General features: G+C 71.8%; 53 protein-coding genes and 1 pseudogene (1 of these 54 cut by a window edge). 28 read left to right on the top strand and 26 right to left on the bottom strand.

What is annotated here, in order from left to right:
- Window positions 1-308: 308 nt before the first annotated feature.
- The gene (locus ABEA43_RS62070) at window positions 309-632 is read right to left on the bottom strand and encodes a DMT family transporter (protein ID WP_345578349.1); all 324 of its coding nucleotides are present in this window, start codon (window positions 630-632) and stop codon (window positions 309-311) included.
- A gap of 71 nt (window positions 633-703) precedes the next feature.
- The gene (locus ABEA43_RS62075) at window positions 704-1,531 is read right to left on the bottom strand and encodes an alpha/beta fold hydrolase (protein WP_345578352.1); all 828 of its coding nucleotides are present in this window, start codon (window positions 1,529-1,531) and stop codon (window positions 704-706) included.
- A gap of 223 nt (window positions 1,532-1,754) precedes the next feature.
- Between ABEA43_RS62075 and ABEA43_RS62080 the strand changes: the two genes are divergently transcribed.
- Window positions 1,755-2,660, top strand: a complete 906-nt coding sequence (locus ABEA43_RS62080) for a radical SAM protein (RefSeq protein WP_345578355.1) — start codon at window positions 1,755-1,757, stop codon at window positions 2,658-2,660.
- Window positions 2,545-3,132, top strand: a complete 588-nt coding sequence (locus tag ABEA43_RS62085; protein ID WP_345578358.1) for a CocE/NonD family hydrolase C-terminal non-catalytic domain-containing protein — start codon at window positions 2,545-2,547, stop codon at window positions 3,130-3,132. Before ABEA43_RS62080 ends, ABEA43_RS62085 begins: the two co-directional genes overlap by 116 nt.
- A gap of 20 nt (window positions 3,133-3,152) precedes the next feature.
- Here ABEA43_RS62085 and ABEA43_RS62090 read toward each other — a convergent pair whose 3' ends face one another.
- Window positions 3,153-3,833, bottom strand: coding sequence for a TetR/AcrR family transcriptional regulator C-terminal domain-containing protein (locus tag ABEA43_RS62090; protein ID WP_345578361.1), 681 nt, complete (start codon window positions 3,831-3,833; stop codon window positions 3,153-3,155).
- 189 nt (window positions 3,834-4,022) lie between these two features.
- Here ABEA43_RS62090 and ABEA43_RS62095 point away from each other — a divergent pair, with 189 nt between their 5' ends.
- Window positions 4,023-5,021 carry an NAD(P)-dependent alcohol dehydrogenase gene (locus ABEA43_RS62095; RefSeq protein ID WP_345578364.1) on the top strand — a complete coding sequence of 333 codons (999 nt, stop codon included), beginning with the start codon at window positions 4,023-4,025 and terminating at the stop codon, window positions 5,019-5,021.
- On the opposite strand, the gene ABEA43_RS62100 is transcribed toward ABEA43_RS62095, so the two are convergent.
- The 4 genes from ABEA43_RS62100 to ABEA43_RS62115 form a co-directional block, all read right to left on the bottom strand.
- Window positions 5,011-5,514: a GNAT family N-acetyltransferase gene (locus tag ABEA43_RS62100; protein ID WP_345578367.1), complete on the bottom strand. Its 504-nt coding sequence runs from the start codon at window positions 5,512-5,514 to the stop codon at window positions 5,011-5,013. The genes ABEA43_RS62095 and ABEA43_RS62100 overlap by 11 nt on opposite strands.
- Window positions 5,514-6,662, bottom strand: a complete 1,149-nt coding sequence (locus ABEA43_RS62105) for a L,D-transpeptidase (RefSeq protein WP_345578371.1) — start codon at window positions 6,660-6,662, stop codon at window positions 5,514-5,516. Before ABEA43_RS62105 ends, ABEA43_RS62100 begins: the two co-directional genes overlap by 1 nt.
- A gap of 186 nt (window positions 6,663-6,848) precedes the next feature.
- Window positions 6,849-9,032: an SF1B family DNA helicase RecD2 gene (gene recD2, locus ABEA43_RS62110; protein WP_345578374.1), complete on the bottom strand. Its 2,184-nt coding sequence runs from the start codon at window positions 9,030-9,032 to the stop codon at window positions 6,849-6,851.
- 184 nt (window positions 9,033-9,216) lie between these two features.
- On the bottom strand, window positions 9,217-10,584 hold the full coding sequence (locus tag ABEA43_RS62115; RefSeq protein WP_345578377.1) for an ankyrin repeat domain-containing protein: 1,368 nt from the start codon (window positions 10,582-10,584) through the stop codon (window positions 9,217-9,219).
- A gap of 219 nt (window positions 10,585-10,803) precedes the next feature.
- Here ABEA43_RS62115 and ABEA43_RS62120 point away from each other — a divergent pair, with 219 nt between their 5' ends.
- The 10 genes from ABEA43_RS62120 to ABEA43_RS62165 all read left to right on the top strand — a co-directional run bounded on the left by ABEA43_RS62120 (window position 10,804) and on the right by ABEA43_RS62165 (window position 19,913).
- Entirely contained in the window at window positions 10,804-11,220 is a 417-nt protein-coding gene (locus ABEA43_RS62120) for an HIT family protein (RefSeq protein ID WP_345578380.1), read from the top strand.
- A gap of 227 nt (window positions 11,221-11,447) precedes the next feature.
- A complete protein-coding gene (locus tag ABEA43_RS62125) occupies window positions 11,448-11,993 on the top strand; it encodes an AAA family ATPase (RefSeq protein ID WP_345578383.1) in 546 nt (181 codons plus the stop codon).
- A 5-nt stretch (window positions 11,994-11,998) separates the two neighbouring features.
- Window positions 11,999-12,880, top strand: coding sequence for a fructosamine kinase family protein (locus ABEA43_RS62130; protein ID WP_345578386.1), 882 nt, complete (start codon window positions 11,999-12,001; stop codon window positions 12,878-12,880).
- A 169-nt stretch (window positions 12,881-13,049) separates the two neighbouring features.
- Entirely contained in the window at window positions 13,050-14,021 is a 972-nt protein-coding gene (locus tag ABEA43_RS62135; protein ID WP_345578389.1) for a CE1 family esterase, read from the top strand.
- A 37-nt stretch (window positions 14,022-14,058) separates the two neighbouring features.
- On the top strand, window positions 14,059-15,612 hold the full coding sequence (locus ABEA43_RS62140) for a hypothetical protein (protein ID WP_345578392.1): 1,554 nt from the start codon (window positions 14,059-14,061) through the stop codon (window positions 15,610-15,612).
- A gap of 170 nt (window positions 15,613-15,782) precedes the next feature.
- Window positions 15,783-17,105, top strand: coding sequence for a serine hydrolase domain-containing protein (locus ABEA43_RS62145; RefSeq protein WP_345578395.1), 1,323 nt, complete (start codon window positions 15,783-15,785; stop codon window positions 17,103-17,105).
- A 19-nt stretch (window positions 17,106-17,124) separates the two neighbouring features.
- On the top strand, window positions 17,125-17,664 hold the full coding sequence (locus ABEA43_RS68525) for a hypothetical protein (protein WP_425570682.1): 540 nt from the start codon (window positions 17,125-17,127) through the stop codon (window positions 17,662-17,664).
- Between the two features lie 99 nt (window positions 17,665-17,763).
- Entirely contained in the window at window positions 17,764-18,840 is a 1,077-nt protein-coding gene (locus ABEA43_RS62155) for a serine hydrolase domain-containing protein (protein ID WP_345578398.1), read from the top strand.
- Between the two features lie 105 nt (window positions 18,841-18,945).
- Window positions 18,946-19,419: a carboxymuconolactone decarboxylase family protein gene (locus tag ABEA43_RS62160; RefSeq protein WP_345578401.1), complete on the top strand. Its 474-nt coding sequence runs from the start codon at window positions 18,946-18,948 to the stop codon at window positions 19,417-19,419.
- Entirely contained in the window at window positions 19,410-19,913 is a 504-nt protein-coding gene (locus tag ABEA43_RS62165) for a sigma-70 family RNA polymerase sigma factor family protein (RefSeq protein WP_345578403.1), read from the top strand. The genes ABEA43_RS62160 and ABEA43_RS62165 overlap by 10 nt, the downstream gene beginning before the upstream one ends.
- 189 nt (window positions 19,914-20,102) lie before the next feature.
- On the opposite strand, the gene ABEA43_RS62170 is transcribed toward ABEA43_RS62165, so the two are convergent.
- Both ABEA43_RS62170 and ABEA43_RS62175 read right to left on the bottom strand, forming a co-directional pair.
- Window positions 20,103-21,506, bottom strand: a complete 1,404-nt coding sequence (locus ABEA43_RS62170; RefSeq protein ID WP_345578405.1) for an MFS transporter — start codon at window positions 21,504-21,506, stop codon at window positions 20,103-20,105.
- A gap of 32 nt (window positions 21,507-21,538) precedes the next feature.
- Window positions 21,539-21,808, bottom strand: coding sequence for a hypothetical protein (locus ABEA43_RS62175; RefSeq protein WP_345578407.1), 270 nt, complete (start codon window positions 21,806-21,808; stop codon window positions 21,539-21,541).
- Between the two features lie 83 nt (window positions 21,809-21,891).
- Between ABEA43_RS62175 and ABEA43_RS62180 the strand changes: the two genes are divergently transcribed.
- The gene (locus ABEA43_RS62180) at window positions 21,892-22,335 is read left to right on the top strand and encodes a MarR family winged helix-turn-helix transcriptional regulator (protein ID WP_345578409.1); all 444 of its coding nucleotides are present in this window, start codon (window positions 21,892-21,894) and stop codon (window positions 22,333-22,335) included.
- 427 nt (window positions 22,336-22,762) lie between these two features.
- Here ABEA43_RS62180 and ABEA43_RS62185 read toward each other — a convergent pair whose 3' ends face one another.
- Together ABEA43_RS62185 and ABEA43_RS62190 are read right to left on the bottom strand one after the other, a co-directional pair.
- Window positions 22,763-23,956, bottom strand: a complete 1,194-nt coding sequence (locus ABEA43_RS62185; protein WP_345578412.1) for an FAD-dependent monooxygenase — start codon at window positions 23,954-23,956, stop codon at window positions 22,763-22,765.
- Complete coding sequence (locus ABEA43_RS62190; RefSeq protein ID WP_345578416.1) at window positions 23,953-24,624, bottom strand: TetR/AcrR family transcriptional regulator; 672 nt, start codon at window positions 24,622-24,624, stop codon at window positions 23,953-23,955. Before ABEA43_RS62190 ends, ABEA43_RS62185 begins: the two co-directional genes overlap by 4 nt.
- Window positions 24,625-24,738: 114 nt before the next feature.
- Here ABEA43_RS62190 and ABEA43_RS62195 point away from each other — a divergent pair, with 114 nt between their 5' ends.
- Together ABEA43_RS62195 and ABEA43_RS62200 are read left to right on the top strand one after the other, a co-directional pair.
- Window positions 24,739-25,656 (top strand): hypothetical protein, encoded by a 918-nt coding sequence (locus ABEA43_RS62195; RefSeq protein WP_345578419.1) that lies wholly within the window; start codon window positions 24,739-24,741, stop codon window positions 25,654-25,656.
- Between the two features lie 6 nt (window positions 25,657-25,662).
- Entirely contained in the window at window positions 25,663-26,826 is a 1,164-nt protein-coding gene (locus ABEA43_RS62200) for an SRPBCC family protein (protein WP_345578421.1), read from the top strand.
- Here the strand turns inward: ABEA43_RS62200 and ABEA43_RS62205 are convergent.
- From ABEA43_RS62205 to ABEA43_RS62215, 3 genes and pseudogenes are all read right to left on the bottom strand, one after another.
- Window positions 26,809-27,084, bottom strand: a complete 276-nt coding sequence (locus ABEA43_RS62205; RefSeq protein WP_345578423.1) for a hypothetical protein — start codon at window positions 27,082-27,084, stop codon at window positions 26,809-26,811. The two genes, ABEA43_RS62200 and ABEA43_RS62205, sit on opposite strands and share 18 nt — an antisense overlap.
- Window positions 27,033-28,041: pseudogene (locus ABEA43_RS62210) on the bottom strand (ATP-binding cassette domain-containing protein). Before ABEA43_RS62210 ends, ABEA43_RS62205 begins: the two are co-directional and overlap by 52 nt.
- A 158-nt stretch (window positions 28,042-28,199) precedes the next feature.
- Window positions 28,200-29,075, bottom strand: coding sequence for a LysR family transcriptional regulator (locus ABEA43_RS62215; RefSeq protein WP_345578426.1), 876 nt, complete (start codon window positions 29,073-29,075; stop codon window positions 28,200-28,202).
- A 71-nt stretch (window positions 29,076-29,146) separates the two neighbouring features.
- Here ABEA43_RS62215 and ABEA43_RS62220 point away from each other — a divergent pair, with 71 nt between their 5' ends.
- Entirely contained in the window at window positions 29,147-29,839 is a 693-nt protein-coding gene (locus ABEA43_RS62220) for a CTP synthase C-terminal region-related (seleno)protein (RefSeq protein WP_345578429.1), read from the top strand.
- A gap of 39 nt (window positions 29,840-29,878) precedes the next feature.
- Here the strand turns inward: ABEA43_RS62220 and ABEA43_RS62225 are convergent, their stop codons facing one another.
- The 5 genes from ABEA43_RS62225 to ABEA43_RS62245 all read right to left on the bottom strand — a co-directional run bounded on the left by ABEA43_RS62225 (window position 29,879) and on the right by ABEA43_RS62245 (window position 35,384).
- Entirely contained in the window at window positions 29,879-30,775 is an 897-nt protein-coding gene (locus ABEA43_RS62225) for an NAD(P)H-binding protein (RefSeq protein WP_345578432.1), read from the bottom strand.
- A 76-nt stretch (window positions 30,776-30,851) separates the two neighbouring features.
- Entirely contained in the window at window positions 30,852-32,174 is a 1,323-nt protein-coding gene (locus tag ABEA43_RS62230) for a hypothetical protein (RefSeq protein ID WP_345578435.1), read from the bottom strand.
- A gap of 55 nt (window positions 32,175-32,229) precedes the next feature.
- Window positions 32,230-32,655 (bottom strand): SRPBCC family protein, encoded by a 426-nt coding sequence (locus tag ABEA43_RS62235; RefSeq protein ID WP_345578438.1) that lies wholly within the window; start codon window positions 32,653-32,655, stop codon window positions 32,230-32,232.
- A gap of 383 nt (window positions 32,656-33,038) precedes the next feature.
- Window positions 33,039-33,683, bottom strand: coding sequence for a maltokinase N-terminal cap-like domain-containing protein (locus ABEA43_RS62240; RefSeq protein ID WP_345578441.1), 645 nt, complete (start codon window positions 33,681-33,683; stop codon window positions 33,039-33,041).
- Window positions 33,684-33,923: 240 nt separating this feature from the next.
- Window positions 33,924-35,384: an MFS transporter gene (locus ABEA43_RS62245; protein WP_345578444.1), complete on the bottom strand. Its 1,461-nt coding sequence runs from the start codon at window positions 35,382-35,384 to the stop codon at window positions 33,924-33,926.
- 153 nt (window positions 35,385-35,537) lie between these two features.
- On the opposite strand from ABEA43_RS62245, the gene ABEA43_RS62250 reads away from it, so the two are divergent.
- Window positions 35,538-36,152: a TetR/AcrR family transcriptional regulator gene (locus ABEA43_RS62250; RefSeq protein WP_345578447.1), complete on the top strand. Its 615-nt coding sequence runs from the start codon at window positions 35,538-35,540 to the stop codon at window positions 36,150-36,152.
- A gap of 11 nt (window positions 36,153-36,163) precedes the next feature.
- Here the strand turns inward: ABEA43_RS62250 and ABEA43_RS62255 are convergent, their stop codons facing one another.
- The gene (locus ABEA43_RS62255) at window positions 36,164-36,889 is read right to left on the bottom strand and encodes an alpha/beta fold hydrolase (RefSeq protein ID WP_345578450.1); all 726 of its coding nucleotides are present in this window, start codon (window positions 36,887-36,889) and stop codon (window positions 36,164-36,166) included.
- Window positions 36,890-37,038: 149 nt separating this feature from the next.
- Between ABEA43_RS62255 and ABEA43_RS62260 the strand changes: the two genes are divergently transcribed.
- The 3 genes from ABEA43_RS62260 to ABEA43_RS62270 all read left to right on the top strand — a co-directional run bounded on the left by ABEA43_RS62260 (window position 37,039) and on the right by ABEA43_RS62270 (window position 41,950).
- Window positions 37,039-37,902: a helix-turn-helix domain-containing protein gene (locus ABEA43_RS62260; protein ID WP_345578453.1), complete on the top strand. Its 864-nt coding sequence runs from the start codon at window positions 37,039-37,041 to the stop codon at window positions 37,900-37,902.
- 360 nt (window positions 37,903-38,262) lie between these two features.
- Window positions 38,263-40,968, top strand: coding sequence for a hypothetical protein (locus ABEA43_RS62265; protein ID WP_345578456.1), 2,706 nt, complete (start codon window positions 38,263-38,265; stop codon window positions 40,966-40,968).
- Between the two features lie 247 nt (window positions 40,969-41,215).
- Window positions 41,216-41,950 carry an SDR family NAD(P)-dependent oxidoreductase gene (locus tag ABEA43_RS62270; RefSeq protein WP_345578459.1) on the top strand — a complete coding sequence of 245 codons (735 nt, stop codon included), beginning with the start codon at window positions 41,216-41,218 and terminating at the stop codon, window positions 41,948-41,950.
- A gap of 45 nt (window positions 41,951-41,995) precedes the next feature.
- Here the strand turns inward: ABEA43_RS62270 and ABEA43_RS62275 are convergent, their stop codons facing one another.
- Complete coding sequence (locus tag ABEA43_RS62275; protein ID WP_345578462.1) at window positions 41,996-42,541, bottom strand: dihydrofolate reductase family protein; 546 nt, start codon at window positions 42,539-42,541, stop codon at window positions 41,996-41,998.
- Between the two features lie 129 nt (window positions 42,542-42,670).
- Entirely contained in the window at window positions 42,671-43,651 is a 981-nt protein-coding gene (locus tag ABEA43_RS62280; protein WP_345578465.1) for a helix-turn-helix transcriptional regulator, read from the bottom strand.
- Window positions 43,652-43,748: 97 nt separating this feature from the next.
- On the opposite strand from ABEA43_RS62280, the gene ABEA43_RS62285 reads away from it, so the two are divergent.
- The 3 genes from ABEA43_RS62285 to ABEA43_RS62295 all read left to right on the top strand — a co-directional run bounded on the left by ABEA43_RS62285 (window position 43,749) and on the right by ABEA43_RS62295 (window position 46,366).
- A complete protein-coding gene (locus tag ABEA43_RS62285; protein ID WP_345578468.1) occupies window positions 43,749-44,174 on the top strand; it encodes a VOC family protein in 426 nt (141 codons plus the stop codon).
- A gap of 75 nt (window positions 44,175-44,249) precedes the next feature.
- A complete protein-coding gene (locus tag ABEA43_RS62290) occupies window positions 44,250-45,278 on the top strand; it encodes an aldo/keto reductase (RefSeq protein WP_345578528.1) in 1,029 nt (342 codons plus the stop codon).
- Entirely contained in the window at window positions 45,278-46,366 is a 1,089-nt protein-coding gene (locus ABEA43_RS62295; RefSeq protein WP_345578471.1) for a winged helix DNA-binding domain-containing protein, read from the top strand. Before ABEA43_RS62290 ends, ABEA43_RS62295 begins: the two co-directional genes overlap by 1 nt.
- A 9-nt stretch (window positions 46,367-46,375) precedes the next feature.
- Here ABEA43_RS62295 and ABEA43_RS62300 read toward each other — a convergent pair whose 3' ends face one another.
- The 3 genes from ABEA43_RS62300 to ABEA43_RS62310 are packed head-to-tail and all read right to left on the bottom strand — an operon-like array spanning window position 46,376 to window position 48,712.
- Entirely contained in the window at window positions 46,376-47,020 is a 645-nt protein-coding gene (locus tag ABEA43_RS62300) for a response regulator (protein ID WP_345578474.1), read from the bottom strand.
- Entirely contained in the window at window positions 47,011-48,111 is a 1,101-nt protein-coding gene (locus tag ABEA43_RS62305; RefSeq protein WP_345578477.1) for a sensor histidine kinase, read from the bottom strand. Before ABEA43_RS62305 ends, ABEA43_RS62300 begins: the two co-directional genes overlap by 10 nt.
- Window positions 48,095-48,712: a DedA family protein gene (locus tag ABEA43_RS62310; protein WP_345578480.1), complete on the bottom strand. Its 618-nt coding sequence runs from the start codon at window positions 48,710-48,712 to the stop codon at window positions 48,095-48,097. Before ABEA43_RS62310 ends, ABEA43_RS62305 begins: the two co-directional genes overlap by 17 nt.
- Window positions 48,713-48,812: 100 nt before the next feature.
- Here ABEA43_RS62310 and ABEA43_RS62315 point away from each other — a divergent pair, with 100 nt between their 5' ends.
- Together ABEA43_RS62315 and ABEA43_RS62320 are read left to right on the top strand one after the other, a co-directional pair.
- On the top strand, window positions 48,813-51,557 hold the full coding sequence (locus tag ABEA43_RS62315; RefSeq protein WP_345578483.1) for a DEAD/DEAH box helicase: 2,745 nt from the start codon (window positions 48,813-48,815) through the stop codon (window positions 51,555-51,557).
- On the top strand, window positions 51,554-52,690 hold the full coding sequence (locus ABEA43_RS62320) for an SWIM zinc finger family protein (RefSeq protein ID WP_345578486.1): 1,137 nt from the start codon (window positions 51,554-51,556) through the stop codon (window positions 52,688-52,690). The genes ABEA43_RS62315 and ABEA43_RS62320 overlap by 4 nt, the downstream gene beginning before the upstream one ends.
- A 7-nt stretch (window positions 52,691-52,697) precedes the next feature.
- On the opposite strand, the gene ABEA43_RS62325 is transcribed toward ABEA43_RS62320, so the two are convergent.
- A complete protein-coding gene (locus ABEA43_RS62325; protein ID WP_345578489.1) occupies window positions 52,698-53,336 on the bottom strand; it encodes an NAD(P)-dependent oxidoreductase in 639 nt (212 codons plus the stop codon).
- 211 nt (window positions 53,337-53,547) lie between these two features.
- Between ABEA43_RS62325 and ABEA43_RS62330 the strand changes: the two genes are divergently transcribed.
- Both ABEA43_RS62330 and ABEA43_RS62335 read left to right on the top strand, forming a co-directional pair.
- Window positions 53,548-53,922 carry a DUF4267 domain-containing protein gene (locus ABEA43_RS62330; protein WP_345578492.1) on the top strand — a complete coding sequence of 125 codons (375 nt, stop codon included), beginning with the start codon at window positions 53,548-53,550 and terminating at the stop codon, window positions 53,920-53,922.
- Window positions 53,923-54,101: 179 nt separating this feature from the next.
- Window positions 54,102-54,769, top strand: the 5' portion of a protein-coding gene (locus ABEA43_RS62335; protein WP_345578495.1) for a cyclase family protein. The gene runs 289 nt beyond the window's last position; the window shows 668 of its 957 coding nt (coding positions 1-668); its start codon is at window positions 54,102-54,104; its stop codon lies off the right edge, out of view.

Raw genomic sequence — 54,769 nt, forward strand, 5'->3', positions numbered from 1 at the left:
CGTCGGGGGTGAAGGGGCGGAGGTGGAGGCGTTCGGGGGTGAGGGGGTAGTGGGGTTTGAGCACGGGGGCAGTGTAGGTGGGGGTCAGGGGGGCGGCAATGAGTTTTCTGGGTCGTTGTGGAGGGTGTCGGCGATGATGCGGATGCAGCCGTCGGTCCAGCGGCGGGCGGTCTGCTGGAGTGCGGGGTCGCGGCCGGCGTGGACGTAGAGCTCCAGAGCCGCGTTGGCGGGTGCGGTCGGCGGTGGGGTGGGGGGCTGCTCCCCCGGCGGGTGCTCGTGTGGATGCTCGTGTGGATGCTGGTGTGGATTCAGTGGCCACCTGCGAGGTTGAGTACGACGACGCCGCCGATGATGAGGAGGATGCCGCCGATCTTGAGGGGGTTGAGGGTCTCCCCCATGAACAGGGTGCCGATGATGGCGATGGCGGCGGTGCCGGCTCCTGACCAGATGGCGTAGGCGGTGCCCATTTCGAGTTGGAGTTTGAGTGCTTGGGCGAGCAGGACGAAGGAGGTGATGTAGCCGGTGGCGACGACGATGGTCCAGCCGAGGTGGGTGAAGCCGTTGCTGAGCTTGAGTGCGGAGGTGGCGAGGACTTCTGAGGCGATGGCGAAGGCGAGCAGGAGCCAGGCCATGGGTTCTCCCGGGGATGAAAGTGGTACGGGTGTGCCATTTTATCCCCGGGGTGGGTGCTCCCCCGCTGTGGTCAGGTGGCGATGAAGGTCATGAGGTCCTGGTTGAACTGGTCTTTGAAGGGGTTGATGTTGGCGAGGCCGTGGGGGGCGCCGGGGTAGACCTTGAGGGTGGCGTTCGGGATGATTTCTACGGTTTTCATGGCGGCGTCGTTGATGGGGACGATCTGGTCGGCGTCGCCGTGGGCGACCATGGTGGGGATGTCGAAGCAGCGCAGGTCTTCGGTGAAGTCGGTTTCGGAGAAGGCTTTGACGCAGTCGTAGGCGGCTTTGAGCCCGACTTGCATGCTCCAGAGCCAGAAGGCGTCGCGGATGCCCTGGGAGACGCTGGCTTCGGGGCGGTTGGCGCCGTAGAAGGGCTGGGCGAGGTCTTTCCAGTATTGGGCGCGGTCGGCTTCGACGCTGTTGCGGATGTCGTCGAAGGCTTTCATGGGGGTGCCGTCGGGGTTGGCGTCTGTTTTGAGCATGAGCGGGGGTACGGCGCCGAGCAGGACGGCTTTGGCGACGCGGGAGGTGCCGTGGCGGCCGATGTAGCGGGCGACTTCGCCGCCGCCGGTGGAGTGGCCGACGAGGATGGCGTCGCGTAGGTCGAGTGCGTCCATGACCTGGGCGAGGTCGTCGGCGTAGGTGTCCATGTCGTGGCCGTTCCAGGCTTGGCCGGAGCGTCCGTGGCCGCGGCGGTCGTGGGCGACGGCGCGGTAGCCGTGTTCGGCGACGAGGCGGATCTGGTCTTCCCAGGCGTCGGCGTTGAGTGGCCAGCCGTGGCTGAAGACGACGGGCTGGCCGGTGCCGGCGATTTTGTAGAAGATCTCGGTGTCGTCGGTGGTGGTGATGTAGGCCATGGTGCGGTGTTCCTTTGAGGTGCGATGGTGCGGGGTCTGGTGCGTGGGTTCCCTGGTGGGGTGGGGGCCACCCTGGGGGTGGTGATCCTTTGTGGTCTGTTGGGTGAGTCGGGTCGTGGGTGCGGCTGTGGGCGAATGCTTGAAAAGGCAGTCGAATACGTGTTCCACTGGGTGTGTGGGCTGGGATGCGCTTTCGCTGGTTGACGCCGCTGATGATCGTCCGTTGATCGAGCGGCGGGCGGTGGCGCGTGGTGGTTTCTACGAGATGCAGGCCCGTACGGTGATCGAGCGGGTGCCGCAGAGCGCGGGCATCGCCCAGCGGTGGGCCGTGTCCCCCTATCGTGGCTGCGCCCATGCCTGCCGCGGTTGCGGTGCCCGTGCCGGGCATCGGCGGCTGGGGCTGGATGCGGGGGGTGATTTCGACACCCGGATCGTGGTGAAGCCGAATGTGGTGGAGCGGTTGCGGGCGGAGCTGGGCCGCTGGGACGGTCAGGAGCTGGCGGTGGGGGTCAGTGGTGACTGTTATCAGGTGGCGGAGGAGACGTACCGGCTGATGCCGGGGGTGGTCGGGGCGCTGGCGGGGGCGGCGGTGCCGTTCACGGTGTACACCAAGAGTGCGCTGGTGTTGCGGGATGCGGGGGTGCTGGCGGCGGCGGGTGCGCGGGTGGCGGTGTCGATCGCGTTCGTGGATGAGCGGATCCGGCGGGCGGTGGAGCCGGGTGCGCCGGGCGCGCAGGCGCGGCTGGAGCTGGTGTCGGCGCTGGTGGAGGCTGGGGTGGAGTGCCGGGTGCTGATGGCGCCGGTGTTGCCGTTGCTCAGTGACGCGGCTGATCAGCTGGGGGCGACGGTGCGGCGGATCGCGGCGGCGGGTGCGCGGGCGGTGGAGCCGGTGGTGCTGCGGCTGCCGCCGGGGACGCGGGAGTGGTATCTGGAGTGGCTGGGGAAGGCGCATCCGCGGCTGGTGGAGCGTTATGAGGAGCTGTATGACCGGGCGGGGTTGCCGTCGGCGGATTATGAGGGGCGGATCACCGGTCAGATCGCGCAGTTGTGCCGGGTGTACGGGATGGGGTGCGGGGCCGGGGTGGCGGAGCGGCGTGAGCCGCCGGCGGCGCAGCTGGCGCTGGTGTGAGGGTGGGGGCCTGTCCCCCGGTTTCGCCGGGTCAGGGTCCGGGCGTGCTGTTGCCGGGGGCGAGTTTCGTCACGCGCTTCGACCAGGAGACCGTGCTGCTCGGTTACCCGAAGGCGCACCTGTACAACGCGGCGCCTCGATCCTGCGGTACAAGGGGTCCGACGGACGGCTGCGCGTCTCCCTGCGTCACCTGGAGCAGGGGTTGTCGACCGGCGAGGTGCCCGCTCACGGCTTCGACCGGATCGAGAGGCTCTCCCCCGGCGAGATCGTCGGCGTCGAGATCGATCTGCTCCCGGTCGGGCTGGTCTTCCATCCCGGTGAGCAGCTCCGGCTTCTCATCAGCGGCCGGCACCTGCTCGGGCCGATGATGCCCGGGCTGGTGGAGTACACCCCGGCCAACAGCGGACGGCACGTCATCCACACCGGCGGCGGACACGCTTCCTACCTGCAGCTGCCTGTGCAGGCGCGGTAGCGGCCCCGCGAGGGCAATGATCAGGTCTCGACCTGGCTGAGCCGGTCGAGGCCGTCGAGGATGAAGTCGAGGGCGAAGGCGAACTCGGTGTCGTCGTCGCATCCGCCGAGGGCGCCTTCGTGGGTGACGGCGAGGGCCATTTCCGCGGCGTACGGGAGGGTGGCGCCGAGTTCGCCGGCGAGGCGGGCGGCGGCTTCGGGGTCGAGGTCGGGGGAATCGTCGAAGAGGTCTTGTGAGAAGCCGAGGACGCGGCTGCCGAGGATGTGCAGGGCGTGGTGGGCGAGCGTGACGGTGAAGCCGTTCTCGCGGAGGATGCCGAGGATCGCGTTGATGTAGCGCGGGACGGCGGGTCCTGGTGTGGTGCGGGTTTCCAGGGTGCGGGGGGCCCAGGTGTGGCGCAGGACGACGGCGCGGGCGGCCAGTGCCGTACGGCGTAGTGAGGTTTTCCAGTCGGGGCCGTCGGTGGTGATCGGGATCTTGCCGATGACGGCGTCGATCATGCCGTCGAGGAGGTCGTCCTTGTTGCGGACGTGGGTGTAGAGGGACATCGCCTCGACGCCGAGCTCTTGGGCGAGCCTGCGCATGCTGACGGCGTCGATGCCGTCGCGGTCGGCGAGGTCGATGGCGGCGGTGATGACTTTGTCCCGGGTGAGCTGGGTGCGGCGTTCGGTGGCGCTCTGGGCGGGCGGGGTGAGCTTCATGCCGCTTTTATTCGGTTTGGCGGTGCGGCCGGTGTCGCTCAAGGCGTCTCCCCTTGACTTCCTTACTCTGTAAGGATTACCTTACGCCGTATGGGTGTCCTTATGGAGTAAGGACGCGGGCAGGTTACCACGGACGGGCCATGACCGAAGACTTCAAGCCGGGTTCGCCGACAACGGGGAGACACGACGATGACCACGGATCACACCACGACGATGCGGGCCATCGTCCAGGACGGTTACGGCGCGCCCGAGCGGGTGCTGCGCGCTGAACACATCGGCCGGCCGCGGCCCGGCCCCGGCGAGGTCCTCGTCCGGGTACGCGCCACCAGCGTGAACACCCCCGACTGGAGCACCGTCGCCGGGGTGCCCTACGTCCTGCGGCTGGGCACCGGGCTGCGGCGGCCGTCGCGCCCGATCAGGGGCAGCGACCTGGCCGGTGTGGTGGAGGCCGCGGGGCCGGGCGTGAGCGACCTGCGGCCCGGCGATGAGGTGCTCGGTTCGGTGTGGAGCCGCGGCTCACGGGCCGGGACGTTCGCGCAGTACGCGATCGCGCCGGCGGCCCAGCTGGTGGCCAAGCCGGCCGGGCTCGGCTTCGAGGAGGCCGCCGCGTCGGTCATGACCGGGCTGACCGCGCTGGCGGCGATGCGCGAGGTGGGCGGGGCGGGCCCCGGCACGCGGGTCCTCATCAACGGAGCCTCCGGCGGGGTGGGCACGATGGCGGTGCAGATCGCCAGGTCGCTCGGCGCCGAGGTCACGGGCGTGTGCGGCACCCGCAACGCCGAGCTGGTCCGCTCGCTCGGGGCCGACCACGTCATCGACTACACCGAGCAGGACTACACCCGCCTGGAGCGGCGTTTCGACGTGATCCTGGACAACGTGATGAACCGCCCGCCGGCGGCCACGGCGCGGTTGCTGGCGCCCGGGGGCGTGTTCATCCCCAACAGCATCGGGAGCTCCGGGAGGCTGCTGGCCGGCCTGCCGAGGACGGCGCAGGCGGCGCTGCTGCGCAAGGGCAAGCTCATCACGTTCACGGTGAACCGGGAGCGCCTCGGCGCGCTGGTCCGCCTGCTGGAGTCCGGGCAGGTCAGGGTGGTCATCGACGCGGCGTACCCGCTGGAGGAGGCGGCGGGCGCGGTCGCGCACATGCTGGGCCATCACGCCCGGGGCAAGGTCGCCATCACGGTGTGAGCCTGCGCTGCAGGAGCATGCCGGACCACTCCCCCACGGTGAAGGGCTCGGTGCGGGTGAAGCCGCAGCGTTCGTAGTAGGAGACGAGGCGGCCGTCGTCGCCGGCGTAGCAGTCGACGCGCAGGAGCGCGGCCTGGCGGGCCTGGGCTTCGCCGAAGGCCCAGTCGAGCAGGGTGCGGCCGATGGCGTGGCCGGCGTGCCGCTGGTCGATGACGAGGGCCTGGACGTACAGCTCGGGTTCGGCGGCGGGGGTGACGTAGTCGTGGGGGGCGCCGACGGCGATGCACCCGGCGGGGTGGCCGTCGACGTCGGCGATGCGCATGCCGCCGCCGGCGGCCCAGGCGGCGACCTGTTCGGTGCGGCGGGGGTTGCCGGTGAAGGGCTGGGTGCCCCATTGGCCGGTGCGGCCCTGGGCGGCGAGCCAGGCGACGGCGCTGTCGAACATGCGCAGTACGGGGGCGACGTCGCCGGGACCTCCTGGGCGCAGGTGCATCAGGCCTTGCCGTCCTTGCCGTTCAGGGCGCTGCCCTTCTTCCACTGGGAGTACGGCATCTGCCAGAAGCCCCAGCCGTTGTTCCATTCGAGCTCGCGGTTGGTGCCGGTGATGTCGACGACGTCGCCGCGCTGGAAGTTGTCGTAGAACCAGCGGGCCTGGTCGGGGCGGGAGTTGATGCAGCCGTGGCTGACGTTGCGGACGCCCTGGGCCCAGACGTTGTTCTTGGCGTGGACGTATTCGCCGGAGTTGGAGATGCGGACGGCGTGGCCGATCATGACGTCGTAGTAGCCGGGGTCGCCCTTTTTGCGGCCTGGGGAGATCATCCGGACGGGGTTGCCGCGTTCCATGGTGAGGTGGACGCCGCTGGTGGTGGTGTATTCGCGGGTGGTGGCCATACCCGCACTGATGCGCATGGTTTGTACGCGTTTGCCGTCTTTGTAGACGTACATCATGTGCTTTTTGACGTCGACCTTGCTGATCTGCTTGGCGCCGATCTTGAGGGTGGCCTTGTAGTCCTTGACCCCGTACAAGCCCTTGCCGCCCTTGATGCCGGTGATGTTGGCGTTGAAGGTGACCTTCTGGTGGGCGGGCCAGTATGTGGCGGTGCGGTAGATCGCGACGGTGTCGTTGATCCAGCGCCAGGCGCCCTTGACGGGCTTTTCCGCCTCGACCTCCAGAGCGCGCTCGATGGTGGCCTTGCTGGTGACCGGCTGGTTGAAGGTGACGATGATGGGCGCGCCGACCCCGACGGTCTCGCCCTTGGCGTTGGGAGTGACGTCGGCGATCTGCAGGGCGCGTTCGGGCTTGAGGGTGGTGAAGGCGGACGTGGTCGTCGTGGCGCCGGCCTTGGCGGAGACGTTGTAGCTGGTGGAGGGCTTGAGCGGGGTCTTGGACACCCATTTGGTCTTGTCGGTGTTGAAGCCGCCCTCGACCTGCTCGCCGCCGGCTTCGACGGTGACGTTCTCCAGTGCTCCCCCGGCGGCGGTGACGACGACCTTCTTGTCGGGGCTGACCTTCGCGCTGCCCTCGGCTGGGCTGATCTTGATGGTGGGCGCCTGGGGGGTGGCGACCGTGGTGCCTTCGGGCGCGCTGGGGCCTTGTCCGGCCGGGGCGGCGCCGGAGCATGAGGCCGTCAAAGCTGCCACGGCCAGCAACGCGGCCGTGGTGGCGGGTCTCCTCCAAGCAGGCGCAACGTTCAAGACGGTCCTTTCCCCCAAGGGCACCAAACGCACCCCAAAAACCTTAATGCTCCTTACATGTAAGACGCGGATTCCTTTAGGTAAGTTCGGTCACATTTGAATCACTTGCGCCTGGAAGCGGTTCAGGCAGCGTCAGCGCGCCGACAGCCGGTGGGTGAGGCTGGTGTGGCGCCGCCCGGCGCCCTTGGTGCGTACGGCCTGGGCCAGCGCCCGCCGCGAGCCGACGATCACGACGAGCTTCTTGGCCCGGGTGATGGCGGTGTAGAGCAGGTTGCGCTGCAGCATCATCCAGGCGCTGGTGGCCAGCGGGATGACGACGGCGGGGTATTCGCTGCCCTGGGAGCGGTGGATGGAGACGGCGTAGGCGTGGGCGAGCTCGTCGAGCTCGTCGAAGGCGTACTCGACCGACTCCTCCTCGTCCGTCAGGACGGTGAGCTTGTGCTCGTCGGGCCGGATGTCGGTGACGATGCCGACGGTGCCGTTGAACACCCCCGCCGCGCCCTTGTCGTAGTTGTTGCGCAGCTGGGTGACCTTGTCGCCGACGCGGAAGACGCGCCCGCCGTAACGGCGTTCCGGCATGCCTTCGCGGGCCGGGGTGAGGGACTCCTGCAGGGCGGTGTTGAGCGCGCCCGCGCCGGCGGCGCCGCGGTGCATGGGGGCCAGGACCTGGATGTCGCGGCGCGGGTCGAGACGGAAGCGGCGCGGGATGCGGCGGGCGACGACGTCGACGGTGAGGGCGGCGATCTCCTCGGGCTCCTCGCAGGGGAACAGGAAGAAGTCCTTCATGCCCTCCAGCACGGGGTGCAGGCCGGTGTTGACGCGGTGGGCGTTGACGACGACGCCGGACTCCTGCGCCTGGCGGAAGATCTGCGTCAGGCGCACGCGGGGGACGTCGTCGGCGGCGAGCAGGTCTTTGAGCACCTCGCCCGCGCCGACGGAGGGCAGCTGGTCGACGTCGCCGACGAACAGCAGGTGGGCGCCGGGCGCGACGGCCTTGACGAGCTTGTTGGCCAGCAGCAGGTCGAGCATGGAGGCCTCGTCGACGACGACGAGGTCGGCGTCGAGAGGGTTGTCGCGGTCGAAGGTGGCCTCGCCGCCGGGGCGCAGCTGCAGCAGCCGGTGCACGGTGGTGGCCTCGTGGCCGGTCAGCTCGGCCAGGCGCTTGGCGGCGCGGCCGGTGGGGGCGGCCAGGATGACCTTGGCGCGCCGGGCGCGGGCCAGCAGCACGATGGAGCGCACGGTGAAGCTCTTGCCGCAGCCGGGGCCGCCGGTCAGGACGGCGACCTTCTCGGTCAGGGCCAGGCGGACGGCCTGGCGCTGCTCGGTGGCCAGCTCGGCGCCGGTCTGGCCGTGCAGCCAGCTCTCGGCGCGTTCCCAGTCGACGTCGGCGAAGCTCTGCAGCCGGTCGTGGCCGCCGCGCAGCAGCGACAGCAGGCCGGAGGCGAGCGACAGCTCGGCGCGGTGGAAGGGCGGCAGGTAGACGGCGGGCACGAGGTTGTCGCCGGCGGGGATGTGCTCGCGTACGACGCCCTCGTCGGTGACGAGGTCCTCCAGGCAGGTGGCGACCAGGTCGGCCGGCACCTCCAGGACCTTGACGGCGTCGCCGACGAGGTTGGGGGCGGGCAGGTAGCAGTGTCCGTCGTCGGCGGCCTGCGACAGGGTGTAGCGCAGGCCGGCCTTGACGCGCTCGGGGCTGTCGTGCGGGATGCCGACGGCCTGGGCGATGGTGTCGGCGGTCTTGAAGCCGATCCCCCACACGTCGTCGGCGAGCTTGTACGGCTGGCTCCTGACGACGGAGATGGACGCCTCGCCGTACTGCTTGAAGATGCGCACCGCGATCGAGGTGGACACGCCGACGCCCTGCAGGAAGATCATCACCTCTTTGATGATCTTCTGTTCCTCCCAGGCGGCGGCGATCATCTTGGTGCGCTTGGGGCCGAGACCGGGGACTTCGACCAGGCGCTCGGGCTGCTGCTCGATGACGTCGAGGGTGCCGGTGCCGAAGTGGTCGACGATCCGCTCGGCCATCTTGGGGCCGATGCCCTTGATCAGGCCGGAGCCGAGGTAGCGGCGGATGCCCTGCACGGTGGCCGGCAGCACGGTGGTGTAGGACCACACCTCGAACTGCCGCCCGTAGCGGGGATGGGAGCCCCAGCGGCCGTGCAGCCGCAGCGACTCCCCCACCTGCGCGCCGAGCAGCGGGCCGACGACGGTCAGCAGGTCGGGTCCGGTGCGCTCGGTGGCGACGCGGGCGATGGTGTAGCCGGTCTCCTCATTGGCGTAGGTGATGCGTTCGAGAACGGCCTCTAACGCCACACCGGCCGCACCGTCTGGACCCTGCGCCACCGCGATCCCACCCCCTCCGTTCCGGGCCAGATTAGAGCAGCGGCCAGGAAAGGGTGACCTCACACGCGGGCGGCGGCTAGGTGATGAGGGCGATGGGCGCGCTCACCGTCCGGGCCGGGGGTGAAGGAGGTGGTTACGTGACCGCGGCGCTGACTCAGCGCGAACGGGTTTCGAGCAGCTCGTGCAGCTGCCGCGGCACCGGATCGTGCAGGCGGGTGGCGAAGAAGATGTGCAGCCAGCCGTCGGCGTCGGCGTGGAAGAGATCGTCGCGGATGGACGGGTCGGCGCCGCGCTCCAGGAGCAGGCGGATCACGTCGAGATGACCGGCCGGGACCGCCCAGTGCAGGCCCGTACGCCCGAGGTAGGGCGCGACGTCGGGGCGGACGCCGCGATCGAGGAGCCAGCGCACGACCTCGATCCGGCCGTGCTGGCAGGCGTGCACGAACGCCTCCCCCACGATCTCCTCCGGATCATCGGTCGCCGGCAGCCGGGGCGGGAAACCGGCGCCGGCGTCCGCGAGGTTGGGACGCGCCGGCGCGGCGTCCGGCCGTAGCCTGCCGTCCGCGTCGAAACACCCCCGCACCAGATCCAGCCGGCCGCAGGCGGCATACGTCCACAGCGACCGCGGGCGGATCCCGTGCCCGGCGAGCAGGTCGACGACCTGCGTGTTGCCGTGGTGGACGGCGTTCTCCAGCGGGGTGCTGCCCCAGGGCCGGGCGCCGGGGTCGGCGCCGGCCTCCAGCAGCAGGCGCACGTACGCGACCCGGTTGGAGCGGGCGGCCCAGATGAGCGGGACCTCCAGGTCGGTGGCCTTGCCGAGCAGGACCTGAACGGCCGCGCGCGGCACACCGAGCTCCTCATCGAGCCGGACGCCGGGGATCGCCTCGGGGACCGCGAGCATGTGCAGCAGGATGCCGGCCTGCCCGGCGGTCAGAGCGGCCAGCCGATCGGTGTCGCCGGCCAGCAGGGCCTGCGCCTCGCTGTGCAGGCGGCGCCAGCGCTCCTGACGTTCGTCGAGCTCGCGGCCGGATCTCTCGGCGAACGACATGAGCTCCCGCCAGGTCGGGAAACCCAGCTCCCGCGCGATGACCAGCCGCGCGTCCCGCAGCTCGGCCACGGCGGCGGCGGAGGCCACGGTGGCGTGGCGGGGCACGTAGGCCCGCAGCCGCCGCAGCGCGCCCGGGTCGTCGCGGCGCAGTTCGGCCAGAAGGGTGTCGGCCATCGAGGCGTAGGCGCCCGGCCTGACCCCCAGCAGACGGGAGACCGGCCGGTCCTCGCCCGTGCTCCGGCTGCCGAGGTGGGCACGGAACCGCGCCCAGGAGGAGAACCCGTGTTCCTGAGCGAGCACGAACTGGGCGTCGCTGAGCAGGAACCGCTCGGCGGCCCGGCCGCCCAGCACGTCGGTGACCCGGGCCTCGGCCGAGGCGTCACCCGTGGCGTACGCGCGATGCAGGTCTTTGGCCTGCTTGCGGTAGAACTCCAGGCTCGGACGGGCCGGCAGCTCGAAATGACGATCGGACATCGCAACCTCCTTCGTCGCCGAGGCCCGCTTGCCCGGCCGGAAAGAGGTTGGTCTCGCCGGTGTGTCGAGGTGGTGCTCGAGGTGGGAAAATCCCTGCCCGCGGACTGGCAGCGCCCTCGCACGCTCCCTCCAGCGTAGGCGCCGGCTCCTCCGGACGGGGGCGAGCGGTGGAAAAATGCGGGTGCGCCGGGCCTTTCGCGGCCGCAACCATGGATCGGTATGAGTGGTTGCGTCTTCTGCGAGATCATCGCCGGGCGGGCCGAGGCCAGCGTCGTCCACGAGGACGGCGACGTGGTGGCGGTCATGGACCTCAATCCCGCCACGGTCGGCCATGTGCTGGTCATGCCGCGCGTGCACGCGGCCGGGCTCGCCGGCACCGATGACGCGGCCGGTGCGGCGATCTGGCGTACGGCACGCCGCATATCAGGCGCGTTGCGGACCTCCGGGATCCCGTGTGACGGGGTGAGGTGGTCGCTGGCCGACGGGGAGGCCGCGGGGCAGGATGTCCTCCATCTCCACCTGCACGTGGTGCCGCGCTATCCAGGCGACGGCGTCGTGGTCACAGCCGACGGGAAGAGGCGCTCACGTGCACTTCTCGACCAGGACGCGGCGCTGATCCGAAGATCCCTCACCTGACCCGGCCGCCGCCTCCCTTCAGGGACGGCGGCCGAGGGCTAAGCTGGACCGCGTACGCCGCTGAGCGCCCCGCCGCCATCGCATGGCCGCCAAAGGGGCCGCCGGAGAGGCCGCCGAGGGCCGCGTACGCCCCGCAAGAGCCGCGAGGCCGTGAGCAGGGGCCGCACCGTCATCCGAGACCGCCGCGCCAGACGGCGCCCGCGTTCGCGACATCCCGGAAGTGATCCATGAAGCGCTACATCCTGACCGGCACCCCAGGAGCCGGCAAGACCGCGATCCTGCGATGGCTGGAGAACGACGGCCACACCGTCGTGGAAGAGGCCGCCACCGACGTCATCGCCCTGCGCCAGGCCCAGGGCGAGCCGGAGCCGTGGAGCACGCACTCCTTCACCGAACAGATCGCCGCCCTGCAGCGCCGCCGCCAGGAAGGCGCCGCGGCCCTGCCCGGCGGCCCCCAGCTCTACGACCGCTCGCCCGTCTGCACCTACGCCCTGGCCACCTACCTCGGCCACCCCGTCGGCCCCGTCCTGGCCCGCGAGCTCGACCGCATCCAAGCCGGGCGGATCTACGACAGGACGGTGTTCTTCGTCGGCAACCTCGGGTTCGTCACGCCCACCGGCGCGCGGCGGATCACCTTCGAGGAGTCGCTGCGCTTCGAAGAGATCCACCACGACGCCTACGCCGAACTCGGCTACGACTGCGTCACGATCGCCCCCGGCACGCTGGCCGAGCGGGTGACGCAGGTCAGGAAGCGGCTCGACACGGCACCATGACCACCATGGACATTCTGGTGCGGCGCTTGCGCGAGGCGGGATTCCCCGCCGAGTTGGTACGCCAGGTGACGGGCGGAGTGGTGGCGACGGCCGGCCTGGCGAGCCTGACCGGCGGCGCACAGGTCTTCGCCAAGACACTCGGCGACGGCTCGGAGACGGGAGACCACGACGTGTTCGAGGTCGAGGCCGAAGGGCTGCGGGCGCTGCGCGAGCTCGGCGGCGTCACCACGCCCGAGGTGCTCGCGGTGCGGCCCGGCCTGCTCGTCCTCCAGCCGCTCGCGCCCCGCCCGGACGGCGAGGCGCGGTTCTGGGAGAGGCTGGGGCACGACGTCGCAACCCTGCACGCCACGACCGCCGCCGGCCGCTTCGGCTGGCACCACGACGGCTGGCTCGGACGCCTGCGCCAGCACAACACCTGGGACACCGACGGGCACGCCTTCTACGCCCGGCACCGCATCCTGCGCTGGCTGCCGGAACCGCTGGTGCAGGCCGCGTTCGGCCAGGAGGACCGGCGCGCGCTCGAACGCCTGTGCGCCGCCCTGCCCGACCTGATCCCGCCCATGCCGCCGGTGCTGACCCACGGCGACCTGTGGTGCGAGAACGTCATGTCCAGCCCCGGCGGCCACCCCGTCCTGGTCGACCCGGCCGTCTCCTACACCTGGGCCGAGGTGGACGTCAGCATGCTGTGGTGCTCGACGCGGCCGCCCGCCTCCGGCCGCTTCTTCGAGGCGTACACCGAGGTGCTGCCCCTGCGGGACGGCTGGCGCGAACGCGCGCCGCTGCTGAACCTGCGCGAGCTGCTGAGCACGATCGCCCACGACGACGACCACTGGGGCGCGGCACAGGCCGTCCGCACGATCATCGCGCCCTTCGCCCGCAAACACTGAGCCCGCAAACACTGAGCCGTACACGCTGAACCGAAACGCTGAGCCCGCAAACACTGAGCCTGGGCCCGAGCGGCGAGCCGGGTTCGCGACGGCCGCATCCAGGCGCACACTGCCAGCAGGACGTCCGGCACCCAGCACGCGACCGGCAGGACGCCCGGCGGGAGGCGCGATGAGCAGGAGCACGGCGGCCAGAGGCATGCTCACCCTGATCACGGCCGTCCTGACGGCCACCCGGTGCGGCGCCCCGCCGCCCGCCCCGTCCCCGCCCGCCCAAGCCGCCCCCACCAGCGGCTGCGCCGCCACCCACCCGCTGGAGCCCGGCAGGCACGAGCTCACCTTCGGCGGCCGGCAACGCCGCTTCCTGCTGGCCGTGCCCGACGGCCCCGGCCCCCACCCCATCCTGCTCGACCTGCACGGCCTCGGCTCCTCAGCCGCCCAGCAGAGCGCCTACAGCCGCCTCGCCGAGATCGGCCCCCGCCGCGGCTACATCGTCGCCACCCCCCAGGCCGCCCAGGACCGTATGGGCTGGACACTGCCGCACACCGCGGGCCCCGACGACACCGGCTTCCTCGGCGCCCTGCTCGACCACCTCGAACACGGCCTGTGCGCCGACCCCCGCCGCGCGTTCGCCGCCGGCATGTCCTACGGCGCCGGGATGGCCGCCGGCCTCGTCTGCGCGATGCGCGGCAGACTGGCCGGCATCGCCGCCGTGGCCGGGCTCAACATCTCCGCCCCGTGCGCCGGCGCGGCCCCCACCACGATCATCGCCTTCCACGGCACCGCCGACCGGATCGTCCCCTACCGCGGCGGCCACCCCCTGCGCGACGCCACCGGCGACCTGCGCCGCCTCGCCGACCTGGTCGTGCTCGCCCCGGTCGAGCAGAGCGCCGCCGGCTGGGCGGCCGCGCTCGGCTGCACCGGCCGCACCACCACGGGCCCCAGCACCGGGCCCACCCCGAAGGTACGGCTGCGCGACTGGAAATCCTGCCCCGGCGGGATCACACTGCGCCTGTACACGGTCAACGGCGGCGGCCACACCTGGCCCGGCGGCATCGCGGTGTCCCGGCTCGGCGCCACCGCCCCCGACCTGGACGCCACCGGCTTCATCCTCGACGTCTTCGACCGCACCCCCTCCCGATGACCATCTTTCGCCGACGACTCGCTCACGGGGAGCACACATGCCCGACGACGTACGCGTCACGCTCGAAGCCGTCCCGCGCACCGGCCTGACCGAACAGCGCTTACGGCAGGCAGTGGCCGCCCACCCCGACGCGCTGGCGGCGCTCGAGGTCGCCGACCCGGCCAGGCTCACCGTCTCCTTCGCACCCGGGCTCGGCCACGACCCCGGCGAGGACGCGCCGTTCCAGGCCACCGTGTTCGACCCCGTCGGCAACCGCGCCGTCGAGCTGCGCGGCACCCTGGACCGGCCCGAACGCGCCGAGCTGCGGCCCAGCGCCGACCGGCCCCAGCCCAGCCGCGAAGAGCTGCTGGCCGCCGCCGCGATCCTGCGCGCCGACCCCCGCTTCCCCGCGGGCGACGACGTCGTCGTCTACCGGCCCATGCCGCCCCTGGCCGACGCAGAGAACCCCGACGGCACCACCGTGCGCCGCCCCACCCTCGGCCTGTACACCCCCGGCGAGCCGACCGGGCTGCGGCACCGGGTGGTGGCCGTCGACCTGACCGGCCGCACCGTCGACTGGACCCCGGCCGGCATCAACGTGCGCATGCACCACGACTGCGAGCACAGCGTCCCCGAAGGCGTCGACTCCCTCACCGACCACGGCGGCCCCGACCAGGTCCGCGTACGCGTCCACCGCGGCTCCGAACTGCTGTGGGACCTGCTGGTGGTACGGCCGCGCGCCTCCTCCCCGCAGAACCCCGGCGTCGGCGGCGGCGTCGAGCTGCGCAACGTCCGCTACCGCGGCCGGCTGATGCTGCGCCAGGCGCACGTGCCCATCCTGAACGTCGAATACGAGGAGGGCACCACTTTCCGCGACGACGCCAGCTTCGAGACCCGCTTCAGCGCCACCGGCAGCGACCCGGTCGGATGGGGATGGCGGCTGTGCACCGGCCCGCCCCGTACCATCCTGGAACGCCCCGAGAGCGACGCAGGCAACTTCCAGGGCGTCGCCTTCCACCACGACGGCGAAGAGCTGCGGATCGTCAGCGAGATCGCGGCCGGCTGGTACCGCTACGCCAGCGACTGGCGGCTGTCCGACAACGGCGACATCAGCCCGCGATTCGGGTTCGCCGCCACCGCCAACCCGATGACGTGCCTGGTGCACCGCCACCACGCCTACTGGCGGCTCGACTTCGACGTCGAAGGCGCCGGCAACGACGTCATCGAGCAGATCGACGACACCGGCTCCATCATCCCCGAACCGGTGCCGATCATCCGCGAGACCGCCCGCAGGCGCCGTCACCCCGCCCGCTACTGGCAGGTGCGCGACAAATCCTCCGGCCGCGGCTACCAGATCCACCCCGGCCCGTTCGACGCGACCGCGGACGCCTACGGCGTGTCGGACCTGTGGTTCCTGCGCCACCACCCGCGCGAGCTCGACGACGGCAACCCCGGCCCGCGCGACAGGGCCGCGCTCAACCGCTTCCTCAACGGCGAGAGTGTCAACGGCGCCAACGTCGTCGTCTGGTACGCCGGCCACTACTACCACGACCAGGCCCACCCTCAGCCCCACCAGGGAGAGCTGATCGGCCCGCGGCTGGTACTGATCTGACGGCCCCACGACGGCCCGCCGTGGGGCCGGCCGCTGGTGGTAGATTCTTCGCCTGCCCCGGCAAGGGGCACCGGTCAGGGCCCGGCCGCCGCCGGCTCCGGGGCTCGCACCCGGGCCTGGCGGGCAGGCCGCGCCCTCCAGGGAGCGGGGTCACGAGCCAGGTGGGACAGGTGGGACACGCGACGGCCCGCGCGCTGCTGCGCAGGCTGGCCGTCGAGCAAGCCGAATGCAGGGTGCCGTCGCTGACGGCGGCGATCGTCCGCGACGGGCACATGGCCTGGTTCGGCGGGCGCGGCCGCGTAGACGGCGCGCCGCCGACCGCCGCCACCCAATACCGCATCGGGTCGATCACCAAGAGCATGGTGGCCGTCGTCGTCATGCGGCTGCGCGACGAGGGCGCGCTCGCCCTGACCGACCCGCTGGAGCAGCACCTGCCCGGCACGCCCCTCGGGCACCTGACCATCGCCCAGCTGCTGTCGCACACCGCCGGGCTGACCGCCGAGCCGCCCACCGCCTGGTGGGAACGCACCCCCGGCATCCCCGCCGCCGACCTGCTGGAACGCCTCGGCCCCGCCGAGCTCAAGCACCGGCCGGGGCGGCGCTTCCACTACTCCAACGTCGGCTTCGCCGTCCTGGGCGAGCTGACCGGACGGCTGCGCGGCACCACCTGGCTCAAGGCGCTGCAGTCCGAGGTGCTCGACCCGCTCGGCATGAACGCCACCACCGCCCGCCCCCGCGCACCCCACGCCACCGGCTACGCCGTGCACCCGTGGGCCGACGTGGTGCTGGAGGAGCCCGAGCACGACGCCGACGCCATGGGCCCGGCCGGGCAGCTGTGGTCCACCGCGGCCGACCTGGCCCGATGGGCGGCGTTCGTCGGCGGCGACACCGGCGGCGTGCTGTGCCCCGAGACGCTGGCCGAGATGCGCGAGCCCGCAGGGGTCGACGACGGCGACGCCTGGACCAGCGGGTTCGGGCTGGGCCTGCAACTGGCCAGGACCGGCGGCCGGCGGCTGGCCGGGCACACCGGATCGATGCCGGGCTTCCTGGCCACCGTGTGGGCCGACGTGGGCGAGGGCGTCGGCGTGCTGTTCCTGGCCAACACCACCTCCGGGACGAGCGGCACCCTGACGGGCGACCTGCTCGACATCCTGCACGAGCACGAGCCGCGCCTGCCCGACGAATGGCGGCCCGCCGAGGCCGACCCCCGGCTGCTGGCGCTGACCGGGCTGTGGCATTGGGGGCCCAAGCCGTACGCGGTGCGGCTGCTGCCCGGCCGCGGCCTGTCGCTGGAGCCGGTCGGCGGCGGCGGGCGGGCCTCCAGGTTCGTGCCCCAGGACGACGGGACATGGCTCGGGCTGGACGGCTACTACGCCGGGGAGACGCTGCGCGTGGCCGAGGACCACCTGGACGTCAACACGTTCGTCTTCACCCGCGACCCCTACGCCCCCGACGGCCCCGTGCCGGGCGGGGTGAACGACTGGCACGCCTGAGCCCCGCCCCGCCGCGCGGGTGCGTGTGGCGATCCTGGGGCCGCTGGAGGTCGAGCCGCCCGCCGCCGTCGGCGGGGCGCGGCTGCGGCGCCTCCTGGTGCGCCTGGCGGTGGCCGCGTCAAAGCCCTGCACGCCGCCGGACACCATGGCCGCCCTGGTCGAAGCCCTGGCCGGCGGCCGCGTCCTGCTCGTGCTCGACAACTGCGAACACCTCGTCGAAGCCGCCGCCCGCCTGACCGAGGAACTGCTCGGCCGCTGCCCCCGCCTGCACGTGCTGGCCACCAGCCGCGAACCCCTGGGCATCCTCGGCGAAACCCTCAGCCCCGTGCCGCCGCTGCCGCCCGAGCCCGCCGTCCGGCTCCTCACGGAACGGGCCGCCGCGATCCGGCCCGCCGAGCGGCTGCGCGGCGCGCCGGACACCACCAACCCGGAGGTGGCGCGGGTGGGCGGGCTGCTGCGCGAACGGCTCGGCCCGGACGCCTGGAGCGCCGCCTACGCCCGCGGTCGCGAGCTGGAGCGCGCCCAGGCGGTGGAGCTCGCCCACGACCGGCCCGTCTGAGCAGCCGCTCGGTGATCACCTCGATGGTAGGGAAGGCCCTACCCCAACAGGCAGGCAGGCGTGACTGATCTTGCGTGATCTTCCCGCGACAGTGGAGGCATGATGAAATTGCTCGCTGCCGCTGTCGCCGCTTCCCTTGTTCTCGCCCCTGTCGCTCCCGCTTTCGCCGCCGCGGCGCCCTCGCCGCAGTCCCGCCTTGACGTGCTCACCGTGGAGGACGGCATGGCGGGCGCGTTGAGCCAGGTGCGGAGTCCGGGAGGCGCGAGCGTGACCCGGCGTTCGGGCACCGCGGAGCGGGGCACCGGCAAGGCGATGATCGGGCCTCAGGGCCGGTTCAGGATCGCCAGCGGGAGCAAGCCGATCATCGCCGCCACGGTGTTGCGGCTGGCCGATCGCGGGAAGATCGACCTGGATGCCAGGGTGGAGCGTTACCTGCCCGGGGTGCTGCGCGGCACGGGCGACGGCGCCGCGATCGACGGCCGGGAGATCACCGTCCGGATGCTGCTGCAGCAGACCAGCGGCCTGCCCGAGTTCCTCGACGCGGTCGAGTGGAAGGAGCCCTTCCCGGACTTCCTGCGGGTGGCGCTGACGCGCAAGCCCACGCCCCGCGGCTCCTTCGCCTACGCCAACACCAACTACCTGGTCCTCGGCATGATCGTGACCAAGGTGAGCGGCAAGGACTTCCGCCAGGCGAGCCAGGAGCTGATCCTCAAGCCGTACGGGATGCGGGACACGTACTGGCCGGCCAAGGGCGACTACGGCATCCGCGGCCCGCACGCCCACACCTACGGGGTGCACCCCGCCCGTCCGCAGGACGGCGAGGTGGACCTGACCGACCAGCTGCCCACCTACGCGTTCGGTCCCAGCGGCGGCCTGGTCTCCACGCCCGAAGACCTCAACCGGTTCTGGAGCAAGGCCCCGCTGGGCGAGATGACGGCCCGGTCGGTGAAGGTCGGGCAGGAAGGCTGGCCCGAAGGCGCCCGCTACGGCTACGGCGTGGCCCGGATGAATTCGGGCTGCGGCTACGCCTACTTCGCCGCCGGGGACATGCCAGGAGCCGCGGTGTTCACCGGCCGGGACCGGGCCGGGCGCGCCGCCACCGTCTACGTCACCGGCGTGCCCGGCAACCGGCAGCACCTGATCGACGCCTTCACCTCTGCGATGTGCGACCGCTGAGTCCCAGGCGGCCTCGCAGACGCGCGTCACATTCCGCCGATGTCACAGCTTGCCGGGACTGTCTCGTCTCGTGGGTGTAATAGCCGACACGACAAGGAGTTCACGGTGGACGCCCGATTCGACTTCCTCGGCAACCCGGTCACGGCCAAGCTCATGAAACACCTCGCCTCGGCGGGCAAGGTCGTTGCGGAATCGACCCTGCCGGCCGCGACGCAGCAACTGGTGGCGCTGCGCGCCAGCCAGATCAACGGCTGCGCCGTCTGCACCGACATGCACACCAAGGACGCCGCGCACGCCGGGGAAACCTCGCTGCGCCTCAACCTCGTCGCGACCTGGCGGGAGGCCAAGGTCTTCACCGACGCCGAGCGGGCCGCCCTCGACCTGGCCGAACAGGGCACCCGCATCGCCGACGCCGCCGGCGGCGTCCCCGACGAGGTCTGGGCCGGCGCCGCCCAGCACTACGACGAGGACCAGCTCGCCGCCCTGGTGTCCCTCATCGCCCTCATCAACGCCGCCAACCGGATCAACGTCATCAACCGGCAGCCCGCCGGCGACTACCGGCCCGGCCAGTGGGGGTGAGCGGCGACGCGGGGACCCGGGTGCGGCGCCGCCACATGGACGCGGGCCGGCCCCGGTTCGAGGCCGACCGCGGGGAACGCGAACTGCTCGCCGGGCGATTCTTCGACGCCTTCAGGGAGGGCGACGTCGACGGGCTGCGAGAGCTCCTCGCCGCCGACGTTCAGCTGGTCGGCGACGGCGGCGGCAAGGCCCCGCAACTGGCCAGGGACATCGTCGGCGCCGAGGACGCGGCCCGGGTGCTCGCCGCGACCGGCGCGCCACTCGCCACGATCGGCGTGATGATGGAGCCGCACGAGGTCAACGGCCAGCCGGGCGCGATCTTCCGCGACCGGGACGGCAAGGTGCTCAACGCCGTGGCACTCGACATTTTCGGCGGGCGGATCCAGGCGACCCGCGCGGTGATCAACCCGGACAAACTCGGGCACGTGGGCCCGGTGGCGGACGCCTGGGCGCTCGCCCGCGAGGCGAGCCGGGCTCGCCGGCCCAGGAGCTGACCGCGCGGCAGACCCCCGCTCCCGCGCGCGTCAGCGGGGGTGGGGATGTTGCCCGGCAGAGAAAGCCGCCGCCGGCGCGGCGGATCCCGTGGCGGCTGAGACGAAGATGCCGATCTTGCGCCTACAGTCCTGCGGGCTGGTTACGGGGAGTCAGAGTACTGCAAGGGAATCCGGCGTTATCGGGGGTGATCACTGGTCAGCGAGCTGGGCTTCCCCCTGCCTCTGGACGGCAGGCGCTCCAGCGGGCTTGAGCCGGGTGGAACGGGCGGGCAGGAACCAGGCAAGGGCGGCGGCGACGACACAGATGCCGACGGAGATCCACAGCACCATGGTGTAGCCGCCCACCGCTGGTTGGCCGTTGCCGCTGACATGAGCGGCCAGGATAGTGGCGGTGAGCGCGCTGCCCATGGAGTAGCCGGTGAAGCGGACCACCTGATAGAAGCCTACGGCGCTACCTGTCTCCCGGGCAGGGACCGCCTGCACGATCAGACCGGGAATCGCGGCGAAGGTGATGCCCAACCCCACCCCCAGGACACCTGTCATGACAAAGGCCTGCCACAGGGCGCCATGGAAGACGGCGAAGAATCCGCAGCCCAGCGCGGCCACGAGGCAGCCCAGCGTCAGCACCGCCCGAATTCCCATGCGTGCCACCAAGGTCGGCAGGGTGCGGGAGGCGCTCAGCAGGAAGAAGGACAGGGGGATGAGGACAAGGCCGGCCACGACGGGCGATGCGGAGAATCCGAATCCGCCCGAGCGTGGGGATTGCACGAGCTCCGTCACCCCCGAAAGCACCAGGTACATCGCGGCACCAAGCACCATGGCGCAGGCGTCGCCGGAAAGCACGGATGGATGGCGCAGCAGACGCAGCTGAACCAACGGGTTCCCGGCGCGCAGCTGCTGCACGGCCCAAACCGCGAAGAGCACCACCCCGGCGACCAGTAGACCGATGATCGCCGGCGAGCCCCAACCCCACTCTGTCCCCTCTGCCACCGCCACCAATGCGGTGACCAGCGCCAGTGCGAGCAGTACGGTCCCGACCCAGTCGAGCCGGTCAGGGTCGCTACGCCCCGCGCTCGACGGTACGACTGCGGCGACGCAGATCAACGCGAAGCCGGACACGATCGCGCCGAACCAGTACGCGCCCGCCAATCCCCACGCGTCGGCGATCAACCCGCTGATCGGGTAACCGGCGCCGAGGCCGGCCGCCGACGATACCGACAACAGTGCGATCATCGGCGGCACCTTGGCCTGAGGCAGTTCGTGGCGAGCGGTGGCCATCGCCAGCGGCGCCAGCCCGAGCCCGACGCCTTGTAGTCCGCGGCCGACGACCAGCATCTCCAAGCCGCCGGCCAGCGCGGCCACGACACCGCCCGCCGTGACCACGGCCAAGCCGCCGAGCATCGTCGCTCGCCGTCGCGGGCCGTCGCCGAGCCGGCCCAGGAACGGGGAACTCATCGTGCCGACGAGCAGCGCCACCGTCAGCGACCACTGCGCCGTGCTCAGCGACTCATGAAAGTGGCGAGCAACAGTGGGGATGAGCGGAGCACCGAACGAGCTGATGATGCTGGCGACCAGTGTGGTCAGCACCAGCACCGGCCCGATCAGCGCGCTGTGACGCCTCCCGATCATCGCAGCGCCCCGATGGTCCGCCGCGTGCCGTTCAGCCGCTCGTCGAGAACCAAGCCCGCGCCGACCAGGCTCGCAAGATCGTTATATGGAAGATCGATCAACGCGTCGCGGAGAACCTGTGCGATGTGCTCGACGAACTCGGAGTAGTCGCCGACGACGTCGTCCGTGACCTGAACGCGGGACGGATGACAGTAGCGCGTGATGCCGGCTGCGGCGCCGTCGGGCCGGCCAATGATGGTCTGGGTCAGCACGTGACCGATGTCCATGACTCCTCCTTGCCAACTGCGTGTGACTTGCACGCAGTTAGCACTTTAGCTCATTGCGTGTGGTTTGCACGTATCATGAGCGGATGGCGGATACGGGATTGGCACGTGACCTGGAGCAGGCGCTGGGGCAGTTGCTGCTGCGGCGCAACCGGCGCGCGCTCTACAACGCGGCCCTCGACTCGGCGCCGACGGGTGTCGATCGTCAGACCTACCCCGTGCTGAGCGGGCTGGCTCGGCTTGGACCGCAATCGGCGGCGCGACTGGCCGACGAGGTCGGTATCGACCGATCCGGCGCAAGCCGCTATGCCGACCGACTCGAAGCCGCGGGCCTGCTCGAGCGCAGTCCCGACCCCAGCGACGGCCGGGCTACCCTGCTCGCATTGACGCCCGCGGGTCACGCCGCGGTCGCCGGGCTCCGCAACGCGCTGACCCGGCACCTCGCGGGCCTGATCGCGGACTGGCCCGATGGGCGGGCACAGGCGCTGATCGACGGTATCCGCCTGCTCATCGACCCGCCCTCGGACTGATTCCTTCGGCCGCCGGTGCCGGGCGGCGTTCTCCACGTGGAAGACGTGCCCGAAGGGGAGCTTGATTGCGCTGTGGCGCCTTCTCGGCCTAGTCGCACATCTCGCCCGGGCACAGCGACAACATCAACGTCTTCGGTGTCATCAACGTGGACGTCGAGGCGGAATTGGCCAAGCTCGACACCAGCGGCTGGCGGCCCTTGCGCCCCGCACAGCTGCGCGAGCCGGGACTGACGCCCTGAGCCCGCAGCCCGGACGGGCGGCGACGTGGCCCTCCAGACCGGTAGATGTCGGCCAGGCGGGGCTGGGCGGCGATGCCGAGGGCGAACTCGCCGCCTGGCCGGCGACGGCCGCGATCGAGGCGGGCAGCTGCTCGGCGATCACATGTGGCAGGGTGCGGATCACGAACAGCGGCGGCCGGCAGCGAGACTCAGCGCGGGTAGTGCGGCAAGGGCAACCGCACGTCGGCGATGCGGCCGGTGGCGCGCTTGGCGACCAGCGGTAGTGAGAGCAGGCTGGCCAAAGTGTCCTGCAGGTGCCGGCCGATGGAGGTCTTGGGGATGACCCAGCGGGTGGAGCGGCGCACCTTGTCCTGCTGAGCGGTGATGAAGGGCTGGAGGCGAGCCTGGTAGGCGGGGAACGCACGGGAATGGTCGCCGCCGGCGGCGTGCAGTTCTCCGGCCAGCACGTAGGCGGCGGCCATGCCGAAGGCCGAGCCCTGCCCGGAGACCAGAGAGGGGCAGGCGCCGGCGTCTCCGGCCAGGGCCACGCGGCCCTGGTGCCAGGCGGGCATGCGGGTCTGAGCGACCAGATCGAAGTACAGATCCTCGCTGTCGCTCATCGCGTCCAGGATCTTGGGGACCTGCCAGCCGGAGTCGGCGTAGGCGGCACGCACCAGATCCCGGTGGTGAGCGGTGTCGCCGGGCTGAAAACGCGGAGCGGGCGACGCGGCGAAGATCATGGAGAAGGCGGTCCGGCCGTCGTCCAGGCCGTAGCACCACGTCTGCCGGCCGGGTTCGAGGTAGCCGAGGTAGACGCCTTTGCTGCTGTCGGGGTAGTCCGGCACGATGAACGCGGCCACGCAATAGCCGAGGGAGCGGATGAACGGCTGCTCCTCGCCGAACACGAGCCGCCTGGTGTGCGAATGCAGCCCATCGCAACCGATCACCAGGTCGAAGCGTCGGCTGCCGGACCTCGCGAAGTCGACCTCGACGCCGTCGTGGTCCTGCCGCAGACCGAGGATCCGGTCGCCGAAGAGGGTCTCCACGCGGTCATCCAGCGCCTCGTAGAGCACCTTGGCCAGATCGCTGCGGGCGATCGTCATGTACCGGTCGCTGGAGGCGCCCAGGGTGCGGCGCATGTCGATGCAGTGCTTGACGCGGCCGTCCTGGCCGATCAGTTGCGTCTCATCGACGCGCACCGCGTGCCGGGACAGCTCGGGCAGCAGATCCATGCGCTGGGCGACGTCGTAGCCGGCGCCGGAGAAGTCCAGCAGGTAACCACCGGTGCGCAGAGCGGGCGCGCGTTCGACCAGGGTAGGGCGAAAGCCGTAGGCGGCCAGCCAGTAGGCCAGGGTCGGGCCGGCGACGCCGGCGCCGCAGATGAGGATGTCGCGGTTGTTCACGGGGTTGTCTCACTTTCTGGGTGGGGGTCGTGCATGATCGCGGCGTGCAGGAAGGCGACGACCTGGTCTCGCGTCCGATCGGTGACAGGCTCCGCACCGGTCAGCTGCTGGTGCAGCGCCAGGGCCGAAGGAGCCGACCAGCACATTTGCAGCGCCAGGACGGCGACCAGGCCGACGTCGAGATCCGGCCGGACGGTGCCCGCCCGGCGTGCGGCGGCCAGCACGGCGGTCAACCGGGCCAGGTCGTCGGTGTCGAAGCGGCCTGCGATCTTGGCGTAGGTTTCCCAGCCTTCGGCCTGCTCCCAGCACAGCATCCGAGCCGTCTGGGGATGCGCCAGCATGTGATCGACCAGCGCGCCCAGCACCGACCGCAGCAACGCCGACAGGTGCTCGCGGTCCGCCACAGCTGCCTCGAACTCGCCGACAGGTGGCAGGGCCCGGCTGCAGAGCTCGGCCACGTCGCGGTCCATGCGCTGCAGGACCTCGGTGTACAGACCGAGCTTGTCGCCGAAGTACCGGAAGATCAGAGCTTTGTTGCAGCCGGACCCCTCGGCGATCAGATCGATGCGGGCGCCGTCGAAGCCGTGCTCGGCGAACTCCTGTGCCGCCGCAGACACGATGGCCTGCCGCGTCGCTGCCGCGTCGCGGGGCCGTTTCGAGGTCGTCATGGTCTCTCCTGGAGATCGCAGCAATGAAACTAACTAGTTACTTGCATTGCTGGGATCTGTCAAGCCGACAAGTTTCATAGGTCGGTGCAAACCTTGGACGGGTGAAACGCACCCATGAAACGATCACGGAGGGCGCCACGACCAAAACGCGCATACATCCGCGACCGCACTCTGGAAGGCCGCGAGTCCGCACGCAAGAACGGCAAGGCCATCGGCGGCGCCGCCGTCACCGACCCGGCCATGCTGTCCATGGCTCTGCACCTGCGCGAGCAGGACTCCGCGAGATCGCCGCCCGCCTCGTCATCACCCAGGGCAGGAAGAAGGGTCGGCGCCCCCTCACCCGCCACCGCCTTGCGCATGCTGCGCGACCACGACGAACAGGACCGGCGAAGACAGTGCTACCGGGACCCCCAGTGGGACAGCGAGGGCTGGGCGTATTGTCATATTTTGTACCGATATGGGTGTTTCCGTGTGCTGGTGGCGGGCATGGTGGGACCGGCTGCCCAGAGGCGGCTGAAGGGGCCCGCGGGTAAGGAGCGTGCCATGAAGGACACGGGCAAGGTAGCGCTGGCGGTCGTCGCAGGTTACTACCTGGGCAGACGCCACAAGCTGCGGATGGCCATCGGCCTGGCGCTCGCCGGCGTCATGCGGAAGATCCGGCAGGACGACGGAGGGCTGCTGGCGCAGGGGGCCAAGGCCCTCGGCTCCTCACCGGAGCTCGCCGGCATGACGAACCGCCTCAAAGGCGAACTGCTGGAGGCCACCAAAGCCGCGGCCGTGGCGGCGGCGACCACCCAGATCGAAGCCCTCACCGCGAAGCTGCACGAGCAGAGCGACTCCCTCCGGCAACCCGAGACCGGAGAACGGGCCCAAGAGCCGGAACAGGACGAGGACGCCGAGCAGGAGCCCGCCGAGGACGACGAGCCCAGGGCCCGGGTGCCGAAACAGCGTTCGCAGAAGGTGCCCGTGGCGATGCGGACGCCGGGCACCGGCCGCAAGCGGCCGTCCATGTCGAGAGGGACGGGGAAGTGAGCTGCGATGACCCAGGCCACGAAGCTGGCGGGCAAGGCCGTCCGCCAAGGTCAGGAAGCCGTACAGGACACGCCCGCGGGTAAGGCGCTGCCTGAGCTGCCGACCGGAGAGCTGACCTCCGCCCTGCAGGACCTGGCCATGGCCCTGGCCGAACGGGCGATGGTGGCGGTGACCGGCAAGATCGAGGGCCTCAGCGGGCGGCTCGGCGACTTCGCCGGCGGCGACGGGCCGAACCTGCTGAGCGCGATCACCGGCTCGGACAAATCGGTCGGGGGCGCGGCCATCGCCGGCGCGGCGAAGGGGGCGCTCAAGAGCATCTTCGGCGGAAAGGGCAAGAGCAAAGGCGGCAAGAAACTCAAGGTCACCAACATCGTCGAGACGATCGACGTCGGAGCTTCGCGCCGGATCGTCTACAACCAGTGGACGGAGTTCCAGGACTTCCCCAGCTTCATGAAGAAGGTGGAGAACGTCGACCAGGAAGCCGACGAGAAGCTGAGGTGGCAGGCCCAGATCCTGTGGTCGCACCGTACGTGGAGCTCGACGATCCGGGAGCAGGTGCCCGACGAGCGGATCATCTGGCGCTCGCAGGGCGACAAGGGCTACGTCGACGGCGCCGTGAGCTTCCACGCCATCACGCCCGACTTCACCCGCGTCGTGGTGATCCTCGAATACCACCCGAAGGGACTCTTCGAGTACACCGGCAATCTCTGGCGCGCCCAGGGCAGGCGGGTACGGCTCGAACTCAAGCATTTCGCGCGGCACGTCATGACCCAGACGATGCAGAACCCGGAGGAGATGGAGCAGAGCGGCTGGCGCGGCGAGATCCACGAGGGCGAGGTCGTCAAGGACCACGAGACGGCCATGTCCGAGGAGAAGGAGGCCGCCGAGGCCGGCGAGGAAGAGGACGAGTTCGAGGAAGCCCAGGACGAAGAGCCCGAAGAGGAGCCTGAAGAAGAGCCGGAGGAAGAGCCCGAAGAGGAATCCGAGGAGGAGCCCGAAGAAGAGGAGGCCGGAGAAGAAGAAGCCGAGTACGAGGAGGAGCCTGAGGAGGAGCCTGAGGAAGAGGCTCCGCCGAAACGGTCCGCCAGGGCCGCCCGGCCGAGCCGGCGGGGCAGCTCGGAGGGGGAGCCGACCCGCTCGGCCCGCCGCAGGTCAACGGCCCGGCAGTGACGTACAGTGACCAATGTTCGGCAGGGCCTGGCTCAGGTGCGGCGGCGGTAGGCGAGCATGGCCAGCGGTGCGAACACCGCCAGGAACAGCACCCCTGACAGCAACGTCCACCACACCGCCGCCGCGGCAGGGCCGCCCGTTCTGCACCCGGAACCCCAGCGCGTACCCGAAACCGAGCAGCACCACCACCGCCACCAGATAGCGGATCACATCGCCCAGCACCGAGCCGGTGCGGTGCTGTGCCGCGGTGCCGGACACGCCGCCTCCTCCTGCCGCGTCCCGTGCCCGGTCAGGGTGAAGAACACCTCGTCCAGGCTGGACAGGCGCAGCGACAGCTCGGTCACGGCGATGCCGGCCGCGTCGAGCCTGCGCACGATCTCGGTGAACGCGGCGTCGCCCTCCACCGGAACGGTGACCACGTCCCGGCCGGGCGACTCGGCGGGCCGGCCGGCCACGGCGGCGATGATGGCCGCCGCCTCCCCCATCCGGGCCGCGTCCGCCGGCCGTACCAGGACGGTCTGGCCACCGACGATGTGCTTGAGCTCGCCCGCGGTGCCGTGCGCGATCACCTTGCCGTGGTCGACCACGGAGATGGCGTCGGCCAGCGCGTCCGCCTCATCCAGGTACTGGGTGGTCAGCAGCACGGTGCCGCCGTCGGTGACCAGGCGGCGGATGATGTTCCACACGTCCTCGCGCTTGGCCGGGTCCAGGCCGGTGGTCGGCTCGTCGAGGAAGATGACGTCCGGGCGGCCGACGAGGCTGGCGGCCAGGCTGGCGGCCAGGTCCAGGCGCCGCCGCATGCCGCCGGAGTAGGTGCCGGCGCGCCTCTCCCCCGCCTCAGCCAGCCCGAACTCCTCCAGCAGCCGGGCGGCCCTGGCCTTGGCGTCCGCGCCGCGCAGGTCGAGGAGCCGGCCGATGAGGACGAGGTTCTCCGCGCCGGTCAGGTCCTCGTCGACGGAGGCGTATTGGCCGGTCAGCCCGATGAGGCGGCGTACGCGGGCGGCGTGGCGGACCACGTCCAGGCCGCTGACGCCGGCGCGGCCGGCGTCGGGCCGCAGGAGTGTGGCCAGGATGCGGGGCGGCGGTGGTCTTGCCTGCGCCGTTGGGGCCCAGCACGCCCAGGATCGTGCCGGGCGGGGCCGACAAGGTGATGCCGTCCAGGGCGGTCGTCGCGCCGTAGCGCTTCACCAGGCCCTCGGCTTCGAATGCGTTCATGGGGGCGATGGTGCGGGGTGCGGCTGACCTCCCGCGCACAGATCGCTGTCAGCCCGGACCCCGTCCTGACAGGGCAAGGCACGAGCCGGGCGGCCAGCCCGGCACAGCCCAGGCAGTCAGCCCGGCGCGTGCCGGGCGGTCCAGCGCGTGCCGGGCGGTCAGCCGGACAGGGTACGGGCCAGGTCGGCGGCGGGGCCGGGCGGCAGAGCGCCGTGCAGGAGCTCGACCCGGTGCACCAGGCGCGGGAAGGCGAGCGCGACCCCGCGTACCGGCCCGGCGGGCTCCGGCAGGGACGTGGCCGGCAGCAGGGTGAGACCGTGGCCGGCGGCGACCAGGTTGACCACCGTGTGCACGTCGTCCCCCCGATAGTCCAGCCCCGCCCGGAACCCGTCGCCCACCAGGTCGCGCAGCCGTTCCAGCGGGCACAGCGGCGTCTGCAGCCAGCGCGCGTCCGCCAGGTCCGCAAGCCGCAGCGATGCCCGCCCGCCCAGCGGATGCCCCGCGGGCAGCGCCACCACCAGGGCCGACTCCGCCACCCCTGACGCCGTCATCGGGCCGGCCTCGGGCAGCCGCAGCGGGTCGCTGGGCGCGGCGATGCCGTCGGCCAGCCCCAGATCCGCCTCCCCCTCGGCGAGCATCGCGCCGAGGCGCGCATGATCGCCGACGCGCAGGGACACCTCCAGACGAGGCTGCTCGGCGCGCGCCCGCGCCAGCCGCGCGGCCAGCACCGGATTGACCGCCAGCGGGGTGGCCGCCAGACGCAGCCGGTGCCGGGGCGGCGCGGCGGCGCGCAGCACGTCGGCGCGGGCCGCCCGCAGCCGCAGCAGCAGCGGCCCGGCATGTTCGAGCAGCGGCGCGCCGGCCGGCGTCGGCTCGACCGGGCGGCGGCTCAGCAGCACCAGCCCGAGGTCGGCCTCCAGCGCCGCGATCTGCTGGGAGACCGCCGACTGGGTGTAGCCGAGCTCGGCCGCGGCGGCCGAGAAGGAGCCGTGGCGCGCCACGCTCACGAACGTCGTCAGCAAATGAGGATCCATCAGTGTTGCTTATAGCAGATGCAGTATTCATCGTTGGCGCTTAAGGGGTGGCCGCGGCCAGGATGAGAGTCATGCGAATCGCTCTTGTGGGGGACCGCTCCCCCGGTGTCCGCTCCCATGCCCGGATCCCGCTGCTCATCGAGGCGTTGCGGGAGCGCGAGGGGATCGCGCTCGATCCGTACTGGATCTCCACGACCGATGTGTCCAGTGTGGAGGGGTTCGACGGCATCTGGATCCTGCCCGGCAGCCCGTACCGGGACGAGGCGGGCGCCGTCGAGGCCGCCCGCGTGGCCCGCGAGGAGGACATTCCGTTCCTGGGCACGTGCGGCGGGTTCCAGCACATGCTGCTGGAGTACGCCCGGCACGTGTGCGGGCTGGACGTGGCGCACGCCGAGAACGACCCGGGCGCGCGCGACTTCCTGCTCACCCCGCTGGTGTGCTCGCTGGCCGGGCACGAAGGCCGCGTACGGCTGACGCCCGGCTCCCGCATCGAGCAGATCATGGGCGCGCCGACCACCATGGAGGCCTACATCTGCTCCTACGGGCTCAACGAGTCCTACAAGCAGACACTGACCGGGCACGGGCTGGTGTTCTCCGGGCACGCCGACGACGGGGCGGTGCGGGTGGCCGAGCTGCCCGGCCACCCGTTCTTCCTGGCCACGATGTTCCAGCCGGAGCTGGCCGGCGACGGGAGCCGGCCGCACCCGGTGATCTCGGCGTTCGCGGCCGCGGTGGCCGCACGGCAGGCGGTGGCCGGCCGCTGAGACGGCCCGGCACGGCAGGCCGCTGAGACCGGCCCCCGATCAGCCGGACGCCTGGAGGGCGGGACGGAGCTCGGCCCAGGCCCACGCCCCGAGCGTGGTGTCGGTCGTGGTCACCGGGGTGCGCGGCTGCTCGGGAACGAATCCCTCACGCAGCCCGGTCGACATGCGCACGATGGCCTCGACCTGCGCCGGGGACAGGCCGGCGCCGGCCAGCGTGGCGCGCATGGCGTCGTCGTCCACGCGGCGGGCGCTGACCGTGCGGCCCAGCACGTCGCCGACCACGGCCACGGCCTGCTCCCAGGACAGGTCCTGCGGCCCGTGCACCCCCTGCACCCGGCGTCCCGGGCGGCCGGCGTGCAGCAACAGGGACGCGCCCACCGCGGCGATGTCGGCCGGCGCGACCCAGGAGAACGGCCGGCCGGTGGGCAGCAGCACGTCCACGGTGCCCGCGCGGATGCCGTCGAGCTCGTACAGCAGATTGCTGAAGAAGTAGCCGCACCGCAGGTGGGTGACGGCGAGGCCGGCCTCGCCTGCGATCGTGCGGTCAAGCGTCTGCTCGACGCGGGCCAGCCCGTCGATCTCACCGGCGCCCTCGCGCAGCTCCGCGCCCACACTGCTCTGCAGGACGGTGTGCGGGACGCGGTTCGCGGCGACCGCCGCCGCGACGGCCTCGCCGACCTCGGCGTACGCCTCGACCGGGTCGCCGCTCTCGCCCGGCGGCACGACCAGGTACAGCGCGTCGATGCCGCGGGTCGCCTCGGTGACGGCCGCGGCGTCGCGCAGATCGGTCTCGCGGGCGTCGACGAGGTCGCCCCAGCTCGCGCGGGCGCGATCGGGGTGGCGGCTCAGCAGCCTCGGGCGCAGACCGGCGCGGACCAGGTGCCCGGTCAGGAAGCGGCCGACGTTGCCGGACGGTGCGGTGATGGCGATCTCCATGACTTCGACCGTACGGGAGTGCCGGTGACCAACGTGGCATCAGCCGCCAAGAGGCTCTGATCTGGGGCGCGGGCCGTCAGCGGGTGGTGTGCTCGGCGTGGCGCAGGGTGCGCAGGCCGGGGAGCGGGACGGCGGCCAGGCGGGCGCCGGTGGCCGGGTCCAGGCGCAGCACCTGCTCCCCCGCCCCGGCCAGCAGCTCCCCCTCCAGGAACGCCAGCCCCCGCGCCTGGCCCGGCAGGGTCCACGTGGCGCGCAGCGCGAGGGTGCCGGCGTCGGCCGCCGTCAGCCGCGTACCCGCCGCCAGGTAGAGGCCGCCTCCACCGGCCACCGCGTACGCCTCGCCCGCGCGTGCCTGCCCTTGGTCCGCCTGCCCCGCGTATGCCTCATCTGTGTGTGCCTCACCCGTACGCGCCTCGCCCGCGCGTGCCTCGCCTGTCAGCTTGCCGAGCAGTGCGGAGCGTTCGATCGTCAGCGTCTCGGTGGAGGCCACGACCGCACGGCCGGTGGAGGCGTCGAACACGTACAGCCGCCCGTCCGCCAGCGCCAGCGTGTGCGACGCGGCCGGGCCCAGCCCGAACGGGGCGGGCAGGTCCAGGCAGTACGCCCAGCGCTGCTCCAGATGCAGGACGTGCACGAACGCGTGCACCCCAGGGCTGAGGTCGTGCCCGGCGGCCAGGTCCCGGGTGTGCAGGTGGGCGTCCTGGTGGGTGTAGAGCGTGTAGAGGATGTTCTGGCCGGGATCGAGGACCGCCTGGCGGCCCTGGCCGCGCATCTCCTCCTCCTGCCCGGGCGGGATCTGCTGCTTGTCGCGCGTCTGCAGCGCGCCCATCGTGCCGCGAACCAGGTCGTACATGCGTACCCGGTAGTGGTCGGGGGCGGCCGGTGGCAGGCGGTCCAGGACGTACATGGTCTGGCCGTCGGCGGAGAACGCCTCGGGCTCGATGTTGCCGTCCAGGTCGAGGGTGCGCCGGCCGCCGCCGGCGGTGGCCACGACGATGGTGGTGCGCCTGCGCGGGCCCGGCGGCGGGCCGAGCGCGGCCAGCTCGGTCGAGACGGCCTTGATCACCGGATCGCCGGTTTCCGGTACGCGGGCGCGCACGTCGTCGACGAGGGCGCCGTCGCTCGCCTGGAACGTGCGCAGATGTCCGTCGTCAAGCTGGTACAGCCTGGCCCAGCGCGCTTCGGCGACCGCGCCGGGGTAGGCGGCGCGGACCCGGCCGGTGGCGAGGTCGGCGACGGCCAGCCCGGCCGCCGTCTCGGCGAACAACCGTCCAGGACGGGGTACGGGCCCAGCCGACGGCCCGGTCGCGGGGGCACGCTGTTCGGTCGCGGCGCAGGCCGACAGGACGGCCGCGGCGCCCGCCAGGGTGAGCGCCCGGCGTCTGGTGTAGGGGAGCATGTCCTGCCTACACCGGCGGTGCCGCGCAGGTTCCCGCGCCGGCCCCGGTGCGCCCTCACCTCGGCGGCAGGAGCTTCGCCAGTTTGCGCAACGAGTGGCGTACCAGGGCCATGGAGGCCGGTCGCACCAGCGGCCACAACGCCCGCCCCAGCGGCCCGAACGGCAGGTGCAGCCGCTCGGCCCAGATGACGCGGCTGCCGCCGTGCTCGGGGCGTACCCGGATGGCGCCGAGGCCGCGCACCAGGCGGCCGGTGTGGGTGACGCGCACCAGGGCGGGCGGCTCCCAATGGGTGATCGTCATCGTGTCCAGGAAACCGAGCGGCCACACACCGGTGTACGCCTCCACGGCGTCGGGCCCCACCTGGCAGGCGCTCGTCATGAACATCCACTCCTCGTGCCTGGGCCAGTCCGTGATCAGCGCGAACACCTGCTCAGGCGGGGCGGGCACGTGAACGGCGGCGGCCGCGTAGACGGGTCTCATCCGGGTCCCCCGATCGGCTGGGTCCATCTCTTGTCGGTACCCGTTCGCGGCGGGAATCGTCGGGCCCGCTGGCTATCCTCGGGATTCATGAAGTACCTGCTCATGATCGGGCTGGACGAGTCCGACATACCCGAGGAGATCGCCCAGCACGGGTGTGGCGGCTGGAGCGCGGAGATGACCCGGCGCGGCGTGATCAAGGGTGGGGCCGGGTTACGGCCGGCCACGGAGGCGACCACCGTGCGGGTGCGCGGCGGCGACGTGCTGCGCCGGCTGGGCCGCCACGAGGAGGCGGCCGGCGCGTACCGGCAGGCCCTGGAGTTGGCCGCCGCTATCTGGCGCGCCGGCCGGCGGCGGTGTCCCGCTGACCATGAGCCCGACGGACATCACCCCGATCCGCCGGTGCGCACGACAACGAACAACCCCCGCGCACGGGTGCCATCCGGCATGCGCCAGGCGCCGGCGACGTGGCCGGTCGCTTCTGCTGCGCTGTCCGGGGCGGGGCGCAGGACCCGGTGCACGCGCAGGCTCATACCTCGCGGTGCGGTCAGCTCAGTGCCCTCGCGGTCGTCGGTGGCGGCCCTGAAGTCCGTGGGGACGAAACCGTCACCGACGTAGGAACGGGTGACCTCCCGGTCGGGCGTGTCGCTGGTGCTCTGGGCCTGGGCCTGGACCCGGCCCTCAATTAGGGCCAGCAACTGGGCGACCAGCACCGGGTCGTGGCAGCCGTCGTAGGCCCAGCGCCGCCCCAGGACCCCGTGCTCCATGGTGCCGACGAGGGCGTGCTCCGCCCCGTCGAGCGGGGCACCGCGATAGGTGAGCGGCACCAGATAGCTGACCGGGTGAGCGCCGGAGCCGTCGGTGACCACCATGAACTCGATCCCGACCGCACCCTGCGGGTCGTCCAGCCGGAAGCCGCCGGCTTTGGCCAACTCCGGTTCGCCGCCGGCGTACCACGGCCGGGAGGGCAGCCAGGAGGCGAGCAGCTCCAGCTTGGTCGGTTTGAGGACGGTGTGGTGGATGACGGCCATGCCGAGGCTTCTCTTCCGTTGAGCGGGTACGACCTCCGCATCCTCCCACCTGCCGGCCGGCCCGCCGGAGGGGCGGCGAAGCTCCTTTGCGCGCCGTACTCGCGGGCGAGCCCCACTCGCCCGCGATGCGCAGCGGGTAGCCGTACCCGAGGCCATTCGCTCTCCGGCAGCCGGTGAACATCACGGTGCTGCCCGGCCGGAGGGTGATCGCCATAGGTGCTCCTTGACATCGGAGGAGTGTCAGGCGTCCTGGAGGACGGTGCCGCCGATGGGAGCGGCCGCGCGCCGCGTGCGGGCGAACCCCCAGCCGACCAGGGCCGCCGCGACGACGGTGAGGGTGAGGCCCGCGATGGTGGCGGCCTGGTGGAACTCGCCGGTCTGCCGCGGGCTCCAGTGGGAGGTGGCGATGTCGCCGGTGAACAGGACGGCGAGGATGGTGCCGGTGACGGCGAAGCCGGTGCCGGAGGCGACCTCGGTGGCGGTGTCGACGAGCGCGGTGCCGATGGTGGTCCGGTTCGCGGGCAGGCCGCGGACCACGTTGAGCCCGGCGACGACGCCGACCACGCGCATCCCGGCCGCCACGAGGACGAGGGCGATCGCGACCCACAGGTAGCCGAACCGGCCGAGCAGGGCGTAGACGGCGAGGCCGGACACGACCGCTGCCGTGCTGATCCATGCGGCCCGGTCCAGGCCGACGCGCTGCACGAACGGGTTGACGAACGCGCTGCCCGCGATGAGGACGACGACCTGCGGCAGCAACCCGACGGCGGCCAGCGCGGGCGGCCAGCCCCAGTCGAGCTGCAGCTGCAGCGTCACCAGGTAACCGAGGCCGGCGGTCGCCAGCCCGGCGGCGGCCTTGTAGGCCAGGCCGCTGGAGACCAGGGGGAGGGCGAGGAGCTTCAGATCGAGCAGCGGATAGCGGGCCAGGCGCTCGCGCAGGACGAAGCCGATCGCCGTCACCACGGCCGCGGCACTGACCGACCAGGGCGCCCAGGAGCCGGCGCCCTGGTCGGCGAACAGCGTCGGCGCGAGGAGCGCGAGCACGATCGTCGCCGTGCCCAGCAGCATCCCGGGGACGTCGAGGGGGTCGCGGTGCAGGCCGGCCGGGTCGTCGGCGGCGATGCCGGACCGCACGCCGAGGAACGCGAGCACGGCGATCGGCACGTTCACCAGCAACAGGACCTGCCAGGGCGCGATCGCCAGCACCAGGCCGCCCACCGTCGGGCCGATCGCGAGCCCGACCAGGCCGACGGTCGAGACGAGGGTCAGCGCGCGCATGCGCAGGCCGTCCTCGCCGAACAGCCGGAACGTCAGCGCCATCGATCCCGGGGTCGTCATCGCCGCGGCGACCCCCATCGCCGCCCGGACGGCGATCAGCTGCCCGGCGGTGGTGACCACGGCGGTCGCCAGGCTCGCCACGCCGAGCAGGACCAGCCCGATCAGCATGATCCGCCGTCGGCCGAACCGGTCGGCGATCGCGCCGAACGCCAGCATCAACCCGCCGAACACGACCGCATAGGCGCCCGTCACCCACTGCAACGCCGTCGTCGAGGCGTGCAGCTCGCGTCCGATCACGGGCAGCGCGACGTTCAGGATCGAGTTGTCCAGCATCTCGAAGAGGAACACCGCCGACAGCCCCGCCAGCGCGACCCACGCCTCCCGCAGCGACCGGGAAGCAGGAGCCGCGGCCGGCCTATTCATGGAGGGCACCCTTCACACCGTGCTCTGAGCGCCACGGGGCGCGGTGACGCGGCCCGCTGGGGCCCGATCCGGCGACAATGATGGTTGTCTGTTCGAAGAACACACCACTAGGCTATGCGACTAAGTTAAGTGACACAAGTTAGTGAGGTCGGAATGCCCAGGACCGCAGCACGAGGCGGGCCGCAGACGCGCGCGAAGATCTCGGAGGTCGCGACCCGGCTGTTCCTCGAGCGCGGGTTCGACACGGTCACCGTCACCGAGGTCGCGCGGGAGGCCGGGGTCTCGGCCGTGACGGTCTTCAAGCACTTCCCGCGCAAGGAGGACCTCCTCCTGGACCGCGAGATCGACGCCGCCGAGCTCCTGCGCTCAGCGGTACGCGACCGCGCCCCGGACGCCGGAGTGCTCCAGTCCCTGCGCGAGACGACGTTCCGTCTCCTGCGGGAGCGGCACGCCCTGTCCGGCCTCAAGGACGGGTCCGCCCCCTTCTTCCGTACCGTCGCGGCCTCGCCCGCCCTGGTCGCCCGCGCCAGGGAGATCGCCTCCGACCTCCAGCGAACCCTCGCCGGCGAGCTCGACCACGACCCGGCCTTCGACGGCGACGCCCCGCTGCTCGCCGCCTTCTTCATCGCCGGCTACACCACCGTGCTGGTGGAGACCGCCCGGCGCCTGATCGCCGGAGAGCCGGCCGACACCATCGCGGCCGACCACCGCGCCCGCCTGGAGCGCCTGTTCGACGCCCTCGGCGGCGGCGTCGCACCCCGGGGGTGACGGGCAGGCCGTCACCCCAGCTTGAGCAGCAGGTCGGTCAGCTCGGCCGGCATCGTGATCATGCAGTCGTGACCGGTCGCCAGCTCCCACACCTGAGCCGGGCTCCCGTTCGGCTGGACCGCCGGGACGGGCCGATGGGTCACGCCCTCAGGCGTACCCGCCGTGCAGTGAATGTGCGTCTGCGGGATCGCCCTGAGAGCCGGGTTGCCCATCCGTACCGGCTGCTGAAGACACCGCACCGGCTGATCCGACAACATCGAACGCAGCCAGGCCACGTCGCCGGGATCGGTGACCCCGAACAGGCCCGCCGGCGGCGGCAGCTCCGGCAGCGGCGGGACCCGCCAGCCGCTCTCCGACTGCAAGGCGAGGTCGATCAACGTCTGGCACACGGGCAGCACATCGACCGCGCTCTCCCCGTCCTGCGGCACCATCGCGTCGAGATAGACCAGCTGCGCGACCCGATCCGGAACCTGGTCGGCCACGGACGAGATGACCAGCCCGGCGTAGCTGTGCCCCACGAGCACCACCTCGGCGAGGTCGTTCTCCTTGATCGCCCGGACGATGTCCGCGACGTGCGTGTCCAGCCCCACCTCGGGACCGGCCAGATGCGCCGTGTCGCCGTAACCGGTCAACGTCGGCGCGACCACCTCATGTCCGGCCGCCTCCAGCAACGGGACCACCCGCTCCCAGCACTGCCCGCTGTGCCAGGCACCGTGCACCAGCAGATATGTCGCCATGGTTTCGCTCCTTGGGGAAATCGCGGAAGATGAGGACCATCGGCCCGCCGACCAGGCTCTCGATCCAGCTCCGGCTCAGCCAGGGCTCCCGCGATCCTGGGGGTGACAGGACCAGGCAGGCAGAAGGGTGCCCGGATTACAGTGGCAACATGAGGGACCAATCCAACCTTTTGGGCGATTTCGTACGGGCCCGCCGTGAACTCGTCACCCCCGAGCAGCTCGGCATCCCCGCCACAGGGGTACGGCGCGTGCCGGGCCTGCGCAGGGAGGAGGTCGCGATGCTCGCCGGCATCAGCGCCGACTACTACCTGCGCCTCGAACAGGGCCGCGACCGCAACCCCTCCGCCCAGGTCCTCGAATCGCTCGCCCGCGTGTTGCAACTCGACGACGACGCGACGGCCTACCTGCTCCGTCTCGGGGCCGGCAGACCCCGCCGGCCCCGGCGCCGTCCCCGCAAGGAGAGCGTCCCCACGGGCGTCGCCCAGCTCGTCGCCACGCTGCCGCTGCCCGCGTACGTCGAGGGCCGCTACTTCGACGTCCTGGCCGCGAACGCCCTGGCGACCGCCCTGTCACCGCGCCTGGTGGCGGGCGCCAACCGGCTGCGGGACCTGTTCCTCGACCCCGCCGAGCAGGCACTCAACCCCGGGTGGGACAACGCCGCCGCGGGCATGGTCGCCGGCTTCCGCGAGTCCGTCGGCACCGACACCGACGACCCCCGCTACATCGAGCTCGTCGGCGAGCTCTGCCTCGCCAGCCCGCTCTTCAGCCGCCTCTGGGCCCGCCACGACGTCATCACGTGCGAAGGCGCCCCCAAGCACCTCGACCACCCGCAGCTCGGCCGCCTCCAGCTCAACCGGGAGCGGCTCGGCGTCGGTGGCACGGCCGGCCAGACCCTCGTCGTCTACCACCCGGACCCCGGCACCGGCGACGCCGACAAACTAACCCTCCTCGCCTCCGCCACCCAGACGCCGGCCGCGCGCCCGGCACCGGCCCCCAGGGCGGCGGCTCAGTAGGAGGTCGGCCCGGTCATGGGGACTTGGCCGGATGAGGCCAGGAGGCTGCTTACCGGCGGTCTCCTTTCGGTGCTGGAGGGACGCAGGCGTCAGATGTGCCGCCGATGAATGAGTCGGCTTGAGGACGCGGGCGCATGCGATCTCGGACGTGGAGTTTCGCACCAGGTCAGAAAAGTGATGTGAAGGGGCTCGCCATGGCCGGGGGCAGGAGCGGGGAGGTATGAGATGGTCCGCAATTGAATGGGGATGTTCGTTCGGTTGTTTCGGCCTGGCCTGACAGATTGTGCTCATTGTCTGTAGTGGAATGGTTCCATAGCGTCATCGGCGTGGGTCCTCAAGGGCCCGGCCAGGAGGCGCACGATGGGGTTCGTACGGGCCAAGACCACAGGGTTCAACGCGATCCTTCCAACGCGGGACGATCCGTGGAAGGCGCTGGTTCTGCGGGGCGACCAGGCCGCGTTCATCAACCAAGGAGGGCTGCTGTCGGAGGGGCCGCTGCTCCAGTCCTACGGCGGGCAGCTTGCCGGAATCCCCGAGCCGTTCGCCAGCTGCAGCGACGCGGCGTTCGAGGTCCGGGTGACCGCTTACCCCCGGCGGGCGATCTTCGTCGCCGGAGACCTGTGCCTGGACTGGGTGTGGGGCGTCGGCGCCAAATATCAGGGGCCGATCAGCAGCCACCCGGAGTTCGGCCGCCACATCCCGCCCGCCTACCTCAGCGACATCGACACCGTCATGGGGCTGCCGAACGTCCCGTACCGGACCATGCTGTTCAAGGGGGACCGGTGCGCGATCATCGAGTGGGGGGACAAGGGCCGGGGCTGCTACTACGAAGGACCCCTGACAGGGCTGAACGAACAGGGATGGAAGAAGCTGCCCGCGGACATGAAAGGCGGCTTCGACCATGCCGCGCTGCTCCAGGCGCCGAACGTCTACTACCAGACCTTGCTGGTCAAGGGTGACCGGGCGCTGTTCCTCGACTGGGGCACCGGTCCCAAGGTCGTCGGCAGCTACGCCGAGGTGGCGGCCGGGCTCGGCGCCCTGCCCGCCGACTACCGAAAGCCCCGGTTGCCGGCCGCCGGGCGGTTCTCCGGCATCGCCGACGATGTGCGTCTCGATCTGCGCGTCGATCTGGAGGGCACGCTGCCGGTGGTGTCCGGCGACCTGTTCACCGTCTCCGACGGGAGTTACTACAACTCCTTCGTCCTGGACGCCGACCAGGCCGTCACCCTGCCCGCGACCGTCACCGGCATCGCGAAGTACGCCGTCACCACCGGCAGGACGCTGGTCTCGGTCGAGGTGGACACGCTCGCTCCCGGCGGCACCGCCACCCTCACCCGCAGCGCGCCCGACGGTACGAACCTCACCACCTTCACCTGCTCCTACGTCTCCCGGTTCCTGCGGACCATCGACTTCGAGATCGACTACGTAGCGGGCACCGAGCCGGTCACCCAGTACGCCACCACCGACCACCCGCGCCCGCCCGGACTGGCCAAGCGGATCATGACGGCCCAGGCGGCGTTCGCCGACGCCGGCGTCGAACTGCGCACCGCGGGCATCCCCAACGAGGTGTCCCTGGAGGGGGCAGGCGCGAACCTGCAGTGGTCGGACGCCGAGCTGCACGCCGCGATGGTCAGCCAGTTCAGCCTCCACCGCGACACCCAGCAGTGGAAGCTGTGGGGCTTCATCGCCAACCGCTACGGCGAGGCCGACGAGGTCTCCACCACAGACGGCATCATGTTCGACTACCTCGGGGAAAGCTTCCAGCGCCAGGGCCTGGCCATCTTCTACGACACCGCGAAAAGGTTCGGGTACACCGGCAAGCGCGAGGGCCTGTTCAGCTGGACCCACGAGATCGGCCACGCCCTCAATCTGCTCCACTCCTGGCAGAAGGACCCCCCGGAGCTGCTCGGCCCGCTGGAGGGCCACGGCGACCTGTCGTTCATGAACTACGCCGACGAGTACTGGGGCGGGCCGGACGGTCAGGACGGAGACCGCGAAGCCGCCTTCTACAACGCGTTCACCTGGACGTTCACCGCCGCCGAGCTGCGGCACATCCGCCACGGCTTCTACCGGCACATCGTCATGGGCGGCGACGCCTGGTCGACCAACTCCGCCCACAAAGGCGCCCTTGCCCAGAACACGCCGGCACCCAGCGAGTCCGGGCTGCGCCTGGAGGTGTCGAGCAAGGACGTCTTCTCCCACGGCGAACCCGTCACCGCCGAGATCAAACTGTCCCTGGACGGCAGCACGCCGACGGCGCAGGCCACCGCCGGCCTCAAGCCGGGCGGCGACCGTCTCGTCCTCCTGGTCACCGACCCGGCCGGCCACACCGGCCCCTTCACCCCCGTCGCCCGCGCCTGCGGCGCCTCTCGGCGCGTCACCCTCGACGCCGGCACTCCCGCGCTCTACCACAGCGCCTACATCGGCTTCGGCGCCGGCGGCTTCACCTTCGACCAGCCCGGCACCTACACGCTTCAGGCCCGCTACCACGCCCCCGACGGCTCCACCGTCACCTCCCCCGACCACGTCGTCCAGATCAGCCCACCGGCCGACGAGAACGACAAGGCCGCCGGAGACCTGCTGATGGGCGACCAGCAGGGCATGCTCCTGGCCCTGCTCGGCTCCGACGCACCCCAGCTGTCCGACGGGAACGCCGCCCTCGACCGGCTCATCGCCGACCACCCCGACCACCCGCTGGCCGTGTACGCGCTGATGGCCAAGGGCACCAACGCCGGACGCCACTTCCTCACCCTCACCGAGAACGGCGTCGAAGTCCGCACCGCCGACACTGACACCAGCATCGAGCAGCTCGGCACCGTCGTGGAGACCACCCTCGACCCCACCATCGACGCCGGAGTCGACAACATCACCCTGAACGAGACCATGCGCCGCCTGGCCCGCGCCCACGCCCGCGCCGGCGACCTCAAGCAAGCCGACGTCGTCCTGGACCAGCTCGTGGACACCTTCCGCGACAAGGACGTCCCCCCGCCGGTCCTGGCCACCATCGTCGAACAAGCCGAGACCATCCGCGCCCAGCTCCACCCGCAGGCCGCTCCTCCCCAGTGAGGGCGGCTGATTGTGTCCGCGGGTGAAGTCGTGGCCGGCCGGGGCAGCATCCGGCCGGCCACGGCGGCTCAGTAGCGTACGCCGGCGTTCTTGAGGCCGGACCGGATCGCATCGATCAGCATGCGCACGAGCTGATCCCCGCCGACCTGCCACTTCTCCTCCGCCGCTGAGCTCCAATCCCGCGATCCCGTGCGCGCTCGACATCAGCAGAGCGCCATAGCGCCGCGCATCGGGCGGCATCGAGCCGGTGATCCTCGACGTCACGCGACCCGAGCACGTCCGGGCCCTCGTCGAACGCATCGACTCCGACCCGCACCGGCGCCCGCTCCGCGCCCTCGTCAACAACGCCGGCATCTCAGTCAACGCACCCGCCGAAGCCCTCCCCCTGGACGAGTGGCGGCGGCTGTTCGACGTCAACCTGTTCGGGCACATCGCCGTCACCCAGGCACTGCTGCCGTTCCTCCATCAGAGCCACGGCAGGATCGTGAACATCAGCTCGGTCGGCGGCAAGGTCGCGCTGCCCACCTACGGCGCCTACGCGGGTGCGACGTTCGCTCTCGAGGCGGTCAGCGACTCGCTCCGCCGCGAACTCGCCCCGCACGGGGTGCAGGTCGTCGTCGTCGAGCCCGGCGCCGTGCGGACCGAGATGGCCGACCGCGGCGCCGCCACCGCCAACGATCTCGCCGGGCGGATGAGCCCCGAACACCAGCAGCGGTACGGCGGGCTCGTCAAAGCCATCGTCGCCCACTCGCTGGCGTTCACCCGGACCGGCTTGCCGGCGGACAAGGCCGGAGCCATCGTCGCCGAGGCCGCCACCGCGCGGCGACCGCGTACGCGCTACACCATCGGCCGCGACGCGGCCCTCCTGACGCGCCTCGCGCGCATCCTGCCCGATCGGATGCTCGACCGGATCGTGGCGGCGAGCCTGCGAACGTACGTGCCCGAAGAAGGCGCGCCGGTACGGCTCACCGGCCGCCCGTGAACCAGCTTGATCAGGAGCTTGCCGGCGACGGTCTTGGCGGGCCTGTCAGGCCTTCTTGTAGGTCAGGTTCAGCACACCGGTGCTGAAGGTGACGGAGTGGGTGAGGGCGAGCGGGATCTGACCGGCGCCCTCCTCGAACAGGCGCTTGCCCGTGCCGATCACGATGGGGTGGACGAGCAGGTTGAGCTCGTCGAGCAGGCCGTCGCGCAGCAGGGCGACGACGAGGGTGGGGCTGCCGGTGATGCCGATGTTCGCGCCCGGGAGCTGCTTGAGCCGGGTCAGCTCGGCGTTGACGTCGCCGCTGATGACCGTCGTGTTCGCCCAGGTGGGCGACGTCAGGGTGGTCGAGACGACGTATTTGGGGGTGTCGTTCATGACCTTGGCGATCGGGTCGGCGTCCGGGTCCTGCTGCGGCCAGTGGGCGGCGAAGGCGTCGTAGGTGTGCCGGCCCAGCAGCATGACGTCGGCGGCGGCCATCTGCGCGCCGACCGCCTGGCCCATCTCGTCGTCGAAATAGGGGAAGTGCCAGGTCTCCGGGGCTTCGACGACGCCGTCGAGCGAGATGAACAGCCCTGCGGTGATCTTCCTCATGATGGTTCCGCTCCTTGTTTTCGGGTTGCCCCCAATCTCGCACCGACAAATAGAATTGTCAAGACGATTCGGATTGTCGGGCAGCTCTTCAGGGTGAAGCCACCCGGCGCGGCCGTCACCCTGGACCTCCTACCGGCCGGCGGCGGCGTAGCGGCGGGCCAGAAGCGCGAAGGCGTCCTTGAGCTCCGGCGGGCCGACGACCTCTATGTCGGCGTCGAACCTGCCGATGCCGGCGGCCAGCCCGGCCCATGACCACGAGCCCAGGACGAGCCGGCAGCGGTCCGGGCCGAGCTCCTCGACGACCCCGTCGCGGATGTGGCCGGAGACGACCGCGGCCGGCAGGTCAAGGATCACCTCACCACGGCAAGGCCAGTCCCCGGAGCCGTCGGAGCCCCGGAACCGGGCGGTCACGAAGGCCTCCACCGTGCCACCGGGCAGCTCACGCGGGGTGAATCGGGGCCCCGTCGGAGTGCGCGGGGTGATCCGGTCGGCGCGGAACGTACGCCAGTCCTCCCGATCGAGATCCCAGGCGACGAGATACCAGCGCCCGCCCCAGGTGACGAGGTGATGGGGCTGCACCCGCCGCGGCGGCCCGCCCGGCTCGTCCGCCCCCGCCGGGAAGGCGCGGGCGTAGTCGAAGCGCAGCTCCTCGCGGGCCTGGACGGCAGCGCTGAGCGCCATGAGCACCCCGCTGCCGACCTGGGGATCCGGCCGCGCCGCGGGCCGCTCGACGGCGGTGACCTGGAGGGTGTCGATCCGGTTGCGCAGCCGCGCGGGCATGACCTGCCGGATGGTGTTCAGGGCACGCGCAGCGCCCTCCTCGATGCCGGCGCCCGCCGTGGTGGCGATCTGCAGCGCGATGGCCAGGGCCACGGCCTGCTCGTCGTCGAACAGCAACGGCGGCAGCTCCGTGCCCGCGTCCAGCCGGTAGCCGCCGTCGGGCCCCTTGAAGGCCGCGATGGGATAGCCGAGCTCGCGCAGGCGATCGACATCACGGCGCACGGTGCGCGCGCTCACGTCCAGCCGCTCGGCCAGCAGCGCCCCCGGCCAGTCACGGCGCGCCTGGAGCAGCGAAAGCAACGACAGCAGCCGCGCAGAAGTCTTCTGCATGACTCCCATCCTGCCCCGAGTAGCGGACACAACCTGACCGCTAACCCTGCGAATGTGGTCAGCGAGCACGACCAGACGAGATGCATAAGGAGCCACCATGTCCGTTGACACCGTGACCCACCTGAACTTCCGCGGTGCGGCCCGCGCGGCGCTCACGTTCTACCAGTCCGTGTTCGGCGGGGACGTGGTCATGGTCACGTACAAGGACGCCGGAAACGTCCAGGAGCCGGCCGAGGCCGACCAGGTGATGTGGGGCCAGGTGGCCGCCGCGAGCGGGTTCCGCGTGATGGCCTACGACGTCCCCGCCCACCTGCCGTGGAACCAGGGCGAGAACGCGTTCTTCGTCTCGCTCCGGGGCGAGGCGGCCGAGGAGGTCAGCGCGTACTGGGAGAAGCTCTCCAGCGGCGCGACCGTGCTGCAGCCGCTGGGGCCCGCGCAGTGGGCGCCGCTCTACGGGATGCTGAAGGACCGGTTCGGCGTCACCTGGGTCGTGGACGTCGTCAGCGAGTACAACGCGTCCTGACCACCAGCGCCCGGGCAGCGGACCGCCCGCCGCCCGGGCGGCGCTCCGACGACGACGAAGGACACAGCAGTGAAGATGCGCACACTGGGCCGGACCGGAATCCAGGTCAGCCCCTACTGCCTGGGCACCATGATGTTCGGCCAGGCAGGCAACCCCGACCAAGACGACTGCGTCCGGATCATCCACCGGGCACTGGACGCGGGGATCAACGTCGTCGACACCGCCGACGTGTACGGACCGCGCGGGCAGTCCGAGGAGATCGTGGGCAAGGCGCTGAAGGGCCGGCGCGCCGACGTCGTGCTGGCCACCAAGGTCAACGGCTCGATGGGTACGGACCCCAACCGCGGCGGCAGCTCACGGCGCTGGATCGTCACCGCGGTCGAGCACTCCTTGCGGCGCCTGCGGACCGACCACATCGACCTGTACCAGATCCACCACCCCGACCCGCGCACCGACATCGAGGAGACCCTCTCCGCCCTGAGCGATCTGGTGCGCAGCGGCAAGGTGCGCGCCATCGGCTCCTCCAACGCCCCCGCCTCGGAGATCGTCGAGGCGCAGTGGGCCGCGGAACGGCGCGGCCTGCAGCGCCTGCGCACCGAGCAACCCACCTACTCCATCCTCAACCGCGGGATCGAACGCGAGATCCTGCCCACCTGCCGGCGCTACGGCATGGGCACGCTGGTGTGGAGCCCGCTGGCGATGGGCCTGCTCACCGGCCGCTACCGCAAGGGCGGCCCCGAGCCGCGCAACGCACGGATGAACTGGGTGCCCCGGCACCTGACCGACGAGCGCAAACTCGACGCCGTCGAGCAGCTCATCCCGCTGGCCGAGCAGGCCGGGCTGTCGCTCACCCACCTGGCGATGGCCTTCGCGATCAGCCACCCCGGCGTCACCACGGCCATCATCGGCCCGCGCACCATGGAGCAGCTCGAAGACCTCCTGGCCGGCGCCGCGGTCACCCTCGACGACGAGATCCTCGACCGGATCGACCAGATCGTGGCGCCGGGAACCGACCTCGGCCAGATCGACGTGTCCCACGTCCCGCCGGCCATCGCCCGCACGGCCCTGCGCCGGCGACCGGCCGACGAGCGCACGGCGGTGTGATGACCGTCCTGGACACCCGCGCGCTCAACCGCGCGACGCTGGCTCGGCAGCTGCTGCTCGACCGCGCCGACGTGCCGGCGCTCGACGCCGTCGCGCACCTGTGCGGCCTGCAGGCGCAGGAGCCGCAGGAACCGTTCGCCGGGCTCTGGTCGCGGCTGCGCGCGTTCGGCCCCGCGATGCTCTCGGACCTGCTGACCGAACGGCGCGTGGTGCGCACCCACCTCATGCGCCGCACCGTCCACCTCCTCACCGCCGCCGACGCCCTGGCCTGGCGGGCCCGCCACGACGCCATGCTGCGCCAGCGGGTGCTCGGTACCTACCGCCGCGAGCTCGACGGGGTGGACCTCGACGAGCTCGCGGCGGCGGGCCGGGCGGTGATGGCCGACGACGAGCCCCGCACGATGACCGAGCTCGCGAAGGCGGTCGCCGGGCGCTGGCCGGAGCCGGGACCGCGGCCGCTGGGCGAGATGCTGGTCGCCGCCCTCGTCCCGATGGCGCAGCTGCCGCCGCGCGGGCTGTGGCGCACCAGGGCGGGGGTGCGCAACCTGCGGCTCTCCTCCTGGCTGGGGCGCGAGATCGACCCGCCCGCCCCCGAGGGCGCGGATCCGGTCGGCGCATCACTGGTACGGCGCTACCTGGCCGCGTTCGGCCCCGCCGCCGCGGCCGACGTGCGCGCCTGGAGCGGCCTCGCCGGACTGCCGGCCGCCGTGGCCGCGATCCGCGAGGAGCTGGTCACCTTCCGCGACGAACGCGGCCGGGTCCTGCTGGACCTTCCCGGCGCGCCACGGCCCGACCCGGACACCCCCGCCCCGGTACGGTTCCTGCCCGCGTTCGACAACGCGCTGCTCGGCTACCACGACCGCGGCCGGATCGTCGACGACGCCCACCGGGGCCTGTCGGTCACCGGCGCACGCGTGGTCCTGGTCGACGGCCGGGTCGCCGCGACCTGGATCGCCGAGGCCGGCACCGTGACCGTCACCCCGCTGCGCGACCTGCCGAGCGCCGACCGCGCCGCCGTGACCGAGGAAGGGCAGGCGCTGGCCTCGTTCCTCTCCGACGGGGACAGCGATCGCGTGCGGATCGCCTGAACGGCGGCCTCACGACTCCAGGAAGTGCAGCACGGCCAGCACGCGGCGGCTGTAGCCGCTCGCGTGCGACAGCCGCAGCTTGTCGAACAGCGAGTTGACGTGCTTCTCCACGGCGCTCTGCGAGACGTGCAGCGACTGGGCGATGGAGGCGTTCGTCAGGCCCTGCGCCATCCGCTCCAGCACCTCACGCTCGCGCGCCGTGAGCCGGGCCAGCGGGTCCACCTGCGTCGTACGGGCCAGCAACTGGCGCACCACCTCGGGATCGAACGCCGCCCCGCCGGCCCCCACCCGCTCCAGCGCGTCCAGGAAGTCGCCCACCTGCGCGACCCGGTCCTTCAGCAGGTAGCCGACGCCCTCGACGTCCGCGCTCATCAGCTCGGTGGCGTACTTCTTCTCCACGTACTGCGACAGCACCAGCACCTTGACGCCCGGCCAGCGGCGCCGGATCTCCAGCGCGGCCCGCAGCCCCTCGTCGGTGTGGGTCGGCGGCATGCGCACGTCCACCACCACGATGTCCGCGCCGTGCGCGGCCACCGCCGCCACCAGCGCCTCCCCGTCGCTGACGGCGGCCGGCACCTCGTGGCCCTCCTCCGTCAGCAGGCGTACCAGACCCTCGCGCAGCAGCGTGGAGTCCTCGGCCAGGATCACCCGCACGGCAGCACCGCCGTGATCGCCGTCGGCCCGCCCGCCGGGCTGCTCAGCTCGAACGTGCCGTCCAGCGCCGCCACCCGCCTGGCCAGCCCCGACAGGCCGCCGCCGGACGCGCTCGCGCCGCCGGAGCCGTCGTCCCGCACCCGTACGACCACCGCCGGCCCCTCCTCGCGCACCTCGACCGTGATGAGCCCGGCGCCGGCATGCTTGGCCGCGTTGGTCACCGCCTCGCAGACCACGAAGTAGGCCGCCGTCTCCACCGCCATCGGCGGCCGCCGCCGCAGGTCGCAGGTTACCCTGACCGGGACGCTCGACCGCTCGGCCACCCCCGCCAGCGCCTCGCCGAGCCCCAGGGAGTCCAGCCCGCTCGGATAGACCCGCCAGGCCACCTCGCGCAGCTCCGCCAGCGCCTGCTGCGCCTCCTGGTGCGCCTGCTCCAGCAGCTCGGGCCGGCCCCGCTTGGACCGCCCGATCAGCATCGACAGGGCCACCAGGCGCTGCTGCAGCCCGTCGTGCAGGTCGCGTTCGATCCTGCGCCGCTCGGAGTCGACCGCGGCCACGATGCCGGCCCGGCTCTCAGCCAGCTCGGCGATCCTGCGCTCCAGCGCCACGGTGGGGTCGGGGCCCAGCATCCGCTCGGCCAGCCGCCGCTCCAGCGCGTGCACCCCCACCACGCCCGACAGGTCCAGGAACAGCAGCACGATCCCGCCCAGCCCGATGTAGGCCACCAGGGCCGGGCTCGGCGTCATCCCGTCGAACGGCTCGCCGCGCCCCCACGCCGACAGGATCTGCACCGCCGTGCGCACTCCGTACACGAGCAGGGTGATCACCAGGCCGCCCAGCACGCCGGTCGGCACGCGCGCGGCCAGATAGCGCACCGGCCTGCCGTCGCCGGCCCGCAGCGCGTCCAGGGCCGCGACGTCCAGGCGCAGGCGGCGCGCCTCCAGGCGGGCCAGCCGGGCGGCGGCCGCGCCGACGTTCGGATTGCCCAGGAACGGCAGCGCCAGCACCAGGAACACCAGGCTCACCAGCGCGGTGACGGCCGCGGCCGTCACCGCGCTGGTGAGCCGCAGCCCCTCAGCGGCGATGCGCATGCCTCCCCTTACGCCGCTCCGACAGCCGCACCCCGACGAACACCAGGACCGCCAGCACCACCAGGGCGATGACGACGTTGGTGCCGATGCCCACGTACGTCTCGACGACCTCCCAGTTCTCGCCCAGCAGATAGCCGGCCATGACGAAGAGGGTGTTCCAGATCAGGCTGCCGGCCGTGGTCAGCAGCGTGAACGTCACCAGCGGCATCCGCTCCACGCCCGCCGGCACGGAGATGAGACTCCGGAAAATCGGGATCATCCGCCCGAAGAACACCGTCTTGCGACCGTGGCGCAGGAACCACGCCTCGGTCTTCTCGATGTCGGACACCTTCACCAGGGGCAGCTTGGCGGCGATGGCCAGCGTCCGCTCGCGCCCCAGCAGCGCCCCCACCCAGTACAGGGCCAGCGCCCCCACCACCGAGCCGAGCGTCGTGAACACCAGCACGTCCAGCAGGTCCATCTCGCCCCTGCTGGCGGTGAAGCCGGCCAGAGGGAGGATCACCTCGCTCGGCAGGGGCGGGAACAGGTTCTCCAGCGCGATCGCCAGACCCGCCCCGAGAGCTCCGAGGCTCTCCATCAGTCCAACCAGCCAATCAGTCATGGGTCAAGGCTACGGAAGATCGGATATGCCGGTAATGAGGAAGGTGGTAGGTCGCAGGTGTGGTAAACCACACCCCGCGCGTACCGTACACTGTACGGCCGTGAGCCTCAAAACGGACCTCGTACGCCATGCGGCAGTCTTCCAACCCGGCGACCCGCCCAGGTCGGGGCACATGGCGTTCCTCGATCCCGGCGGCCAGAGCCTGGTCACCGTCGCCGAGCAGCACGACGGCGCCGTGAGCGTCCGGAGCGTCCCGGCCACCCTCGTCCCGGTGAACGAGGCCGTCGCCGCCCTGGCCAGAGCCCGCAGCGACCCCGAGGCCCACCCCGCCGCCCGCCTGTGGGGCGCCGCCGCGCTCGTCGCGCTGCAACTGCTCGCGCGCGGGCGCGTCCTGCCCGGCGTGACGGCCGGCGAGCACGACTCCTGGCGGGCCGGCCCCCTGGACGCCGCCGACGTGCGGCGCATCCGCGAGCTCGCCGACGCCATGCCCGCCACCGCCCGCGCCGTCCCCCTCCCGGCGGACGACGCCGTCGGCGAGGTACGCCTGCCCGACGCCGAGCCGCTCCTGCGCGCCTTCCTCGACGCGGTCGCCGACGCCATGCCGCGCTCGCCCGGCGCCGTCAAGGCCACCGGCACGACCGCCTACGCCGCCGCCAAACCGGTCAAGGTCCCGCACCTGCGCCACTGGGCCGAGGAGGTGTCGGCCGGGCTCGACTCCGGCGTACGCCTGTCGCTCCGGCTGGAGGCCGACGACCTGGCCGCCGCCGAGTTCCGCGCCGTCGTCCAGCTGCACAGCCTGGCCGACCCCTCACTCGTCGTCGACGCCGCCGGCCTGTGGCAGGGGCAGGAGACCGGGTTCGGGCCCCGCGCCAGGATCGAGACCACCCTGGCCATCCGCCGCGCCGCCCGCGCCTGGCCCCGCCTGGAACGGCTGCTCGACAGCGCCGTGCCCGACGAGCTCACCCTCACCGACGGCGACGTCGACGACCTCCTCGCCGGCGCCGCGGAACGCCTGGCCGCCACCGGCGTCGAAGTCCACTGGCCCCGCGCGCTCGTACGCGGGCTCAGCGCCCGCGCCGTCATCGGCGAACGCGACAGCACACCCTCCGACATGCCCTCCTTCCTCGGCGGCCACCACCTGACCAGCTTCGACTGGCAGCTCGCCCTCGGCGGCGAACGCCTGACCGCCGCCGAGATGGACCAGCTCGCCGAGAGCCACCGCCCCGTCGTACGGCTGCGCGACCAATGGGTGCTCATCGACTCCGACCTGGCCCGCAAGGCCCGCCAGCGCGACCTCAAGCCCCTGACCGGGATCGAGGCACTCGGCGCCGCGCTGACCGGCACCGTCGAGGTCGACGGCGAGCAGATCGCCGCCGAGCCCACCGACTGGCTCCGCGACCTGCGCGAACGCCTGTCCGAGCCGGCCGACGCCGACCCGCCGCCGGGGCTCGCCGCCACACTGCGCGACTACCAGCTCGCCGGACTGCGCTGGCTGGCCAGAATGACCTCGCTCGGTCTCGGCGGCTGCCTGGCCGACGACATGGGCCTCGGCAAGACGATCACGCTCATCGCCCTGCACCTGCACCGCGCGGGGCTCGCGACGGACGGCGGACCCACACTCGTGGTCTGCCCGGCCTCCCTGCTGGGCAACTGGGAGCGCGAGATCACCAGGTTCGCGCCCGGCGTGCCCGTGCACCGCTACCACGGCCCGAACCGGACGCTGCCCGAATCCGGTGCGGGCTTCGTCCTCACCACCTACGCCACCATGCGGCTCGACGCGGCCCGCCTGGCCGCCTGCCCGTGGGGACTGCTGGTCGCCGACGAGGCCCAGCACGTCAAGAACCCCGCCTCCGGCACCGCCAAGGCACTGCGCGACATCCCCGCCGCCGCCCGCGTCGCCCTGACCGGCACGCCCGTGGAGAACAACCTGTCGGACCTGTGGGCCATCCTCGACTGGACCACGCCGGGGCTGCTCGGGCCGCTGAGCAGGTTCAGGGCACGATGGGCCAAACACATCGAATCCGGTGACAGCGCCACCGCCGAGCGGCTGGCCCGGCTGGTGGGGCCGTTCCTGCTGCGCCGCCGCAAGAGCGACCCCGGCATCGCGCCCGAGCTGCCGCCCAAGACCGAGACCGACCGGCCCGTCGCGCTCACCACCGAACAAGCCGGCCTGTACGAGGCCGTCGTCCGCGAGATCATGACCCAGATCGCCGGCGCGCAGGGCATGGCCAGGCGCGGCCTGATCGTCAAGCTCCTCACCGGGCTCAAGCAGATCTGCAACCACCCCGCTCAATACCTGCACGAGGCCGGCCCCCGCCTGCCCGGCCGCTCGGGCAAGCTGGAGCTGCTCGACGAGCTCGTCGACACCATCGTCGCCGAGGACGGCGCGGTCCTGGTGTTCACCCAGTACGTCACCATGGCCCGCCTGCTCGACCGCCACCTGACCGCCCGCGGGGTGAGCACCCAGCTCCTGCACGGCGGCACCCCCGTCGCCCGCCGCGAGGAGATGGTCCAGCGCTTCCAGGACGGCCAGGCCCCGGTCTTCCTGCTGTCGCTCAAGGCCGCCGGCACCGGCCTGAACCTCACCCGCGCCGACCACGTCATCCACTACGACCGCTGGTGGAACCCCGCCGTCGAGGACCAGGCCACCGACCGCGCCTACCGCATCGGCCAGACCAGGCCGGTCCAGGTCCACCGCCTGATCGCCGAAGGCACGATCGAGGACCGCATCGCCGAGATGCTCACCGCCAAGCGCTCGCTCGCCGATTCCGTGCTCGCCTCCGGCGAGGCCGCGCTCACCGAGCTGACCGACGCCGAACTCGCCGCCCTCGTGGAGCTGAGATGAACGCCGCCCGCGGATTCCCCGCCTTCCCGCCGCAACGCGCCGGTGCCCGCTTCGCCACCTCCTGGTGGGGCCGCGCCTGGATCCAGGCCATGGAGGACACCTCCCTGGACCACGGCCTGCTCCGCAAAGGCCGCGCGTATGCCAAGACCGGGCAGGTCGGCCCCATCACCGTCAGCCCCGGACGCATCGCCGCCGTCACCGAGAGCGAGTACGACACCGTCGTACGCGTCGAGCAGCTCACCGACGCCGCCTGGCAGCGCTTCCTCGACCAGGTCGCCGCCAAGGCCGGGCACATCGCCGCGCTGCTCGACCGCGACATGCCGCACGACCTGGTCGAGGCCGCCGAGGGCGCGTCCGTGCCGCTGCTGCCCGCCGTCGGCGACCTGGAGCCCGAATGCTCCTGCCCCGACTGGGGCCACCCCTGCAAACACGCCGCCGCCCTGTGCTACCAGGTCTCGTGGCTGCTGGACGCGGACCCGTTCGTGCTGCTGCTGATGCGCGGGCGCGGCGAGCGCGAGCTGATCGAGGCGCTCCAGCAGCGTGACGCCCCCGCTCATGTCCCCGCCCGCGCGCAGGCCGCCGGGATGCCGGCCGCGGCGGCGTTCGCGATGGGCGTGCCCCCGCTGCCGGAGCCGCCGCCGTACGACGTCGTCTTCACCCCGCCCGCCCTGGAGCCGGACCCCGGGGTGGACGTGGCCGCGCTCGGGATCCTCGCCGCCTCGGCCGCCGACCGGGCCCGCGAGCTGCTGCTGCGCGGCCGGCTGCCGGAGCTGACCGAGCACCAGGACCACGTGCGCCTGGCCGCCGGCCACGACCTGCCGGGCGGGCGCGCCGACGGGCTCGGCGCCGCCGTGCAGGCCTGGCGGTACGGCGGCGCCGACGGGCTGGAGGCGCTCGAAACCCCCTGGACGCCGCCCCGCCAGGCCCTGGCCAGGGCGCAGACGCTGCTGGAGGCCGGATGGGAGGGCGAACGTCCGCCCGCGGTCGAGTCCTGGCGCAACCGGTGGACCCTCGGCTCCGTGCAACTGCGTTACGGCCGCGACGGCCGCTGGTACCCCTTCACCGACCGCGACGGCGAATGGTGGCCGGCCGGAACGCCGGAACGCGACCCGTCAGCGCTGGCCGCTCCCTGATGCGCCATCAGCTGGCGACGGAGACGACGTGGTGGATCGACGTACGGTCGCCGATCAGCTCCAGCATGCAGTCGGCCAGGTCGGCCCGCGTCGTGCTCATGCCGCCCCGCACGCTCAGGTCCATGGCCGTGCGGTAGCGGTTCGTGCGGGGCGCGTCGGTCAGCCGCGCGGGCCGCACGATCGTCCAGTCCAGGTCGCCGGCCCTGATCAGCCGCTCGGCCTCGGCCAGGTCGGCGTACGTGCTGCGGAACAGCCGCTGCACGACGAAGGGCTTGAGCACGTACCGGGTGAACGGGCCGTCCCCCGCGTCGGCCTCCAGGCCGCCCGCGCTGACCATCAGCAGGCGGCGGGCGCCCGACCGGCTCATGGCGGACATGATGGCGGTGATGCTGGCCGAATGGACGGTGGTGGGGCCGCGGTCGCGCGAGCCCATCGCGCTCAGCACGGCGTCGCGGCCCTTGACCGCGGGCGCGATCGCGGCCGGATCCATGATGTCGGCTTCGACGACGTCGAGCCGCGCACGCAGATCGGCGGGCAGCCTGGCCGCGTCGCGCACCACGGCGGTGACCTCGTGAGCCAGGTCGAGCCCTTGACGCAGAAGTTGCAGACCGGTGCCACCGGTCGCTCCGAAAACCGCGAGCCTCATGGGGTGCCGCTCCTTCCGTCAGCGATGAGTGAACACTTACTCACCCTACCTCTCCCGCTACTCGCCCGGCGGAGCGGGTCAGCCGCTCCGCTCGCGCTCCCGGAGCGTCTGGGTCGCCATGCGCTCGAAATCTAGCACCGCTAGAGACATTGTCGAAGCTATGTTACTGTCGATCGTGTTCCTAGCATTGCTAACTCAAGGACGTGACCTCATGCTGTCCCTCATCGCTTATGGCCTCGCCATCGTGCTCAGCCTCTTCGTCGTCTTCATCGGCGCCCGCTTCCTCCTGGCGCCCGGCGTGGCGGCCGCCGGTTACGGCGTCCCCGCCAAGCCGGACGGAGACGCCGGCGCGTACTTGAGCATCAAGGGTTTGCGCGACCTCAGCTACGGCGTGCTCGGGCTGGCCCTGATCGCCTTCGCCGACGCCCGCGCCGTGGGCCTGTTCATGCTGGTGGTGGCGCTCAACCCGCTCGGCGACACCCTCATCGTGCTGCGCAACGGCGGCACCAAGGCGGTCGCCTTCGGCATCCATTTCGCCACCGCCGTGGTTGTGCTCCTCAACGCCGCCCTCCTCCTCGCCCTCTAACGAGCCCGGCTTGTGCACGGCCGGGGTCGGTACTGCCCTCGCCGGTGCGGCGCAGGCTTCTTCACATCCCGCTGATCTAGTACCATGCCAGCTCAGCGGACCTTGGCAGGTCAAAGGAGAGGGCGGGAAACCCTGCCTTCGGTGCCTCGGACCGCGTGACCGGAGGAGCCGATGCTGGGATGACGGCAGGGCGACCGATGCCCACACAGGACGACGTGCTCGGATACTTCAACACGTTGTCGAACTGGGGCCGGTGGGGCGACGACGACGAGCGCGGCACTCTGAACCACATCACCGACGACGTCCGGCTGGCGGCGGCGCGGGCCGTGCGCCACGGCAGGAGCGTGTCGTGCGCATGGGAAGTCGCCGTACCGCAAGACATGGAACGGTCGACGACGACGTGCCCGTGCGCCGCCGACATGCCGGGGGCTGAGAACATGCCGGTGCCCGCATTCCACGCCGACCGGCGCTGGGGCTTTTCGTCTGAGCGGCTCGGCATCACGTTCCACGGCAACACCCTCACCCACGTCGACTCACCGTGCCACATCTTCTGGGACGGCACGATGTACAACGGGCGCTCGCACGCGTTGGTGGACACCGCCACGGGATCGGCGTGGGCGGCCGTCACGGCGGCGGCGAACGGGATCATCACCCGTGGTGTCCTGCTGGACATCGCGAAGGTCCGCGACGTGCCGTGGCTCGAACCGGGGCAGGGTGTGACTCCCGACGATCTCGAGGAGGCCGAGCGTCGCCAGGGTGTGCGGGTGCGACCCGGCGATGCGGTACTCCTGCGGACCGGCTACGGCCGTTTCCGGCACGAGGCCGGTGAGGCCGGCGGTTTCACACA

Source organism: Nonomuraea rosea (assembly GCF_039539705.1).
GTDB classification, from domain to species: Bacteria; Actinomycetota; Actinomycetes; order Streptosporangiales; family Streptosporangiaceae; genus Nonomuraea; species Nonomuraea rosea.

What these genes read in the sequence shown, in the direction of transcription:
- ABEA43_RS62230 (WP_345578435.1), bottom strand. Translation starts at nt 32,174, where the DNA reads ATGCTCCCCTACACCAGACGCCGGGCGCTCACCCTGGCGGGCGCCGCG.
- ABEA43_RS62120 (WP_345578380.1), top strand. Translation starts at nt 10,804, where the DNA reads ATGAGTGGTTGCGTCTTCTGCGAGATCATCGCCGGGCGGGCCGAGGCC.
- ABEA43_RS62125 (WP_345578383.1), top strand. Translation starts at nt 11,448, where the DNA reads ATGAAGCGCTACATCCTGACCGGCACCCCAGGAGCCGGCAAGACCGCG.
- ABEA43_RS62180 (WP_345578409.1), top strand. Translation starts at nt 21,892, where the DNA reads ATGGCGGATACGGGATTGGCACGTGACCTGGAGCAGGCGCTGGGGCAG.
- ABEA43_RS62070 (WP_345578349.1), bottom strand. Translation starts at nt 632, where the DNA reads ATGGCCTGGCTCCTGCTCGCCTTCGCCATCGCCTCAGAAGTCCTCGCC.
- ABEA43_RS62290 (WP_345578528.1), top strand. Translation starts at nt 44,250, where the DNA reads ATGCGCACACTGGGCCGGACCGGAATCCAGGTCAGCCCCTACTGCCTG.
- ABEA43_RS62240 (WP_345578441.1), bottom strand. Translation starts at nt 33,683, where the DNA reads ATGGCCGTCATCCACCACACCGTCCTCAAACCGACCAAGCTGGAGCTG.
- ABEA43_RS62245 (WP_345578444.1), bottom strand. Translation starts at nt 35,384, where the DNA reads ATGAATAGGCCGGCCGCGGCTCCTGCTTCCCGGTCGCTGCGGGAGGCG.
- ABEA43_RS62140 (WP_345578392.1), top strand. Translation starts at nt 14,059, where the DNA reads ATGCCCGACGACGTACGCGTCACGCTCGAAGCCGTCCCGCGCACCGGC.
- ABEA43_RS62275 (WP_345578462.1), bottom strand. Translation starts at nt 42,541, where the DNA reads ATGAGGAAGATCACCGCAGGGCTGTTCATCTCGCTCGACGGCGTCGTC.
- ABEA43_RS62305 (WP_345578477.1), bottom strand. Translation starts at nt 48,111, where the DNA reads ATGCGCATCGCCGCTGAGGGGCTGCGGCTCACCAGCGCGGTGACGGCC.
- ABEA43_RS62085 (WP_345578358.1), top strand. Translation starts at nt 2,545, where the DNA reads ATGAGGGGCGGATCACCGGTCAGATCGCGCAGTTGTGCCGGGTGTACG.
- ABEA43_RS62200 (WP_345578421.1), top strand. Translation starts at nt 25,663, where the DNA reads ATGACCCAGGCCACGAAGCTGGCGGGCAAGGCCGTCCGCCAAGGTCAG.
- ABEA43_RS62075 (WP_345578352.1), bottom strand. Translation starts at nt 1,531, where the DNA reads ATGGCCTACATCACCACCACCGACGACACCGAGATCTTCTACAAAATC.
- ABEA43_RS62095 (WP_345578364.1), top strand. Translation starts at nt 4,023, where the DNA reads ATGACCACGGATCACACCACGACGATGCGGGCCATCGTCCAGGACGGT.
- ABEA43_RS62325 (WP_345578489.1), bottom strand. Translation starts at nt 53,336, where the DNA reads ATGAGGCTCGCGGTTTTCGGAGCGACCGGTGGCACCGGTCTGCAACTT.
- ABEA43_RS62155 (WP_345578398.1), top strand. Translation starts at nt 17,764, where the DNA reads ATGATGAAATTGCTCGCTGCCGCTGTCGCCGCTTCCCTTGTTCTCGCC.
- ABEA43_RS62090 (WP_345578361.1), bottom strand. Translation starts at nt 3,833, where the DNA reads ATGAAGCTCACCCCGCCCGCCCAGAGCGCCACCGAACGCCGCACCCAG.
- ABEA43_RS62280 (WP_345578465.1), bottom strand. Translation starts at nt 43,651, where the DNA reads ATGCAGAAGACTTCTGCGCGGCTGCTGTCGTTGCTTTCGCTGCTCCAG.
- ABEA43_RS62295 (WP_345578471.1), top strand. Translation starts at nt 45,278, where the DNA reads ATGACCGTCCTGGACACCCGCGCGCTCAACCGCGCGACGCTGGCTCGG.
- ABEA43_RS62220 (WP_345578429.1), top strand. Translation starts at nt 29,147, where the DNA reads ATGCGAATCGCTCTTGTGGGGGACCGCTCCCCCGGTGTCCGCTCCCAT.
- ABEA43_RS62225 (WP_345578432.1), bottom strand. Translation starts at nt 30,775, where the DNA reads ATGGAGATCGCCATCACCGCACCGTCCGGCAACGTCGGCCGCTTCCTG.
- ABEA43_RS62195 (WP_345578419.1), top strand. Translation starts at nt 24,739, where the DNA reads ATGAAACGATCACGGAGGGCGCCACGACCAAAACGCGCATACATCCGC.
- ABEA43_RS62190 (WP_345578416.1), bottom strand. Translation starts at nt 24,624, where the DNA reads ATGACGACCTCGAAACGGCCCCGCGACGCGGCAGCGACGCGGCAGGCC.
- ABEA43_RS62265 (WP_345578456.1), top strand. Translation starts at nt 38,263, where the DNA reads ATGGGGTTCGTACGGGCCAAGACCACAGGGTTCAACGCGATCCTTCCA.
- ABEA43_RS62260 (WP_345578453.1), top strand. Translation starts at nt 37,039, where the DNA reads ATGAGGGACCAATCCAACCTTTTGGGCGATTTCGTACGGGCCCGCCGT.
- ABEA43_RS62310 (WP_345578480.1), bottom strand. Translation starts at nt 48,712, where the DNA reads ATGACTGATTGGCTGGTTGGACTGATGGAGAGCCTCGGAGCTCTCGGG.
- ABEA43_RS62100 (WP_345578367.1), bottom strand. Translation starts at nt 5,514, where the DNA reads ATGCACCTGCGCCCAGGAGGTCCCGGCGACGTCGCCCCCGTACTGCGC.
- ABEA43_RS62130 (WP_345578386.1), top strand. Translation starts at nt 11,999, where the DNA reads ATGGACATTCTGGTGCGGCGCTTGCGCGAGGCGGGATTCCCCGCCGAG.
- ABEA43_RS62255 (WP_345578450.1), bottom strand. Translation starts at nt 36,889, where the DNA reads ATGGCGACATATCTGCTGGTGCACGGTGCCTGGCACAGCGGGCAGTGC.
- ABEA43_RS62135 (WP_345578389.1), top strand. Translation starts at nt 13,050, where the DNA reads ATGAGCAGGAGCACGGCGGCCAGAGGCATGCTCACCCTGATCACGGCC.
- ABEA43_RS62250 (WP_345578447.1), top strand. Translation starts at nt 35,538, where the DNA reads ATGCCCAGGACCGCAGCACGAGGCGGGCCGCAGACGCGCGCGAAGATC.
- ABEA43_RS62285 (WP_345578468.1), top strand. Translation starts at nt 43,749, where the DNA reads ATGTCCGTTGACACCGTGACCCACCTGAACTTCCGCGGTGCGGCCCGC.
- ABEA43_RS62320 (WP_345578486.1), top strand. Translation starts at nt 51,554, where the DNA reads ATGAACGCCGCCCGCGGATTCCCCGCCTTCCCGCCGCAACGCGCCGGT.
- ABEA43_RS62175 (WP_345578407.1), bottom strand. Translation starts at nt 21,808, where the DNA reads ATGGACATCGGTCACGTGCTGACCCAGACCATCATTGGCCGGCCCGAC.
- ABEA43_RS62215 (WP_345578426.1), bottom strand. Translation starts at nt 29,075, where the DNA reads ATGGATCCTCATTTGCTGACGACGTTCGTGAGCGTGGCGCGCCACGGC.
- ABEA43_RS62235 (WP_345578438.1), bottom strand. Translation starts at nt 32,655, where the DNA reads ATGAGACCCGTCTACGCGGCCGCCGCCGTTCACGTGCCCGCCCCGCCT.
- ABEA43_RS62330 (WP_345578492.1), top strand. Translation starts at nt 53,548, where the DNA reads ATGCTGTCCCTCATCGCTTATGGCCTCGCCATCGTGCTCAGCCTCTTC.
- ABEA43_RS62115 (WP_345578377.1), bottom strand. Translation starts at nt 10,584, where the DNA reads ATGTCCGATCGTCATTTCGAGCTGCCGGCCCGTCCGAGCCTGGAGTTC.